Below are 57,671 nucleotides of genomic sequence, written 5' to 3'. Positions count from 1 at the left end.
GTTCTCACTGGTTCCTTCCGCTCTTACCTGAACCGGAACACCCAGGCCATAAGTATACTGTGCGATCAGCATAACCAAAATGATGATCACACTTAGTCTTTTTTTGACCATTTGCTCAATCCCCCAATCATTTCGAATCGATGCCTCTGCTTATTCCCATCCCCCCATCTAACTGACCTCATGGGATGAACGACCGCTCATTGAGTATGTAATCATCGCCACACTATGTTCATTTTATGAGATCATACAGATGTATATTACATTGAGGAATGGGTATTAAACGTATATACTTATATCACCTTTTTTAACCGGATAGAATCACATAAATGAGTATATATTCCATCTATTTAAAATTTGTTAATCGAGGTTCTGGAGGCTGAGAATTGTGAACGGTTTCATGTCTTTTGATCGGCAACACGAAACGGATTTTGTTATGTTCTCCATGACCCATTGGATCTCCCTGCTGCTAATCATTGCGCTATCCCTCCTGCTCTATCGGTATAGGCTTGCCATCCGCGTTAAGCCACGGTTAAAGCTGGTTCTTCGGGTGGTGCTCATAATTATACTTTTATCATGCGAAGCCAGCCTGCAGGCGTGGTACCTTACCCACGATTTATGGAAAACCGCTATTTCACTGCCTCTGGAGCTCTGTGGAATTTCGTTGATGCTCTCTGTGATTATGCTGGTAACCCGCACCCGCCGGCTGTATTCTTTTTTATTTTTTGCAGGCATTGGGGGGGCTTCTATTGCATTACTTACCCCGAATCTGGTTTATCCTTTCCCGCATTTCCGATTTCTGCTCTTCTTCATTGTCCACGCAGCCATCATATGGGCGTCCCTTTATATGACCTGGATTGAAGGTTTCAAGCCCACCTGGAAGTCCCTCTGGTTCACAGTGATATGGCTGAATGTAGTGGCTGCCGTTGTCTGGACCTTCAACCATTTTCTCGGAGCCAATTATATGTTTCTCAACCGTAAGCCAAGTACCTACTCCATACTGAATAGTTTCGGGCCTTATCCGTATTACCTCCTGGTCGAAGAATTATTTGCACTCGGCTTATTCATGCTTATGTACCTGTTGTTCTTCCGGCTGCCAGAGCGAATGTCATCGTAACTGCCACAAACCACGCAAATAGCGTGGTTTTTTCCATGGATTAAATTGGGATTCTAATTCTATCATGTCAAATGCCGATAATAAATGAGTTGATATATATCACAGATCACCTCAGGCAAAAAATCATATCATTAGAAGGTTCAGCATTACCTTCATGAATTTCCCAATTCCCTGATAAAGCGAGGACCGGTATGCTATTTAACTCCTACATATTTATTTTTGCTTTTCTTCCGGTGACACTGCTGGTTTATTTCGTCTTCATCAACTACCGCAGCTTCTTTGCGGCCAAGGTGTGGCTGGCGCTAGCTTCGCTATTTTTTTACGGCTGGTGGAATTTAAAGTATATTCCTCTGATCCTGTTGTCCATCGCGTTTAATTATCTGGTCGGCCGGAAGCTATTGTCCGTATCAACACGGAGATCACTGCTTCTGTTCTTCGGAATAGCCTCCAACGTAGTACTGCTCGGATACTATAAATATGCCGGTTTTCTGATCGAGAACTGGAACGGGCTTACGGGGGCTAATGTTCCTGTGCTCCACCTGCTGCTACCGCTTGGGATCAGTTTCTTCACTTTTACCCAGATCGCTTATCTCGTAGATGCTTACCGGAGACAGGTGAAGGAATACAGCATCATCAACTATGTATTATTCGTGACCTTCTTCCCACATCTGATCGCCGGCCCCATCCTTCACCATAAAGACATGATGCCCCAGTTTGAAAGGCTCCGCAATAAGATCTGGAACTGGAGTAACGTTATGTCCGGCTCCCTGCTATTCTGTATTGGCCTCTCCAAAAAAATGCTGATCGCTGATACGCTTGCCGGATACGCTAACAGCGGTTTTATCAACGCTTCGCATTTCCTGGATTCCTGGATTGCAGTTCTGAGCTATACCTTTCAGATCTATTATGACTTCTCCGGATATACAGATATGGCTATCGGAATTGCCTTGCTGTTCAACATCCGGCTTCCGCAAAATTTCAACTCTCCTTACCGCGCGACCAGCATACAGGATTTCTGGCGGCGCTGGCATATCACGTTAAGCCATTTTCTTAGAGATTATATATATATTCCGTTGGGGGGCAGCAGAAGCGGCTTCTGGACAGCCATCCGCAACGTACTGATTACCTTTCTTATTGGAGGGATTTGGCACGGTGCCAGCTGGATGTTCATTTTATGGGGATTGCTCCACGGGGGCGGACAAGCAGTGCAGCGGATCTGGAAACGCTGGGGCATCCCTCTACCACAATGGTCCAGCTGGCTGATTACCTTCATCTTTATTAATATCACTTGGGTCTTCTTTCGGGCGGACAATATGCCTCAGGCCACGAGGGTGTTGCGTGGAATGACCGGTATTAATGGCCTGGGACTCTCGGGGCTTTCAGCATTCGTGCTGATTGCACCGCTTCTCATTATTCTGCTGCTCGTAATGACCCTGTCTCCGAATTTAACAGTAGCTTTCAGTAAACTGCGTCCGAATTGGAAAACAGCTCTGCTGATGGCCGTGATGTTCATGATCTCCCTGCTCTTTTTCAACCGGATTACCGAATTCCTATATTTCAATTTCTAAATCTAGATGAGCTTTATTTAGGAGGATACCTGATTTGTTACCCCAGCAAAAAACAGGCTTTATCGAGGACACTTCTCACTCGGGTGCCTCTGTGTCTCCATCAGATTCCAGACCAGGATTTCATTCCCGCTCCAAAAGAACCGTTGGATTGTTTCTGCTCTTCACTCTGATTCTTGCAGCCCTAATGGCCTTGCTAATCATTGTTGTAGATCCGCTCCAGTTCTATCATAGGACCTCATGGTATACGCCCGTGTACTCGAAGCAGGAAAGATATCAAAATCCGGGGCTGGCTAAAAATTTCGACTACGATACGATCATTATTGGAACTTCCATGACAGAGAATTTTCTTCCCTCGGAAGTAGGCGAAAGTCTTGGCGGAACAGCCATGAAGCTGTCCATCGAAGGCTCTACAGTTGAAGAGCATTACAAGATGGCACGTCTGGCTCTCGAAACCGGCAAGGTTAAAAAGGTGCTCTGGGGCTTGGATTACTTCTCGCTGAAGAACCCTACCCCGGAGGAGCAGCAGTCCTTCCCGGATTTTTTATATGATGACAAGATAAGCAACGACTACAAATATATCTTTAATTCATCCGTCTATACGCAGTTCTTCTTAAGTCTCAAATCATCTCTGCTCGGTAATCATACCGAACTTGAGCACCTCAACAACTGGAATGATACCTCTACCTTTTCCAAAGAACGGGTGGCTAAAGATTACGGTGACCATAGTGCAAGCGAGATCTATTTTGGAATGAACGAAGAGGGGCTTCCTGAGCTTCAGGAACGGTTCAATACCTACATTGACCAGCTGCTTACGGATTATCCTGACGTGGAATTCAACTTTTATTATCCGCCTTACTCCATTATGAGACAGGTCGCCTGGTATAATGTCAATCCCAAGCGCTACAGCAATCAGCTGGAAATGCGTAAATGGATGTTCAGCCAGATTAACAAACATCCGAACTCCCGGCTGTATGATTTTCAATCTGAGTCCGACTGGACCTTTAATCTCGATTTATATAAGGATCTAAGCCATCACAGCGGACAGGTGAACAGCTGGATTGCCCAGGCTGTAGGCAGGGATGATGCCAAATACAGGGTTACTGAAGATAATATTTCACTTCTAAACAACAACCTTGAGTCACAAACCCATTCAGCCCTTATGGATAAAAAAGGTAATGTGTACGCGTATGAAGTTACTGTAAACAATGCGAATGTTCCTTTTACAACCCGATTAGTCCAGGAACAGGGTGAGCTGTTCCTTCCGGCTAAAGAGGTCGCGGCATCGCTTGGGGCAACCCTTCAATGGGATTCGGCTGCGAAACAGGCCGTCTTCACCATTAAGCAGCATACACTCCAGATGACCGCAGGTCAGAGTAAGGCAGAAATTGACGGTCAAGCCGTCACGATGCTCCATCCTATCCTAATCAGCGGCGGACGGGCTATGGTTCCTGTACAGTTCGTGGCCGAACAACTAGGCTTGAAAGCAGATCTGAACATAGATCAGCACGAATATCAACTTTCGATTTCAGAATAAACCAGTATGCAAAAAAACTCTCCCTGAGAGGCGGCTGAATTCAGTCCATCTCAGGGAGAGTCTTTTATTTATAGCGCTTGACTGTTGGTTTAAGCTTCAAAAACCTCAACGGTCGCCATTTTATCGCGTCCTTTGAATGCATCTACATGCTCCATGCCGCTTACGATCTTACCGAATACGGTGTGTACACCGTCCAGATGCGGTTGCGGGGAATATACGATGTAGAACTGGCTTCCACCTGTATTCTTACCGGCATGAGCCATTGCAAGGGATCCACGCTCATGTTTGTTCGGGTTAATCTCACAGTTGATGGTGTAACCAGGGCCACCAGCGCCGGTGCCGTTAGGGCAGCCGCCTTGAGCAACAAAACCAGGAATTACGCGGTGAAATACCAATCCATTATAGAAACCGGAGTTCGCGAGCTTCTCAAAGTTAGCAACCGTGTTTGGAGCATCGTTCTCGAACAAATCCAGCAGCACAACGCCGCCATTTTCCATTGTAATTTTCGCTTGTTTAGCCATATGTAAATGACTCCTTTCAAAATTGGCAGATGTTAGACACTTGTATTAGTTTACTATGAAATCCTTATCAATGCAAAAGAAAGACCGCTCGGCGGACGAGGCGGTCTTTCTATCACATTATCTTGCCACAGGCTGCTTCGCAATACGCTCCGGTACAATATCATTGGCAATAATGTCGCTGTGGCTTTCACGGCGGACAACCAGATCACTCCGGCCATTCTGAACGAAGACTACCGCCGGACGGCGAATGCGGTTATAGTTGCTCGCCATGGAGTAGTTATAGGCTCCCGTGCATGCAACGGCCAGCAAATCTCCGCTCTCTGCTTCCGGTAACTCTACGTCCCAGATCAGCATATCTCCACTCTCACAGCATTTGCCGGCAATGGAAACCGTCTCTGTGGCTTCTTCAGTGGCACGGTTGGCAAGCAGAGCCTCGTATTTCGACTCGTACAGTGCCGGGCGTGGATTGTCGGTCATTCCACCGTCAACGGCAACATATTTGCGGACACCAGGAATTTCTTTGCTCGTGCCTACAGTGTACAATGTTGTTCCTGCGTCACCCACAATACTGCGGCCTGGCTCTACCCAAATTTGTGGAAGATTACTATAGATTCCGGCAAAATACGTCTTCACCGCATCCGTAATCGCCGCAACATATTCTGATACCTGAAGCGGAGTATCGCCTTCCACATAACGAATACCGAAACCTCCGCCAAGATTAACCACCGTGAACTCGGTTCCCAGATCTTCCTTCACCTTACGGGCAAAAGCGGCAACCCGCTCAACGGCAAGCTGGAAGCCTTCCGTCTCGAATATTTGTGACCCGATGTGCGAATGAACACCCAGCAATTGCAGGTTGGCTTTCGCCGAAGCCTGACGCACTGCTTCCAGTGCAGATCCGTTACCGATATCAAACCCAAACTTGGAGTCGGTCTGGCCGGTAGCAGCATAAGCATGATGAGCATGAGCCTCTACCCCTGGAGTGACGCGCAGCAGCACATTTACTGTAACTTCCTTGCGGCCGGCAATCGCCTGAAGCAGGCTGAGCTCAATCAGGTTATCCACTACAAAGCAGCCTATGCCGGCATCAATCGCCATTTCAATCTCATCCGGTGTTTTGTTGTTGCCATGGAAATGGATACGCTCAGCCGGAAACCCTGCCTGCAGAGCGGTGTACAGCTCTCCGTCGGATACGACGTCGAGGGAGAGTCCTTCTTCATCAGCCAGACGGCACATCGCCATGATGGAGAATGCCTTACTTGCATATGCAACTTGGAACCCAAGCCCGGAGGCTTTAAATGCATCTATATATTCGCGGCAGCGGTGCCGCACAAGTTGCTCATCCATAATATAGAGCGGGGTTCCATATTGCTCTTTCAATTGCGTAACATCACATCCGCCAATCTCCAGATGTCCGGCATCGTTAATCCGGCTCGTCCCGTGTAAAAACATTGTGCAGTCCTCCAATTTCTGTGGATTATCATCTCCACCTGTCTAAGTATATTCAGTATAGCAGACAGCGGGAACCATTGAATGGACTAATTTGCAGTTGATTTGTATTATCCTACGCGTGACCTTTGTTTCGTTTAGGTGGGGGCATCTTCGTATTGTCTCTGGTTTTGTTAAAAGACGGCCTTGTTTTGGAATATAGTACAGGCTGACGCAGGATTATTTCGCCCATCGCCTTTGCATTAAACGGTATAAACGGCCACAGGTAGGACGAATTGTACGAACGGTGAGTAGTTAAAAGTATGATCAGCAGTGTGGAGCCGATAACCAAACCCTGCACCTGGAAAGCAGCAACAGCAAGCAGCAGCGCAAGCCTGACAATGCGGTTGGCCAGCCCAAGCTCATAGCTTGGAGTGGCGAACATGCCGATAGAAGCCACAGCCATATAGAGCACAACTTCGTTCACGAATAACCCTGTCTGCACCGCAATATCGCCTACCAGTATCGCTGCGATCAAGCCCATAGCAGATCCCAGAGGTGTAGGCGTATGAACCGCTGCCATTCTAAGCAAATCTACACCAAGCTCCACAATCAGGAATTGACCAAGGAGAGGGATTTTACCCGTCTTCTGCGGTCCGATAAATTCAAGCATAGGCGGTTTCAGTTCAGGATGAATAACAAGCAGCATCCAGAGCGGCAGAAGAAACATGGAGGCGAAAATGCCTATAAACCGGACCCAGCGAAGATACGTACCCATAAATGGAGTCTGGCGATTCTCTTCGGCATGTTGGCATAGATCAAAAAATGTTGTCGGAAGTACCATGACACTGGGCGACGTGTCGACAAATACAACTACCCTGCCCTCCAGCAAATGGGAAGCAACAACATCAGGGCGCTCGGAGTAACGGACCATAGGATAAGGATTCCAACCCGCACCGACAATCGCCTCTTCCAGTTGCTTATCCGCGAGAGGGATTCCGTCGAGATCCACACTGTTTATTTTATCCGTCACTGCTTTGACTTGAGTCCTATCCACAATATCATCGATATAAGCCACACAGACATCTGTCCGTGTTCTGCGTCCGACCTGATGCATTTCGTATTTCAGCCCCGGATCACGGACCCGTCTTCTAACCAGCGCTACGTTGCTGAGTAGCGTCTCAGTGAAGCCGTCACGCGCACCACGAACAACCCGCTCTATAGAAGGCTCCTCTGGGCCACGTGAAGGATAAGCACGGGTATCCATGATGATTACACGCATTTCACCCTCAATGAAAATCGCACTCATCCCGGACAAAACCTTGTTGACGGTTTCGCTCAGTAAATCGCCTTTCTCCACCTGAATATGGGGAATGTACTCGCTCATGAAGGTGGTCAGAACATCCGTGGATAAATTCTCCGGTGTAAGATAGGTCAATCGCTTTAAAATTTCATCAATGATCGTATCCTTGGCAAATCCGCTAATACACAGCAGTGCAACCCTTCTGCCGCCAAAAGACATCTCCCGGAATACCACATCAAAAGAAGAACCCAGTCCCATAACTTCGGTCAACGTATCCTTGGTCCGCTCCAGTGTTACCGGAATCTTATCATTGCCCTGCCAGTAAATAATGGATTGCTCCAGGGAGTCCGAACGTTCATAATCCCTTTTCTCTTGACGGGGATCTTTATGGTTGTTGTCAGGTTCATCGGATTTCTGAGCCGACTGTTTATTCTTCTTCGACTTGGTCTTGTGATTGCTGCTGTCTGCTTTCGCTTGGGACTGTTCTTCTGTTCCTGCTTCCTTTGACTGCTGCGGATTCTGAGCTTCCGTATTCTCCTCCTCTCCGGCGTTTTCTGAATCCGTATCCATATCCTCAGCACCATCGGTCACAAACCCGAAGAATTTGGCAAATAACCCTTTGGGCTGATCTTGATCCTGATCCTCCATCCCAAGTTCATCGGAAGCTTCCGTGTCCTGGCTGTTGTCCGTACCCATTCCGGTGTCCTCGTTGGGTTGATCGTCTCCCCTCTGAACAGACTCCGTATTATCTTGTCCCGAAGTATCTGCGTCCTGGTTCGTATCGGGTATAGCATTACTTTCTGTATTTTCTGAATCCGGGCTGTCTTCGGAGGTACTCTCCTCATTTCCATCGGCATTAGTATCTTCAGCTCCGGATCCTTGCTCGAGATCCGAGCTTCCTTCCACTGCCGGAACTGCGTTGTCTTGTGACTGTTCACCCTCCTGATCTGGGGTACCCAGTACTTCAGAAGGTACAAGATCCCGCTCGCCGTAGCCGTTCCCTTCATTATCTACACCTATATCGACGGACGGGTCTATTTTAGAAGATAGCTCTTCATCAAGATCATTCGCCTGATTCGTAGCAACACTTTCATCTGTTACTTTCTCGAAAGTTCTATTGTTATCGGTCGGATCAAGACTCTCCTTAGAATCTGTTGTTTCTGGGGTATTGCCAATGTCTTCCGCAATGGATGGAACAAAATCCGGTTTAAATGATACTACCAAGTCTGTGTCATCCTGCGTTTGCTCTACGGCAGGAGCCGATGCAGCATGCTGATCCTCATCCTCAATAAAATCTCCGCTGTGAATATATTTGACCACTTCACTACCTCCCCGTTTATTGTCTGTATATCATCCAATCAAACAAAGAACCGGCTACCTTGCCGCAGACCATCGCCATCAGCAATCCAAACAGATAGCGGGTCATATACAGCCTTTTGGCCAGAATCGGCAGTACATTTAGTACCTCAGTCAGTGCCGCCGCCAGCATCCCGATAAATATCCCGTCAAACAGCCCTACGGCCAGCTCTGCCATAGGACCCGCAGATATCGTCCAGTTCCAGAAGTCACTTACTGTACCTAGAAACGAACCCGCCACCATGGCACCTTCATACCAATGAACTTTGTTATAAGAAGCAGTAACTTGGGCCAGGCGAGGTATCATATCGAGTACGATGAACAAAGCGATCACTCCGCCGCCCACGGCGATTCCGCCTGCAATGCCCAAAATCATATTCAGTCCCAGCATAATCGGTGCGGTCATTCTCAGCCCCCCCTTTTGCTGTACTCCTCGTTAACTACATAATGATCGATATTCTTCTGGTAGAGGAACATCTCCACCTCAAGCGGTGTCGGCTCCTCGTTCCATTTCTTTTTGAACAAATGATTAAAGAAAATAACCATACCGAAGCCAATTCCGAGGGAGTAAGAAATCTGAAAGAGATAAGGATGTTCATCCCGCTGTCCGGTAAGCATTTCAACAATCCGGATCTGTACCTCTTGCATGTTGACATCGGCATGGAAATTCATAATTGTCAGTGCAGAGCCGAAGAACAACAGCAGCCAGACCAGAACAAATAACGCCATGGATGGCTTTCGTGATTCATAAGGCCCCTCAATCTGCACAATCGTCCGGCTTTCACCAATCGGCTCGATATCCGCTTCCGGGAAATGCTCCCGAATCCGGGGGATAACCGTCAAGAGATCAATTAAAATAAGGTTGCCGTCACTCTGCTCAGGTTGGATCAATAGAATGGAGTTCAACGCTTCCTCCCGTTCCGGCGCCATAATCAGATATGCAACGTCACGAAGCAGGATCCCTGACCCTTTGGGCAGAGTGACCCGGTTTTTAAGCTGTATATAAACGACGTTATCCGCTCGGCTATTCATCCGCAGTCCTCCTAAGGGTTCTTGCCGCAATACTGCTGCAAGATTATCGATAGTATGGGAGGAAAGGCTTATTTTTACTCTTACGGGTTACAATCATTCCAAAGATGCACAAATGTTGGATTTATATGGGTATCGTTTTAAATGGTGCCCCCTTACAATTTCCATAGGAAGAACAAAGGGGATGATTTTATGTAAGCGGATACAAGGAAGTGTGCAGGTGTTATCTTACTTTGTCATTCATGCGTTTATTTGACGGCTTTCTAGAATTACCTGTCGCTTAGTGATGGGTTGGTGTTCTTTTGCGATAACTTGGTGCTAACTAAATCTAACTTGTTGCTGCCTTTATGTAACTTGATGCTGTCTATATGTCTCTTTGCTGCTGGGCTTTGTACTGCAATAGCTGGTTAGCCAGAGTTATTTAAATAAAAAGAGGCCGTCCCGCCGGCAATTGATCGCCATTCATGCAGGACAGCCTCTCATCGAATTCAATTAAAACCTCAGGGAATCAAGCCGACGTCCCTCGTAATCAAATAAGGTCAGGTTGGACCAGTTGTTGGTGTGGCCCACGGACCACTCCTTCTGTGATGGAATCCAGGCCGGTTCCCAGTAATAGAATCCGATGCCCTTGCCGCCCGGTGCGGCTTGGATCACTTTCGTGAAATCACGCAGATATGCCGCTTGGCCTTCCACTGTTGCCTGATAACCTGCATGAAGCTGTGACTCCTCGCTCACGATGATCGGAAATCCTTCAGGCGGGCTAAGTGTCCACGGATATGCCGTTTCCACTACAATGATCTCCTTGCCGTAACGTACTGCCAGATCGTTCAGGTTGTGCTCCAGATCTTGCAGGGTTCCATGCCACCAAGGGTAGAAGGATAAGCCGATCACATCATATTGAACCCCCAGTTCCTCAAAGCGGTCATAAAACTTACGGCTGGCAGGATTATCTCCTCCACGGTCAATGTGAATCATGATAGATATCGCCGATTCTACTGACTTGGCTCCAGATATTCCAGCCTGTACGAGGGCAACAAGCTGTTCCCACTGCTCCTGTGTGTCGCTATCCCCATCCACTTTTCCTTCCGGCCACAGCATTCCCGGGGTGATCTCGTTCCCGATCTGCACCATATCAGGAAGCGTACCCTGCTCTTTTAAAGCGGTAAGAACTTGTTGAGTGTACTCATATACTGCTGTTTGCAGCTCCGGGAAATCAAGTGCCTCCCAGGCTGCCGCCTTCCACTGGTTCTGCGGGTCAGCCCACTTGTCTGAATAATGGAAATCCAGCAGGAAGCCAAGCCCGGCTTCTTTGATCCGCTTTGCCATCACGAGTGTACGTTCCAGATTGCAATACCCGCCAGGGGGCTCATTCCAGATCCGTAGCCGGATCGAATTCACTCCATTGCCTTTGAGAATAGCGAGGAGGTCTTTGATCTCCCCAGCCATAGCGCCGGTTTCACCCTTGCTCGCCCTGGTCCCTTTGTCAATCCGCTCATCCACAAAGCGAGCCTTGAACGTACCCCCGCCCTGCTCAATCTCATCCAGAAACGAGATATCCATCCCGTTAATAAAGGTTCTCTTCATAAAAGCAGCTCCTTCAACGTACTTCTACTCCTTCACAGAACCAAGTGTCATCCCTTTAACAAAATACTTTTGCAGGAAAGGATACACGAGGAGAATCGGTGCAGCACCGATAAAGATTTGTGCTGCCCGTACTGTTGTCTGCGAGAGCAGTTCCATCTCCTTCGGATTTACGCTCATCGAGCTCATATCCCGCTGGATAATTACGGTCTGCAAAAAGGTGGCGAGCGGGAACTGCTTGGAGTTGTTCATATACAGCAGGCCGTCGAACCAGGAATTCCAGTGGAACACCATACTGAACAGGGCAATCGTTGCGATAGAAGGCAATGAGATCGGCAGGTAGATGCTGAACAACGTCCGGAAATGTCCGGCTCCATCGATTAGCGCCGCTTCTTCCAGCTCCTTAGGAATCCCGCGGAAGAAGTTAAGCATCAGGATGACCAGGAAGGTGTTAACGGCTCCGGGAAGAACAAGCACCCAGAAAGAATCCATCAGATGAAGCTTTTGAATCACGATATAAAAGGGAATCAGTCCCCCGTTAAACACCATGCTGAACACAAACAGCCAGGAGTAGACGTTCCGTCCTTTGAACCCCGAAGTCTCCTTGGACAAAGGGTAGGCTGCCAGGAAGGTAATGAGCAGTGTGAGCGCTGTACCAATTACCGTTCTTTTCACGGAAATCCAAATGGAATGCAGAAATACCGGATTGTCGATTGTCTTCTTGTACGCTTCCAGCGAGAACTGCTTGGGCCACAACCCGACAAGGTTGGCATCTGCCGCCGATTTGGCGCTGAAGGATACAGCGAGCACGTGAACCAGCGGGATAATACACATGATAGCAAGCGCGATCAGAAAGATCGTATTGAATACGTTAAATATGCGATAACCTCTAGTTTTATAATACATTACAGTCCCTCTTCTCCAGGTAAATTAGAATATGCGATAACCCGCCCATTTTTTGGCCAGCCGGTAAGAAACCAGAATCAGAATCATGCTGATTGCCGATTTAAACAATCCAATCGCTGTGCCAAATCCCATCTCGCCGTTCAAAATGGCTGTCCGGTATACGAATGTATCGATAATATCGCCCTTCTGATAGACCAGAGGGTTGTACAGGTTAAAGATTTGGTCGAAACCTGCGTTAAGCACATTGCCGAGCGCCAGTGTTCCGACAACCACCGCCATCGGCACGAGGGAAGGCATGGTGATATAGCGGGTTTGCTTCCAGCGGCTCGCCCCGTCCATTTCGGCAGCTTCATACAGTGACGGATTGATTCCGGCAAGTGCCGCCAGGAAGATGATCGTGTTATATCCAAACTCCTTCCACACATCCGTCAGAATGACGGTAAAGCGGAACCAGTTGTTATCTCCCAAGAAGAAGATCGGCTTAATACCGAAGGTTCCAAGGATCTGATTGACGAAGCCGTCCGTAGCCAGCAGGTCCAGCAGAATACCGCCTAGAATGACCCATGACAAGAAGTGGGGCAGGTATACAAGCGTCTGGATGGAGCGCTGCAGGGCCACCTTACGAATTTCGTTCAGCAGAATCGCAAATACAAAAGGTACTAGTAGATTAAATATCATTTTCAGGACTGCAATAATCAGTGTGTTCCAAATGACCTGCATGCTGTCCTGGCGTTCGAACAGATAACGGAAATTATCAAGTCCCACCCATTCCGAGCCTGAAATTTTGAGCCATGGCTTGTAGTCCTGAAAGGCCATCACAATGCCGCCCATAGGTATAAAGCTGAACAGGATCAGGAATATCATTGCCGGTAGCAGCATGGCGTGGAATGGCCAGGTTTTCTTTAGTGTTCTCATCTGTGGTCCCCCATATCTTTCATTTCTTCTTCTCCATACTCAAATTATAGCAACGCCTCAATGACCCAAGTAGACAGCTTAAGCAAGATAAATGGCACAAAAGCAATGTCTTTCGCAGCTTAAAAAAGAGCCGTGGTAACCAGATTTCCGCGCAAAAAAAGCCGCCCGGAGGCGACTGTTCACGCCCGGGCGGCCTTACGGACTGCAGGTCCGCAGATTCTTCACAGCTTATTTTACGCTGTCATACCATTCATTAACTTCCTTCGTGATTTGCTCGCCGCCCCCTGCATTCCAGGTGGAGACAAAGGTGTCGAAGGAATCAAGCGGTTTTTTACCATAGATGATTTCATTAAACGTCTGGCTTTCGATCTTGTTCAGGTAATCCATCTTGGACTTCATAGTCTCCGTAGTCGGACCGGTGAACATGTTCTTGAATGATTTATCTTCCTGAGCCAGCAGTACTTTCGCTGCAGCCGGAGTATCCTTACCGTAGTTCACCGCTACGTCTTTCTCCAGACGCGTTGTAGGCTCTGCGCCATCCGCAAGATTCAGCAATGCCTGCATTTGGGCATCCGGAATACGTGCGCCGTCACGGACAAGCAGATAACGTACCGAGTTCACATAACCGCCGGCAATTTTATCATTCGCTACCATTTTACCGCTGGCATCCAGCTCATAGTCATAGCCTGCGAACAGACCATTGTCCAGCTCGCTGCCCGGCTGCGGATTGGCGAAATTATCAAACAGGTAGTTTTGGTAGGTGAAGAACGCTTCCGGATTCTTCATTTTAGTGCTGATCAGGGTTACACCGTTGGTGAACTGTGTACCATGGCGCATAACGCTGCCATCAGGTCCGGCCGGAAGCTCGATCGGTGCCCAGACAGCTCCAGGGGCATTCTTCACCGTATCCTGCAGCGGCCAGCCGCTCATCCAGTAAGGTCCAGGAATAATTCCTGCTGTGCCGGCAACGGCCGGTTCTGAAGTTTTGTTCTCATCCCAAAGCGCTGCTTCTTGCGGAATATATCCTTTATCCAGCCATTGCTTCAGCTTGTCCAGACCTTGCTTCATGCCTGCATTTACAGATCCGTACTCCAGCTTACCGTCAGCTCCGAGATTCCATTGCTGCGGAAGGGTTCCATACGCACCGAAGATCCAGGAAGGGTCACCCATCCAAGTATTCATTGTCGTTTTGAATCCAATGCTGAGTGGTGTAACTTTGTCAGGTGCCAGACCGTCAGGGTTCTGGTTCTTGAACGCATCCATTACTTTTTCCAGCTCGTCAATGGTCTTTGGAGCGGTCATATTCAGCTTATCCAGCCAGTCTTGGCGAATCCACAAAATATAGTCATGGTTGTATGCGTAATCGAGTACCGGAATACCCATTTTTTTGCCGTCGCGGCTGTATTGATTCCACACGTTTGGATCCTGTGCCATGGCCTTCTTCCAGGATTCAGAAGCATATTTATCAAACATCGGTCCGACTTCAGCGTACATTCCCGAGTCGATCAAATCCTGGGCAATGGTAGCGTCAGCTGTACCAATGGTGACAACTTCAGGCATTTCCTGGCCGGAGGACATGGACAAACGCAGCTTCGTTCCGAACGCGCCGTTTGTATCCGTAATCGACCACAAGGATTTGATGTTGATGCCGAATTTCTCTTTTGCCCATTTAGTGGATACGTTATTCTCAATGGTTTCACCATTCTTGAATTTCAGTTCCGGGTCAACGCCCCATACCGTTGTAATGGTTACTTCAGGATCATATTTATCCTTGTAGGCGTTTTCAGTTTCAGCAGCGGCAGTTGCTGATGGTTCTCCTGCTGCATTGTTTGCAGTAGATTCATTATTACCGGAGCAGCCCGCAATACTTCCGGCAAGCAGCACGCTCATACATAGGAGCGGCAGCCATTTTTTTCTATTCATCGCGCTCATTTTGGTCCCCCTTGGGTTCTTAAGTATTGGTTACAACTTAATTATAGGGAACGGCGGCGGGGACGAACACGCCATTTAAACAAGGTTTCTGCACCTTTGCCAACCTCTCTATCAATCCCGAAATTCATTTGGTGTCATACCGTAGTGCTTTTTGAACATTTTACTGAAATACTGCGGATTCTGGTATCCCAGCTCTGTCGTAATTTCATAGATTTTCTTATTGGTGTTCTTCAACAGATACAGCGCCCGCTCCATCCGCATGCGGATGATATAGTCACCGAGTCCCTCGCCGGTCTCCGCTTTGTATATTTTGGACAGGTACACCGGATGCAGGAATACCTGATCGGCAATCGTCTTCACTGATAGATCATGCCCGTTATGGTTCCCCACCAGCTCATGCACCTGCTTGATAATATAGCTTTTCGTATACTGGTCGCTTTCAGACAGCTCCTGTTGCAGCTTATCCAGCAAATCAGAAGCCCACTCTTTCAGCTTATCCAGTGATACGACCATGCTTTGGGTCAGCAGCGGATCAAGAGCATTTTGATCAATTTGAGAGATATATAATCCTTCCTTATGGGCAATGTACATAAAAGCATTGGTAATCGACAGAAACGCCTCATATACATGTTCTCTTGAAAAGCGCGATTTCTCCATATCCTGGAAAACATCTGCAATCTTCTGGCGTGCGGCATCCCACTGCTTGGATTCGAGAAGATGAATCAGCGTCGGCGGCCGGTAGAGGCTTTCCAGCGATTTAATCGTGATCGTCTCCTGAGGATAGCGGTCCTCCAAGTACATGACCGGGCCTGATTCATTAGAATTCGCCAAATACATGGAACTAAGACCCGATCTGTAGGCGGCGGTGATTCCCTGCGGGAAGGTGAACCATTCCGTTACGATCAGCGAAATGTCACCTTTTAGATAATTGGTCACTCCGGTTCGGAAATCTGAAATTGCTGCCTTCAACATGAGCTGACGCTCACTTTCGTAATTGTCAGGGAATTCAGTCTGCCGAAGATTCCCGCCCTTATACTGAGCCAATATAACCAGACAGTCATGGGGCGCTTTGCTGAAACAGATATGAAAATGTTCCTTGAACAGCTCTGCTGCAATATTGCCGATGGCGTATTCCATCAGTGAGACAGAAGCAGGGTCCATAGATGTATAGTGCTTGCCCAGCTGGATCAGCAGCATCACACCCGGAGTATCAAGTTCAAAGTGTATCTCATACTCCTTGAGCTTTGTCGAAAGTGTCCGTTCGGACATGACCCTTCCGAGCAGCAGATCATGCATAAGATTAGCGTGTAAGACACTATAATCAGACTTGCGGGTATAGAGCAGCTGATGATACCGGTCACTGGCCTCCCACTCCTCTTTCAAGGAATCGATGGCACCCGAGACGCTTTTGATAAACTCCTCATCGCTGACCGGTTTCAGGATATAATCATAAGCCTGAAGCTGGATGGCCTTCTTCGCGTATTGAAAATCGGAGTAGCCAGTAAGCAGAATCGAGCGGATGTTGGGCCATTTTTCACTAGCCGTCTCAATTAATTGCAACCCTGTCATGCCGGGCATAGAAATATCCGTAACGATAATATCAATATCCACCTGCTCTAATAGGCTAAGCGCTTCAGCTCCCGATGCCGCCTGATGCACCTGACGAACCCCCATCTTATCCCATGGAATCGTGCGGAACAGGCTTTCCGTCACATATGACTCATCATCGACCAACAACAGCTCAATCATCTTTATTTCCTCCCGTAACAACTTCAATTAATGATCTGCGAGGGGCAACAGCCACTGAAGTGTGGCCTGTAAGCCTCCTAGAGGCGAAAGAGTAAACGTCAATCCGGACTCTTCGCCAAAACGCAGCCTCATTCGCTGATGAACGTTCCATACGCCGCAGCCCATTTCTTCATCCATCATTCGTCCAAGCTTACCCTCAAGTTCGGCAATGCCTTCCGGCGTCATCCCTTGGCCATCATCTTCAACGGTTAGTTGCATAAGTCTTCCGCTGCAAGACCCGGTGATCCGTACCATTCCTGCTCCCGCAATAGGCTCAATACCGTGCAGAACTGCATTTTCCACCAGAGGCTGGAGCACCAGCGGAGGAATATCCAGCTTTCGCATCTGCGGAGGCAGTTCTATGGAATACTGCAGCCTGCTCATTCTCATCCGCTGAATTTCCAAATAATGTGTCACAAATTCCGTTTCTTCTGCAAGAGTTACTAAATCGCGCTCCTGCCGCGTCGTATATCTGTAATAGCGGGACAAATTATGGGACATCCCTACAACAGCATTCATATTGTCCAGCTTGGCCATACTCGTAATAAATGAGAAGCAATTATAGAAAAAATGCGGATTGATCTGCGATTGAAGCTGCTTCAGCCGGGCCTCACGCACATGAATCTTCTCCATCAGTACATTCTCAATCAGCTCCTGGGTCTGCTCCACCATACTGTTGAACCTTCCGGAGAGAAAGCTGAATTCATTCTTACCCTTGATCTCGACCCGGACGGAGTAATCACCCTTCTTCAATCTTTGGAATCCTCCTACCAAATGCTTGACCGGCACCTGTACTTGTACATACAGTAGATAGGCTACCAGGCAGCTCATCAGGAGCAGGGCGCTCATGGAGATATAGAACAACCGGTTCGATTTATGGATAGGCTGCAAAATCTCTGAGAGGGGAATGTAATCAATCAGATACCAGTCCATGATGTCCGAATACACAATATTCACACTATAGGATTCCCCGTTTATCTCAAGCTTCCTATTATCAATATCTATCTGCTTCAGCTGTTCCTGCTCCAGTCTTTCTACAAGTTCACCGGCAAGTACCTTGTCCGCAGAGCGGTTAAAGATCAGTCCCACACCAGGTTTATAGTAGAAAGGGTCCCTTCTGCCGCCGCTCTTGAAGTTGTCCAGCATATCTTCCAGGTTACGGCTGTCGAATTCGATCTTCATAATCGAGGTAGCTTCATCCGGGGAGAATTCCGAGCGGAACGGGGTAAAAGAAAACCATGAGAACAGAAACCGGTCTCCGCTCTGCTCCTGGATTTTGTCTACATGCCACCCTGACTTCATCTCCCGCTGCAGGTCCTCATCGCTGTATGAAATGGCATCATTTTCCGTAACCATCCGATGGATGGACGGTGAATATAAGTATAATTTGCTCTTCCAGTTGGAGGAGCTTTCTTGAATGCTGATTTTGGTCTGAATCCGCTTGACCAGATTGATGGCGTCCAGATTGAGGTTCTCACCTTCGAGATAAGTATCCTTCAAACTGAGAATATCGGGATCGTGAATCAGCAGAATAGGCCATGATGAGAGCAGCTCCATATTCGTCTCCACCTGGTTCTGAAAAAAACTAAGCTGGGTGCTGTTCGACATATTCAGCTCGCTGCGGAGCACGTCTGTTGTGGTTTTGTTCGAATAAAAATAAAGAAAGGCTATCGGAATCAGCATGATCACCATGATGCTCACAATTTTGGTAAACAGATTATATCGGTACACTTCTCTTCACACCCCGGCTTTAGTGACATCTCTCTAATTGTACAAACAAATTCTCCAGGCGCAAAGGCAATAGCTGGGTTCTCCGATTCAGGGTTTATCTGAACTACAGACCCCCTCATTCTAAACGCTTAAGATCATAGGCTATAGGATACTTCTGCAACATTTCTGCAGTTTTAGCAGCCAATCAAAAAAACGCCCGCTCCGCAGCAGATTCATCTGGCGGAACGGACGTTTTGTATTGAAGGCTAAAAGGATGTCTTAATTCTTGCTGTAATTCAGCTCGCTATCCTTGCTTTGCTGCCAGGAAATCACGAACAAGGCGGTCCAGATTAGAGCGAAGCCCACAAGCTGGGGCAACGTAACAACCTGGTGATATACGATCCAGTTGATCACAATACCTATCATCGGAAAACTAAGCTCCGCAAGTGTAGCATAGGAGGCCTTAGTCGTGTTAAGTCCTTTGTAATAAAGCATCATGCTTAATAATCCGGGGAGCAGGGCTTGCAGCAGCAGATTGACTGCAACCGCAGCGGAACCTGCAACACCTCCATTAATGTGCCAAGGGGAACCCTCTAACACAGTGATAACTAAGAGCAGTGGCAGAGCCATAGTGAACCGGAGTGAGGTCACCGTTTCGGAAGTCATAGAACCCAAGAGGTAACGTCCCATCACAGTAGAACCGCCCCAGAGTGCAGCAGCTCCCAATGCCATCAGACTGCTTTGATTCATAAAGCTGTTCACATGGCCGAATGGAACCGTCCACCCAAACGTTAGCGAGTAGGTTCCCGCTAATGCGAGAATGAGTAAAGGACCGAAATTGCGGGGCAGCCGTTCTTTGAGAATGACAGCCGCAAGACCAATCGCGAATAGCGGCTGCAGCTTCTGCAGCAGAAGTACGGCATTGAAATCACCGCCGGTCAGAGCTTTGGTGAACAGAATGGTGGCGAAAGCGGAACCTCCCCAAGAGATCGCCAGCAACGCTCCAGTCTGGCGAAGTCCGATTCCTTTCAATTCCCTGCGATTGCGCCAGAGTACCGGTGCAGAAGCCAGGAACAGCACGACATGCTCCAGCAGAACAATTTGTGAAGAAGTCAGTGATTTTAACAGGATAATCCGGAACAGCGGATCAACACCCCAAAGTGCGGCTCCCAGGGCAACTAGCCAAAATCCGCTGCGAAGCGTTGCTGTCCGGAACCCTTTGTTTGAACTCGTCAGATTACTCATTTATTTCATTCTCCTTATCGATACAAACCCTCGTTGCAGACCAAAAACCCCCGGCATGCCTTAAGGCAATACTCGGGGGTCGTTATCAATAAAGACATACAGGGATACCCGCTGTCTTTACCTAATGATCCTCTCTCATCCGGACTTTACCGTCGGCTCTGGAACTTCACCAGATCAGTCTCTTCTGCTGCATCAGTAGAAGAGAGTCGCGGGCTTGATCCTTCAGGGACCTTACCGCCGGTTAGGAATTTCACCTACCCCGAGAATCTTGTATTTTGTTATATTTTTCACAATCCTAGAATATCCTTTTTACTGCCATTCGTCCAGAGCTTTTCAGAAACATTTAAAAAGTTTTCATATGATTTCAATCTTCTGAGAGAATGTACATTTTTTTACTGAGACGACGAGTGGGTTTCTATATAATGGAAAGAGGTCACTACTCAAGGAGGAGAATTTGAAAAATTCATTTTGGCTTAAATTGTTGGTATCTCTATTCTTGGCAGCAGGGATTGGTATTATTGGTTTTGTCATATTTATAATGACTTCACTGATCGGCGAAACCCGGTTCTACGCTCCGCTCGTATTGGTGATCACAGCAGGTATTGCCGTTTATGCGTTCTTAAACATTTTCAGTCTTCTTTCGCCGAGAGTCCGCCATATCGCCATGTTATCCTTCATTGGATTATGCGTACTTGCCACAGCAGGGTATGAAATGAATAAAGCCAACATTAATAGCTTCGCCGTCGTCGATGAGAAGGAGATCAATCTTTCGGATTATACTGCCTTCAAGTCGGGTTCAAAGGTAGCGGTTCTTGCCGAACCTTCCTCGTATCGTATCACCGGGGAATTGCCCCGCCTCGATGGTGCGACTGCACTTTATCCGCTTTATTCGGCTTTTGTCCAGGCGGTCTATCCTGCAGGCGAGTATAATTACTATGAATTCAAGGACAGTAAGGTAGTGTGCAGCACAACGTCTGAGGCATATAAAAAGTTGATACGGGGACAGACAGATATCATTTTCGCGGCAGCTCCCTCCAAAGCCCAGAAAGAACTGGCGGAGCTAAATGGTGTTGAACTCAAGCTGACACCGATCGGCCGCGAAGCGTTCGTATTTTTCGTGAATGCAAGAAATCCGGTTACCGGTCTGACAACAACACAAATCAAGGACATTTATTCCGGAAAAATAACCAATTGGAAAAGTGTCGGAGGTAAAAAGGATAACATCCGTGCTTTTCAGCGGCGTGAGGACAGCGGCAGCCAGACGATGCTGGAGAAGCTGATGGGTGATATTCCGCTGATGACTCCGCCGCAAGAAGACATTGCCGATGCCATGAGCGGAATGATTACACTAACATCCAGCTACCGTAACTATAAGAATGCCTTAGGGTACAGCTTCCTCTACTATGCCACGGAGATGAATGCAAGCGGTGATATTGCCCTGCTAGATATCGACGGTGTGAAGCCGGGTAAGGATTCCATCCGCAGCGGAGAATATCCTTTTGCCGCAGAATTCTATGCAGTTACTGCTGGGAGCAGCAATCCAAATGTGCAGCCTTTTCTGGACTGGATGATCTCCTCTCAAGGTCAGGAATTGGTGGAGAAGACCGGGTATACCTCATTGAACTAATTCTAGCTTATATCTAAACCGTTGCCGTGCGAGAACACTCGCGGGCGACGGTTTTTTTGCATTCAAGTATATTGTCGATTGCTGGTAATCAGAACTTCACATTCCTCGCCTGAATACCGATATTACTCCTGAAGATATTCATTGGGCTCAGTCATAAATATTTCATGATTCTCCATTATCCGTACGCAACTTTTGGCAAGAATTGTCGTTTAAGCAATAGTAGGAATGCACTTGTCCATGATATGGAAAGCTGCGGATTCCATTGTACATAGCAGTCAAATAAACAGGAATGGCAGGGATTACAGATGAAGAAATTGGGTTTTATTGGCTTACTGTTCCTGTTATTATTGGTGGTTGGTCCGGGTAGAATCCAGGCCGAAGCCGCACAGACACATATTAACCTGAACGGAACTGAAATTGAAATGCCCAAGGAGACACAGGTACAGCTCGTGAATGGGACGGTTATGGTTCCCCTCCGCCTGGTAACCGTGAATCTGAAGTATGATGTCAAATGGGACAACGTGACCAAAACAGCGGTGATCACACAATCCGATTCAACCCTGAAACTGACTTTAAACAACCCTGTGGCTGAATCCTCAGGAAAGCAGGTCCAGCTCAAGGTTGCCCCTTATCTCGTCGGGACGGTTACCTATGTTCCTCTTGCTTTTGTCGGAACTGAAACAGGAACAGATGTTAGTTGGGACAATATCAGCAAGACAGCTTATTTAGTCACTCCAGTCAAAACACCGGATAGCGGACCTTCAAATGGAACAGGTGGAGCAGGTTCAGGTGGCGGGGCTGCTGAAACCGGCAAAAACGTGCAGCTTATGAACCTGAGTTTCAGTGACAACCGCCTGGTTATTGCAGTTAGCGGAAGTGTAACACCTAATGTGTTCCCTTTGACAGGTAAAGACCGGATTGTTGTGGAGCTTCCCGGCACCGAGTTCGCCCAAAGCTTTATTCAGAGTCCTATGCTTGCGAATAAATTAAGCGGAACAATGGCAATCACAGGTTATCCAGATATCTCAGCGATCCGGTATTCGTTATTCAGCAACGATCCTTCAACCATCAGAGTGGTAATGGATATGAATAGCGCGAAGCCTTATAGCGTCATTAACGCTGGGGACGGCTTGGTAATCATTGACCTGAATGAGAAGAGTTCAGACGATCCGGCCACCGTTGATCCTGCGGATCCGATTTCACCTCCTGACACCACAGTCCCTTTCGGCCGGCAAATCATTGTTATCGACGCGGGACATGGTGGTAAGGACCCCGGGGCAATTAGTACGGCTACTAAACGCACCGAGAAAGACTTCACGCTTGCTACAGCACTGAAAATCGCGGCGCTACTGGACAATGACCCGAATCTGGAGGTCGTACTTACGCGGAGTGATGACACTTATCCAACCCTGCAGGAACGAGCCAAACTTGCTAACGATCTGAAAGCGGCACTATTCGTATCCATTCATGCCAACAGCATTGAAGCAGGCAGTAAAACCAATCCCAGCGGTACCGAAACGTATTATACCCGTGCGGAAAGTCTGCAGTTCGCCAAGGTTGTCCATAAATATCTTGTACCTGCCTCGGGACTCACGGACCGGAGCATACGTCAAAGTAGCCTGCATGTAACGAGAGAAACCAAGATGCCTGCCATCCTGCTGGAATGCGGATACATGAGTAATTCTAAAGATGAAGCCCTTCTCTTCAATGCTTCTTACCAGCAAAAGATTGCTGAAGCCGTAGTAGCGGGTATCAAGGAGTACTTAGGACTATAAAATCAAAACAGGGAGTCAGCTCAGCCGGTATGGCTGCTGACTCCCTCTTTGTTTGATTCTAACCCCTGTTCCCAATAAGCTGCTTGCGCTTCTCCGGTTCAGGATCGTACACCGTATGTGGCTCACTGTCAAAAATAAGCGTAGCACGGTCTTCAGTTGTGTATTTCGGCCAAGGCATTTCGTCAGTTCCGGGATTCCTCCGGTGCGCAAAGGCAATCCAAGCTCCCTGCATGTAATCGGCTAGTCTTTCCATAATGGGCGTGATCTCCAGCCCAAACCGCTGAAGCAGGGGCAAGGTATTAAACACATAATAGATTTCCGCCGCATGTACTGCTTTGCTGAGTAATGGGTGACCGGGCATGGTCCAGTCATATCTGTACATCCATACGGGTGCATGTGCTAATTGGCTTTCGGCAAAGGTAAGTGAGCTTCTCCAGAAATACAGGTCTGTCATGATTTCAGCCTGACCTTGCCAGGAAGCCGGATAATCCCGTACCAGTTCTGAGATATCTCCAATACCCAGAATCATCTCAAACGCCTTGAGTGACTGTTCGAAGTTCCCCGCACTGGACTCATCCCGGAAGAAGAGATACCCTTCGTCGCGGTTCGTTCCGATCAGCAGCGGGATGCCCTTTGCTGAACCCCCGGCTACCGCTTCCTCCGGACTTGCCGGCAACGATGGCCCATCGATGACTGGCTGAAAGAACAGGTTGAGCGAGCCGCCTGAGAGCTTATGGCTCATTCGTGCAGCTGCCTCCAGGATAGACTTCGCAGGAACTAAATTCAGTTCCTGAAGATCACCCCCCGGGGAAATCCCCAGTTCAGCCAGCAGCGCGGCTGAGATCGCGGCTGCCTGCTCATGCCGGAGTGTCTGAGAAGCTCCGCTCTGCATAATGGCACCCGAGAATAATCCCTTGGCGGCTGGCATGGCCAGCAAGGCAGCGATGGACATACTTCCCGCTGATTCCCCAAACACTGTGACACGCTGCGGATCTCCGCCAAACGCAGCGATATTCTCCTGAACCCATTCCAGCGCAGCAACCTGATCCAGCAGCCCCTGATTAGAGGCAAATCCTTCGCCCAGATGTGAAAGGTGAAGAAAACCGAAAGGCCCAAGTCTGTAATTGATAGTAACCAAAATTAACTGTCCGCGCTCAGCCATACGTCTTCCATCAAATAGGGGCTGACTCCCCGCACCTGTTATAAACGTGCCGCCGTGAATCCACACCATGACCGGTAAATCCTTACCGCCTTCCGCAGGCGCCCATACGTTGAGATACAGGCAATCCTCCGAATGCTCCGGCGTTAAACCAGCGTAACGGTTACCGGATACGTCTGGCGGCTGATGGCTGATCGGCCCGAATTCCAAGGCATCTCTTGTATCATCCCATGACTCCGGCGGTTGCGGCGCCCGGAAGCGGAGGTCTCCTACCGGCGGGGCTGCGAACGGAATTCCGCGCCAGACTTTCACGCCTCCCGAAGTCACTCCCCGCAGTCTGCCATATGATGTTGTTGCGATAGGTCCTTCCACTACGATCATCCTTCCCCTTTATAAATTCAGAGGTTCTTCCGGCTTCTCTTCAATTTGCGTGTACAGCCCTGAACGGAAGCGGAACCACTGGTAGATATGCGTAACGATAACTTTTAGTACGGCATAACCCGGTACGGCGAGAATGATACCGAGTACACCAAACATTTTACCTGCGAAAATAATTACAAAAATAATCGTAATCGGGTGAATCTTCAGCGATTTGCCCATAATCTGCGGGGAGATGAATTTGCCTTCAATCAGTTGGACAGCTGTCCAGACAAATACCATCTTAAGCAGCATAAACGGTGAGGTGACCATGGCTACGATCAACGCCGGTGTGATGGCAATTGCCGGACCCAGATAAGGCACAACGGCCGTACAAGCGGCAACAATCGCCAGAACAAGCGAATACTCCAGCCCGATAATCAGATAACCGATATACAATAACGCTCCGATACAGCAGCTTATGATAATCTGCCCGCGGATATAAGAAGCTACCTGACTGTTCATTTCCTTCATGACCATCCGGGTCTGCGGTTTCAGAGCATCGGGAATAAACTTCAGAATATAATCGGGAAGCCGTCTTCCATCCCTAAGCAGATAGAAGAGAATAAAGGGAGTCGTTACCAGGGCGAGAACAATCTCGGTCAGTGCACCCACAAAGTTGCCTACACTGTCCACTGCATTATTAAGGAAAGAGGAAGCCCACTCCGTCGCCCGGCTTGTAAGGTCAGTTACATCCGTACCTACATTCTCCTGAATCTGCCCGAACAGCTCACTACCGGTAAGATCCATGAATTCATTCTGGATTTGGCTGCTGTATTTCGGGAAATTATCGATCAGACCCATAAGCTGGCTCCGAATGATTGGAATGACCGTTAACAGAATCAGCGTAATAATACCCGCAATCAGCAGGTATAGAATCACGATCCCGTAAGCCCGCTTCACCCTGCTACGCTTCTCCAGCCGGTCCACCAGCGGATTAAGCAGATAATAGGCAATCCCCGAAAGCAGGAGCGGTGCGGCCACCGTATGCAGCAGTACAGATATCGGCTTAAAGATAAAGGGCACCTTGGAGAATACCAGAACATTAACGCCAATGAGTAATAAAATGAGCAGCGATACGACGAATTTATTGTTCAAAAAGAACTTTCTGAATTTCTCCGGCCAGAGTTGCAGCTTATCCATATCTTCAGCCCCTTTATCAACGACTCTCAAATGCGCTTCCTATTAGCATATTAAACGCGGCGCCTGCAAGTCAAATTTTAACTGTAAAGCTTACACCTATCATAATCCTCCCCGCCAGAAAAACAAACTGCCCGCAACCAGTCCAGCTTCGGTTACGGGCAATGCTTATTCGATACATTCATGAAGGGAGTTTGGAGATGGTGATTATTTCTTCTTTTTGCCTTTCGTACCCCGTTCGTTCACGGCAATAAGCTTATCCTCATACACATAAACTACGTTGTCCTCAAGCCGTTCACCCTGCAGATGCTTCCGTACCAGAGATTTCGCTAATTTAGGTGTGATGTCCTTATACCATACTCCTTCAGGATAAGCGATCACTACGCAGGAATCTGAGCATCTTCCATTACAGCGGGTTACTGTTGTATGGATCACGCTTTGCGCGCCTTGCTTCTCAATCTCGTCTTCTATAGCTTCGGCTACTTCTTCACCCTTATGTTTCTTGCAGCTGCTGCCGTTGCAGATGAGCAGATGGCTTGCCGTTCCTTGCAGATTCCAGGTTGTCATGGAGATTCCATCCCCCTTTATGCTTCAATCTACTAATTTGTTCATAGACTGTCAATAGAGTGAGTCCTCTCGGTTACTCACAGATCGAAGTGGACATAATACCTTTAGCTTTTCAGTCCACCCGCTGATCATCACATGTAATTATAAGGAGCTGATATCTATGAAGATTCTCTTTCTCTATCTCCTGCTGGGATTCTTAGGTTTGTCAATCATTGTCTCCATCGATCTTCTGGCGCATTTAAGCTTCGCAGATGCCATGCAATCCATCCACGCCACCTTCGCCACCACCTCATTAATGGAATCCATCATTATGATCAGCTTTCTACTGTTACCCGTTATTAAGGTGATCGCAGCATCCCTTAAGAAACGTAAAGGCCAGACGAATCAATAAATCACGTTACCTGAACAGATGAAATCTCTTTCGGACATGCTGGACAATAAATAACAGGATCGGGATGTATGCACATAACACCGGCAAAATAAACTTCATGAACACTCTGCCTTCATCCAAATGAACCGGGTAGTTCTCCGCACTGATAAAGGAACTGAACAGAATGACCACCGTAACCGGGACGACCAATTTCCGCTGTTCCTTCACATGGAATAAATCGGAGGTCACAGCTATTGCCGCGTAACAATAGATCGTCATTTTGAAGAATACCCCTATAATCAAAGTTAACATAACAAGTGCATCTAGACGCTGTACAAAATTAGCAAGGTTGACCTGAGTTACGGTGGTGAACATGGGGAAGGCCGCTCTGGCATAAATGTTTTCTCCCAGCACAGACATTTCAATCGCATGTGTGAAAGCGAGCAGCAACCCGCTAAGTATAACTGCAATAACCCCCGTTTTCTTCACCAGGTAAGATCGGTTGATCTGTGGCAGAATGGTGGTCAGGCATACAAGTTCCCCAAACGGAAAAATCCAAATGCTTGGATAGGCGGACTGAAACGCATCTCTCCAATCCTTGGCATGCAGGGGAAAGAGATTCTCCAGATCGATCAAACCTGACACAATAACAACAAAGCTGCAGATCGCACCCATAAACAGTACAACGAATATATAGATCCCAGCGGTTCTGGCGAATACCTCTATGCCTTTGTTCAGGATATACATGACTGCAACAACCATCATCGCATTGATAACAAACACCGGAGTTTGGTCATAGGAAGAAGCTAACAGCAGGTCTCCTGCTTCCCGAAGGTTTCTGGAGCCGTTGAACATAAAGACCGGGATGTATAATAAGCTTAATGGCCAGCCAATGAGCTTTCCCAGAATTTTCTGTGTATATCCGCTTATGATCATATCCGGATTTTGATGATGCAGATCCGCAAAAACGAGATACAGCACAACCCCTCCAGGTAAGGCAAGAAGAATGGACAGCCATACGGCATGGCCACTTTCCAAGCCAATTGGAACGACAAGTGCCGTGCCCAGCTCAAACAATATAATCATGGCAAATAATTGATTCGCGCTGATCATTTCTTTTTTCATCGTTAAGCTTCGCACTTCCTTTCCGGCAGACACATGTTTATTCCGGTTTAATCAAATACGACTTAATTCTCATTCCGGTACTGCGGATGTAAGCCTCTACTTGGATATCCGCTTGGCCTTTGGCAAATAACGTATCCCAATCATTTTCCACACCTTTCCATACGTTGGGCTTTGTTCTCTTCAATTGATCTGCAAAACCAAAAATATCACTCCCGAAGCGCTGTGCGGTTTGAATGGCTTGCTTCACTTCTTCTTGTGTCTCCTTCGCCATCTCTTTCTCCAGATCTAGTATCACATCCCGTTTGCTAAAATCGACTGGAGCCTTCGTCTCGCTCAGAGATCCTTCCTCCGAGATACGAATATGAAAAACAGGTAATCCCTGCCGGAGCTCAATCGCAACTTTTGTCTTGGAGAAGGTAACATCAACAGCAACGGACTCTTTTTGTTCACCGGAATCGATATTTATCGTTGTCGTCTTTAATTGATTAAGCACCCATTGCGTTCCTCTTGCTGCCGGACCTTCCATCCAATCCACCAATTTCCCATCCTTGAACACGGCAAGGCCTTTCATCATGGTGAGGGTCTTCACTTCTGTCTGTTCCAGATTCGTCTTCTTCTTGCCCTCCTCAGGATCTCCAGTGAGTTGAATACCGCTGAGCACCAGCTCGCTCTCCCCTGTAATCCCTTTAATAGTCTCGAAAATATTAACTTCCCTGTTCTCCCCCCATAATCTGGAGGTATTCCTTGATTTCTTGACTAAACCGATGGCAGGCAGGCTCTCGACAGGTATTAATACCTTCAGGATCGATGCCGCGTTCGAATTCCGGGATACCAGAATTGCAGAGTTCAGCCGAAGCTCATGAGAGCGTTCGAAAATATCAAAAATATCATTGATCCCGCTCCGGGCCAAGGCTTCGCCGATGACGACCAACTGGGTATGGGCAAAAAATAATTGCCTGGACGATTTTCTGGAGGTTTTCCGCAATGCGCCAAATATAGTGCGGTCCGTAGATGTATAAATGGTGATTGGCGGTTGACCTGTACTGGCACCCGTACTGGTAGCTGTAGAGGTAGGGTTTACCACTTGAAAAGTCACCCGGTATTCATCCTTATCGTCTGCTTTATCAATTCCGATGCCGCTGACAATGGAGAGGTCGTTCAGTTCCCTACTGTTCCAGCATCCTGACAGCGGCAAGACCAAGCTTAATGACACCAGCACGTTCAGCATCCATCTAGTTATCGCTATCATCATCCCGGTTCCCGCCCTTTGCATTCAGCGCTACGTTCTTTTGGCTAACTAAACCTGGCCGCTGCTTCATAAATTTGAGAGGTGCCCGTAGAATGGAATCCTTCAGACTCTGCAGAATGAAAGGAGCTAAAGGAGACATAAAAGGAACTCCTAAGGAACGCAGACTGCACATATGGGAGACCAGGATGAAGCTAGCGATACATATTCCGTAGAGCCCCATAAATGCTGCAATAAACATAATGCCGAACCGAAGGATACGGATGGAAAGTGCCATATTGAAAGCCGGTGTGGCAAAGCTGGAGATACCAGTCAAAGATACGACGATTACCATGGCGGGAGAGACAATGCCCGCCTGCACGGCAGCCTGTCCCAATACAAGACCGCCTATGATAGATACAGTTTGGCCGATTGGTGACGGCATGCGTATTCCGGCCTCACGGATAATTTCGAAAGTAATCTCCAGCAGAAGAACCTCCACGAACACCGGAAAGGGTACTCCTTCCCGCTGTGAAGCCAAATTAATCAGCAAGGGAGTAGGAATCATCTCCTGATGAAAGTTAAGGGCTGCTATGAATAATGCAGGACCAAACAATGAGATCATTAGGCACATTAAACGGAGCAACCGAATCCATGAAGAGATATCAAACCGCTGATAGTAATCCTCAACCGCATGAAAAAACATAAAAAAAGTGGTAGGTACAATCAATACAAAAGGGGTTCCATCCACAAAAATAGCAATCCGCCCTTCGAGTACATTTCCGGCAACGCTATCCGGCCGTTCTGTATTGTACACCGTTGGAAAAGGGGAATACGTATTGTCTTCCATCAACTGCTCGATGTACCCCGATTCGAGAATGGAATCCAGATGCATGGCCTTCAGTTTCTTTTTTAAGTTCTCTACATGTTCCTCTTTAGCGATTCCGTTAATGTACATGATGGATACATCCGTTTGTGTTACTGTGCCTAGCTTCATGCTCTCCACCCATAAATTAGGGTTCTTAATTTTTCTGCGTACAAGGGAAATATTAGTGCCGATCGATTCGGTAAAACTTTCTTTCGAACCACGAATAGCTACCTGGGTAGAAGGTTCCGTAACGGACCGGACCTCTCCGCCGCTCGTATTGCTGCTTACAGCTTCCTTTAACCCATCAATCAGTATGACGGTCCCTCCGGAGAACAGCATTTCAAAAAGCTTGTCCCAATCGCTTATTACGCTCTCCTCACCCGTACTCAGCGCTACTTCTTTCATATAGTCGAATATCTCAAGACTCGTGGTTACCTCTAGCTTTCCAGATTCCTTGGCTTCAAACGACAACGCATGTGTCACAAAGTCATTGACCGAATCCTTTTCGGTTAACCCAGCTACATATACAGCAGCTACCTGAATCGGTGAATGCAGGAGTGCAAATTTTCGGATAACGAAATCATTGCTGTTCCCTGTTCTTTTTCGGATATCACGGAGATTGTCTGCCAAAGAAGAGTGAAGCGGCTCCTTTTCTTTCTTTTGCTGGTCAGGGTCGGGCATTCTGTACACAGGCATCTGAGCACCTCCTGCCTATACTGTTCACGATCTATTCTTTTTTTATGCAAGTTATGGAATTCAGACGATCCTTCTACCCAGCTTTATCTATCAAAAAAATCCCGATCAGCCACCGAATGGCCAATCAGGATCTACAGAAGATGTGCTTCAGCAATACATACACGGCAATAGCCTTACTGTACTGAAGTTTGGACTAATCGTCATTATGGGCCTTTAGTGTTCGACTACGCCCAGCGCCTTATTCTTCTCCTTAAAACGGTCATTATGGGAAGAGACATAAGCCGCCTTTGGTGCGGATGGGTCCATATATAGCTTTGCGCTGTTTAGCGCAAGAACCGCATCCGTGAAGGTTCCGGCAATCAGCCGCACCTTGCTCGGGTAATCCACGAAATCTCCTGCGGCGAAGATCCCGGACAGATTTGTTTCCAGCTTATCAGTGACGCTCACGCACCATTCGCCCATATCCAGCCCCCACTCACGCAAGGGACCGAAATCGCTTTTCAAACCGTGGTTGACGATGACTGCATCCACAGTGAATTGCTCCATTTCTCCAGTCTCCACATGGCTGACCGTTACCCGGTCAATTAACTCCCCGTCGCTGCTGTGCAGCTGGCTGACCGTATAGGGAACCCTGACGTTCACCGAAGAGTTCTTCATCCGCATAATATTGCTTTCGTGACCGCCGAAACTCTCTCTGCGATGTACAACCGTAACGCTTGCCGCGACGGGCTCCAGCTCATTGGCCCAGTCCACCGCCGAATCTCCGCCCCCGGAGATCAGCACATGCTTGCCTCTGAAAGGCTCGAGCTCCTGAACCGTATAATGAAGGTTGGTCACCTCGTAACGCTCTGCGCCGTCAATTTCCAGCTTCGCCATCTGCAGGATGCCATATCCGATGGCTAGAATAACCGTTCGTGTCCAGTGCTTCTCTCCGTTAGCGGATGTCAGCATATACGTGCCATCCTCCAGCCGCTCCTGATGAACAATCTGCTGCCCCAATACAATCGTTGGTTCAAAAGTCAGCGCCTGCTCCTTCAGCTGTTCGACCAGATCCTTGCATAACGTCGGAGTAACACCGCCCACATCCCAGATCATCTTCTCCGGGTAGACGAGCATTCTGCCGCCGAGCTCTTCCTTCGCTTCAATCAGCTTGGTCTTGAGGTCTCTCATGCCACTGTAAAAGGCGGTATACATTCCTGCAGGACCGCCGCCAATAATGGTTACATCATATAATTCCAGCTGTTCGCTCATGTCTGGTTCCCTCCGGTAAATGATTATGTAGTATCGTGAAATTGATTATCATTATCATTTACTCATTGTAAAGGAACTGCCCATCCTTTGGCAATGGACAATTCTCCGGATTACAAACCCATGAATCTTAGCATCTTCCTTATGTACCATCTTGTATACAGCATATAATAAAGCCACTGAAAGGCCATGAACGCAGCTCCTGTGAGTAGCGAATAACGTAAGGGTGAGATCCATTGATTCATGCTCATATACACGGTAGCTGTGGTGTAGAAGGCCGAAACGATTATTGCAACTATATAAGGGGCAAAGAAAAGGACCCTGAAAGAGTCTCTGACCATCCGTGCAGTCTCCCCGGCAGTAATGCCTATTTTGTTCAATTTGCCGTACTTCACCCGGTCCCGCTCCAGCTCAGTAAGCACGCGGAAATGAAGGATCACACAGGAACTCATAAAAAACAGCAAACCCATAAATACCAGCACAAGTAATAAAAAAGAAGCGGACTGCCTGATCTCCATGTAATCAGCGATTCTTGAGCCTGCGGCAAATACCCGCTCCTCCAGCCGGGGGTCGTCATACATTGGTTCTGTGTGTGCTTTATTGTACTGTGCCAAGGCTGTATTCAGCCGATGGTAGACCCCTTCCGTTTGTCGCCAGTCCTTGAAATTTATCAAATGAATCAAACCCACGGCTGCCGGTTGATCCAGTTCAATCTTACGGTAATCCTCATCGTTGACGATAAGGAGAATTCCTCCCTTCATTAAGATAGGTGTGCTGAACCATATCTTTTGCTCAGACCCCTGGGAGGAGAGCGCAAGGCTGCCTGATTTCATGGGTACCTTAAATTTCTTCAAATCTACATTCTCATGGTCATAACCGTCATCGGACCGGATCTGAGACACACTCAGAAAGTGACCTATGCTAATCTGAAAGCTAGTACCCAGTACGGCGTTCATTTCAGAGGCGGAGATCATTTTATAAGGCCCCTGATCGATGTAATTCATTTTTTTATGCGAGACGAATGCCTCTGTCCCGATAATCGCGTTCAGTTCTGCTTCCGGCAGAGCATTTTTCCCGAAACGCTCGGCATAGAACAACTGGTCCGGGTTATCCAGAGTGGCGGCATTCAGGGACTGTGAGTTCAGCAGAAGCGCCAGACTGCTCAAGAATATCGTTACCGTGACAAGGATCGAGATGAGAAGATGGATCTTCTTCGATTGTCCAAACGTGTAGTTTAGCTCAGATCTGGCCATGAGGCTCCGGTAATACAGACTGGGGGAACGCTTATACACCCGATCGATCCAGCCTGGAAGACTGGACAAGATGAAATAGATTCCCGTATATAGAAGCACCAGACTTCTCGGCAGAGCCCCCTCATCACCGGCATAATGGCTGATCATATCCACAACGCCATAACCGGTAAGAACGACACCGAATATGCCGGATACGCTGTTCTCAAGCCAGCTCCGGTCTCTGACCCTGCTTTCCTTTAAGAGATTAATAATGCGGTACCGGCTGGAGACCACCAGGCTGCCTGTAATCACCACTGCATAAATAGCAGCAAAAAAAGCTCCCGTATGCAGATAGCTTTCTGGTGTCAAAGCAAAAGGCACATTCTGCAGCGCAGTAATCTTCATCGCCAGAAGATAGAACAAATAAGACGCAAGCGTCCCAGTCACAAGCCCCGTCATAATGGAGGCCAAGCCTATGGCTGCATTTTCAAATACAATGATCTTCCGGACGTCACCGCGGGTCATCCCAAGGACCATGAACATGCCAAAGTCTTTTTTTCGGAATTTCACGAATGCACTTTGGGCATAGACAATGAAAATAACGGAGAAGAAGGCAGTTGCCCATTTCGGGGCGTAGAGGCCGCTGGAAATCCTGGAGGTAACCACGTTCATGTCACTAAAAGCCGGGTTGGTCGCGAGCGAGGTGAACATGAAATAGACCATAACCGCAAAGCTGCTGCAGGCAAAAAAGAGTGTATACCGCCTTAGATTCGCCCTGAATATTCTCAGCAGCATTTCAATATAGGTCATTCTCCCCGCCTCCTAACTGCACGAGACTTTTCAGGATCATGTCAAAAAACTCCTTGCGGTTCCCCTCCCTGGCGATCTCCATGCTAATCTCACCATCTCGGATAAAGATCACCCTGCTACAGAAGCTGGCCGCGAACGGGTCGTGCGTGACCATAAGGATCGTTGTCCCCTGATCGGCATTCAGCTTCGTGAAGCACTTCATCACCTTACCCGCAGATTTAGAATCCAGATTCCCTGTCGGCTCGTCCGCATACACTACCTCAGGTCTCCCGATAACCGCCCGGCAGATCGCCGTCCGCTGCTGCTGGCCTCCCGAGACGGTGTAAGGATACTTATCCTTGAGATCCTCAAGCTCAAAGAAGCTCAATACCGCCGAGGCCGCAGCATCCATCTCCCCGGGGTCCTGACCGTCAAGTACCAGGGGAAGAAGCACATTCTCCCTCAGTGTCAGGCTATCAAGCAGGTTATAATCCTGAAAAACAAATCCCATATTCCTGCGCCGGAAAAGAGCCAGCTCATTCCCGGACATGTCGCCAAGCTCATTCCCGGCTATGCGGACAACTCCACTGTAATCCGGATCAATGCCGCTCAATATATTTAACAATGTGGTCTTCCCGCTGCCGGATGGACCCATAATGGCAACGAACTCGCCTTCTTCCACCTTTAGTGTGATTCCGTTCAAAACCTGGGCCAACTCGCCTCTGCTCTTGCCTTTGTACTGCTTGAACACATGTTCCGTTTCCACGATCGGCATCCCGGCACCACCCTTTTTCAAGAAATTTCCTCTTATCGGTATTAAACGAGGGGATACCCTGGCAAGTTTCATTTTTCACAAATTGCCAGATCCCGGTAGCCGCCTTATAATTTCGGTAGGAGTTTCATTTCAGGAAATTCCACGAAGGAGTGAATATTTGTGAAGAAAAGACCATACGGGCGTACCGGGAAATTCGTCTCCGAAATCGGATTCGGCGCCTGGCAGCTGGGCAACAAACAGGATTGGGAAGCCATGGAGGATTCAGCAGCGATCGCTCTTGTGCATGAAGCATTAGAAAGCGGTGTCAATTTCTTCGACACAGCTCCCAATTATGGCCGGGGGGCTAGTGAAATCCTGCTTGGACAAGCGCTCAAAGGAAGACGCGGCGAGGCAGTCATCAACACTAAATTCGGTCACGGTGCCGATGGAACTTCGAACTACGGTGCAGATCACATCCGTGCTTCCGTCGAACAAAGCCTGATACGCCTGCAAACCGATTATTTAGACTCTGTCTTGATACATAACCCCCCATTTGAACATTTGGACGGGAAACATGGACAGTTTGAAGTATTCGAACAGCTAAAAGCTGAGGGGAAAATCCTATCTTACGGGGTTTCTGTCGATTCTTCGGAGGAAATGTTCGAAGTCATGAACCATACTTCCATAGGTGTTATGGAGGTCATGTTTAATATCTTTTATCAGGAGACGGCTGAGGCCTTCAAGTTGGCGAAGGACACGGACATTGCCCTTATCATTAAAATCCCGCTCGACTCCGGCTGGCTGTCCGGTAAATACGACAGCAGCAGTACGTTCGCCGGCGTTAGAAGCCGCTGGTCACCGGAGGTGATCCGTAAGCGTGCAGACCTGCTGGAGAAAATCCGCTTCGTCACAGACGAAGAGACCACCATGACTATGGCGGCTTTGAGATTTATCCTCGCCTATCCGGAGGTCAGTACCGTAATCCCGGGAGTCCGAAACAGCGTACAGCTTGCCGGGAATGTGAAGGCCGGAGATGCCTTCATGCCGCAAGAGCATGTTAAGAAACTTCAAGAGCTCTGGGAGACGGAGATCAAACATCACAATCTCGGATGGTAATCTGTCTGCTCCGAGTTTAAATCGAAAGCCCGCATTCAGCATAAGCTGGACGCGGGCTTTGTTATGGCATGTGGGGATCTGAAAGTGTTATCTTAGGTAATCCTTCTCGATCTGTTCATTCTGACGTTTCATTTCTTTCTCGAACATATACTCATCATTACGAAGCTTATAGAGTTGCCCAAGTCCTGCAAATACGAAGAAGAGTACCAGAATCAGTCCGTAAGCATATGCAAATTGATTAATATAAAAGCACACTATAATGGCTGCGATTGTAAGAATAAGCAGCGCGACTGCCACCCGGGTAAATATCTTTTTCAACCTCTCTCCTCCTTCTTGTTCATTCCTTTCTTCGGTTCTCTCTGTATCAAGCATGGATGACTTCTTTACTGAATGTTTGTACTATGATAGCACAGATATAGCGATTGGAATAAAAAAGTTCTGCCGTCTAATTTGAGATCGACTGGCAGGGATGCCGTCATTCACGGTCATGATTCTGCCGGGATGAACGGAGAAGGCCCGGTCGCCATGTGCATAACCATGTTTGTCCAACGCCACAGCAAACAGCGCATTGGCAGACTTGAACTGACCGCCATAATCCCTGCGTTATTAATGAGGATATCCAGAGGTCGCCCAGCGGCCAAGAACCGCTGGGCAAAGGAATCTATGGAAGCGGATCTGTAAGGTCTATTCATCCATCTCGGACTCGATTTAAAGTTTGTGCTGATGGAGTACATCGTAGCAGCTCTCGTAATTTTGAAGAGATGCCAAGCTGATATAACGTTTATTTTCCTTGATCGGCATATGGGTTCGCCGTAATCGGATAATGGTGCTGAGTCCATCCAGCGTTGCCTTGCCATACTCCTTCTGACGATTTCCCCTGTTCTTTCCCGGTGTCGTATGGAGTTTACTCCACGTCAAGAGATAAATAAAAAGTACACCCCCCAGAATTCATCGGATAAACCAAAGTTTATTCCAATGCCTATTCTGAAGGGTGTACTTCGCTGTAGTATTGCGGGTTGATCCGTGTGTATTTTTAGAATACTTTCGTTGTCCAGGACTCGCAGTTCCAGATATCCGTTGCGATTTCACGGTAGAATTCCGGTTCATGGGAAATGAGCAGAATGCTTCCCTTGTAGGCTTTCAAAGCGCGTTTGAGCTCTTCTTTAGCATCCACATCCAAGTGATTTGTCGGCTCATCGAGCACGAGCAGGTTGCTCTCGCTGTTGATGAGCTTGCACAGACGGACCTTCGCTTTCTCGCCACCACTGAGGACAGCGATCTTGCTCTCGATATGCTTCGTGGTCAGTCCGCATTTCGCGAGCGCCGCACGCACCTCGAACTGCGAGAAGGACGGGAATGTCTCCCAGACTTCCTCAATACATGTATTGTAGTTGCCTTCCTTGGACTCCTGCTCGAAGTAGCCGATCTCCAGATGGTAGCCACGTTCCACGGTGCCATCGAGCGCAGGGATTTCGCCCAGGATGCTGCGCAAGAGAGTTGTCTTACCGATACCGTTCGCACCGACCAGGGCGATCTTCTGGCCGCGTTCCATGGAAAGATCCAGCGGACGGGACAGCGGGCTGTCGTATCCAATCACGAGCTGCTTCGCTTCGAAGATCATTTTGCCGGAAGTTTTGCCTTCCTTGAAGTTAAACTGCGGCTTCGGCTTCTCTTTCGACATCTCGATGATCTCCATCTTGTCGAGCTTCTTCTGTCTGGACATAGCCATATTCCGCGTAGCCACACTCGCTTTGTTGCGGGCTACGAAATCCTTCAGCTCGGCAATCTCCTGCTGCTGACGGTTAAAAGCGGATTCCAGCTGCTGCTTGCGCATTTCGTAGACCTGCTGGAATTGATCGTAGTCTCCAACGTAGCGGGACAGCTTCTGATTCTCCATATGATAGATCAGGTTGATGACGCTGTTCAGGAACGGAATATCATGAGAGATCAGAATGAACGCATTCTCATACTCCTGAAGGTAACGTTTCAGCCATTCAATATGCTGTTCGTCCAAATAGTTCGTAGGCTCATCGAGGAGAAGAATATCCGGCTTCTCCAGCAGCAGCTTCGCCAGCAGAATCTTAGTCCGCTGCCCGCCGCTAAGCTCGGATACATCACGGTCAAGGCCAATATCGGTAATCCCGAGGCCGCGCGCCGTCTCCTGCACCTTTGCGTCGATCATGTAGAAATCCTGACTTGTCAAAGTATCCTGAATCGTGCCGACTTCCTCCAGCATCTTCTCCAGCTCGTCCGGTGTCACATCGCCCATCCGGCCGTACATATCATTCATCTCTTGCTCCATATCGAACAAGTATTGGAATGCGCCGCGCAGCACATCCTGAATCGTAGAACCTTTAGTCAGTACAGCATGCTGATCGAGATACCCGACCCGTACGCGCTTGGACCATTCAACCTTGCCTTCATCAGGCTGCAGCTTGCCGGTAACAATATTCATAAACGTGGATTTACCTTCGCCATTCGCGCCGATTAATCCGATATGCTCGCCCTTAAGCAGGCGGAACGATACATCCTTGAAGATCGCGCGATCCCCAAAGCCATGACTTAACGCTTCAACATTTAATATACTCATTTATGGACACCTTTTTTTCTGTATTTTATCGTTAATATTATAAGCAGGAATGGATGAAAACTCAATGAAAAAAAGGGATTGACCAGATTGGTCAACGGAGTTATTATCATATTGACCAGTGTGGTCAAAACGGTGCCTTGGAGGTGATTTCATTGTTTTCGAAATTTATGACGCTGAATCCGGAGAAGCAGGACCGGATATTAAATGCAGCTTTGAAAGAATTTGCCCTGAAAGGCTATCAAAATGCATCTACCAATGAAATCGTGAAGGAAGCCGGGATTTCCAAAGGCCTGCTCTTCCATTATTTCAATAATAAAAAGGATTTGTACCTCTTCCTGTTCGATTATTTCATGGAATTACTGATGGATGAAATCCAGCAGAGAGTGGATTGGAATGAAAAGGACATCTTTGCCCGCTACAAGCAGGTAGGCATGATTAAATTTGAATTATTCAGTAAATACCCGAATGTGTTTGGTTTCATCAAGACGATCCGCCCGGAGGTAGCCTCTGAGGTAAAACCGGATTTGGAGCTGAGGCAGAAGCAGTTTCTGGATAAAGGCTATAAAGATATCTTTAGCGGACTCGACTTTTCCAGCTTCAAAGAGGGCATCGACATCGAGAAGGCCCTCAGTATTATTTACTGGACTATGGAAGGGTTCGCTTATAAACAACAGGACAAGGTCGCGGCCATCACGCTTGAGGATTATGACGTGGATGAAATGATGGCGGAAATGGATACGTACTGTGAGATGCTGCGTATTGCTTTTTACAAATAACCGGGGGGCGCTTAATCATGAACGTAATCGAAATTAACCATCTGACCAAAACGTACGGCAAATCCAGAGGAATTACAGATATTAGCTTTAACGTGGAAGAAGGGGAGATCTTTGGCTTCATCGGTCCGAATGGTGCCGGCAAATCCACGACGATCCGGACCCTGCTCTCTTTAATATATCCTACCAGCGGAAGCGCCAAAATCTTCGGCAAAGACTGCATTGAATTTGCGCCAGAGATCAAGAAGGAAATCGGCTACCTGCCCTCGGAGGTCTTTTACTACGACAATATGAAGGTCATCGACCTGCTGAAATATTCCGCCAGCTTTTATAAAAAAGATTGCACGAAACGAATCAAGGAACTTGCGGAGATCATGGATCTGGATCTGACGAAAAAAATCGATGATTTATCCCTGGGGAATAAAAAGAAAGTTGGGATTGTTCAAGGACTGCTCCACGAGCCTAAGCTGATTATCCTTGATGAGCCTACCAGTGGCCTCGACCCGCTCATGCAGCAGAAATTCTTTGAACTGCTTGAAGCTGAGAATGCCAAAGGCGCAACGGTCCTCTTCTCCTCCCATATCTTAAGCGAAGTTCAGCGGCTCTGTAACCGGGTGGCGATTATTAAGGAAGGCTCCATCGTTACAGTGGAGAAGATCAGCACACTGCAGGAGAATAACTACAAGAAATTCAAAATTCAAACGAAGGACGTTTTAGCGGCGGACTATTTCGATCTTCCTGGGGTGAGTAAGCTTGAAGTGAAGGATCATACGGTCAGCTTCCTGTTCAGAGGGAATCTCAATTCGGTGCTCCAAAGAATCGCCGGAACGGAAATCGCAAACGTATGGATTGATGAGCCGGATCTTGAGGAGATCTTTATGCACTACTATGTCAAGGAGGCTTAAGCCATTATGAATATATTTCTGCATGAGTTAAGGTCTTACCGGAAATCCACGATTATCTGGTTAGTGTCTTTAATCGCGGTGATGGCACTGTTTATGTCGATGTTCCCTGCTTTTGCCAAAGACGCCGAAGAATTCGCTAAGCTGCTTAAAGGTTATCCGGAACCGCTTCGCAAAGCGCTCGGGATGGATTTGGAGAATTTATTTACGATTCTGGGCTTCTATTCGTATGCCCTGACGTTCATCGTGCTGATTGGAGCCATTCAGGCGATGAATATCGGAGTTTCGATTGTATCCAAGGAAGTCCGGGAGAAGACCGCGGATTTCCTGCTGACGAAGCCGGTTAAGCGCACCACGATCCTAACAGCCAAACTCTTGGCCGCTGTCTTGTCACTGGTTATTACTAATATCGTATACACAGCAGCCGCTGTGGCGATGGCGTCCTCGGTGAAGACAGAGGATTATAGCATGGAGATATTCATTCTGCTCGGTTTGACGGTATTTTTGACACAAGTTATTTTCCTGGCGATCGGAATCGCCGTCTCCGTGATGGTTCGGAAGATCAAGTCCGTGTTGACGGTATCGCTGGCAACGGTGTTCTCCTTCTATTTCATCGGGATGATCGGCAGCAGCACTGATAAGGAGAATGTCCGATACTTCTCCCCGTTCAAATATTTCGATACTGCCTATATTATGAACCATTCGGGGTATGAGGCGGCTTATCTGGTTGCGGGTGCGGTCATTATTGTGATTGCGGTTGCAGCCAGCTATACAGTTTATATTAAAAAGGATATCCATGCGGTGTAAAAGGAGACTTTAAGTCATGAACATATTCTGGAGAGAAATGAAAGCATACCGGAAGTCCATCATCCTATGGAGCATTGGCGTCTTCCTCATGGTTGTATCCGGTATGAGCAAATACGCCGGTTTATCATCTTCAGGCCAATCGATGAGCGATATGATGGCAGATATGCCGAAGTCGATGCAAGCTATCATGGACGTCGGGGACCTGGATCTGAATAAGGCGAGCGGGTATTACGGAATCTTGTTCCTGTATCTTCTACTTATGGCTGCGATCCACGCAGCGATGCTGGGAGCGAATATTATCGCCAAAGAAGAGCGGGATAAAACTTCCGAATTTTTATTTGTAAAGCCGCTCTCTAGAACCCAGATCATCACGTCGAAGCTGGTAGCCGCATTAGTGAATCTTGTCATCCTTAACGTTGTAACTTTGATCTCGTCCATTGTAATCGTAGGGAATTACAGTAAAGGTGAATCGGTAACCAGCGATATCTTTATGACCATGGTTGGACTTCTGATTGTGCAGCTCCTGTTCATGGTTATAGGAAGTGCCATTGCTTCGGTGAAAAGGAAACCCAAGACTGCAGGCTCCCTGTCTACGGGAATTCTTCTGCTGACCTTCGTGTTGTCCATTGCCATTGATTTGAATGAGAAGCTGGAAGGTCTGAAATACATTACGCCGTTTAAATATTTTGAAGCCAAAAATGTGATGTATGGCGGAGGGTTGGATCCAGTGTTCGTCTTGCTGTCGGCAGCGATCATTGCGGCGTTGGTTACCGTGACCTATGTGTATTTTAAGAAAAGGGATTTGAACGGGTGATGGAGGAGACTAGTCGAGATACAGACAAATACACCTGAAAACACCTGTATAAGTTCTTTAGCTGACTTTTATATTATGAAAAAACACAAGAACAAGCCCTTTCACCATATGATTTTGGTGAAGGGCTTGTTTTGGCGTTATCATAAGTCATTTGAAGAAGAAATAGGTTGTCTATTGCATTTAACACAACAGAACTAGCACAATATACGTTGTTTTAAGAAGTTCATTGTGCTTTGTAGAGGATATTTCACGAATTCCTCTCAAAAAGTTGCTTTGTCAGAATTCTATAGTACATTCCCTACTGCGCAATCTGCTCCTTAATATTCTGCAGGATTTTCTTCTCCAGCCGCGAGACCTGAACCTGGGATATGCCCAGACGGCTTGCGACCTCGGACTGGGTCTGGTCGCGGTAGTAGCGCAGATAGACGATAAGACGCTCCCGTTCACTTAGACCCCCAATAGCTTCGTTCAATGCGAGCTTATCGAACCAGCGCTCCTGCGATTCGTCGGCGATTTGATCGATCAAGGTAATCGGGTCGCCGTCGTTCTCGAATACAGTCTCGTGGATTGAGGTCGGCGGCTTGTTGGCTTCCTGGGCGAAGACAATTTCTTCGGGCGTTACGCCCAGTGCCTCCGCTACCTCACCGATTGTCGGCAGACGGTCGAGCGTCTTGGACATTTCATCCTTCATCTTGCGTACCTTATTGGCCATTTCCTTCAGAGAACGGCTGACCTTCAGGGTACCGTCATCTCGCAGGAACCGCTGGATTTCACCAATAATCATCGGCACGGCATAGGTGGAGAATTTAACCTCATAGCTGAGGTCGAATTTATCAACGGACTTAAGCAGCCCGATACAGCCAATCTGGAACAAATCATCAGGCTCGTATCCCCGGTTCATAAACCTCTGCACCACCGACCAGACCAGACGGATATTGCAGCTGACCAGCGTATCGCGGGCCAGATTATCTCCGGCCTGGCTAAGCGCGATCAGACGTTTAACCTCCGCATCGTCCAAATAGGTCGGCGGAGCTTTTTTAGATTCGACATTCATGGCTCCAACCCCTAATTGTATAAAGCTTTTTTCGAGACGATGGTCTTCTTCATGGAAATAGAGGTGCCTTGGCCGGGAGTGCTGCTAACTTCGAACTCATCCATGAAATTTTCCATGATGGTAAATCCCATGCCTGAACGCTCAAGCTCCGGTTTGGAAGTATACAGCGGCTGTTGTGCCAGCTCCAAATCCTCTATGCCCCGCCCCTGATCCTCAATGGTCAGATGAATCGTCTCCTGTTCAATGGATGCGGAGATGCTGACAATGCCGGCCGGATCGCTGTCATATCCATGGATAATGCAGTTGGTCACCGCCTCGGAGACCACCGTCTTCAGGTCGTTGAGTTCATCCATCGTTGGATCAAGCCGGGCGACGAAGGCAGCGACAACCACGCGCGCAAACGACTCATTCTCCGACCTTGCAGCGAACTGAACGTGCATGAAGTTACCCGCTTCACTCTTTGTCATAACGCTACCTCCAAATTCGAGAGTGCAGCGCTCTCGTCATCATATAGGGGCATGATTTTGAACAGGCCCGACATTTCAAGCAGCCGGCGTACAGGTGCAGTGGCGTCGCATACGGCCATTTTCCCGCCTTTGCTGCGAATCAGCTTGTATCTTCCAAGAATTACGCCCAGTCCGGAGCTATCCATAAACTGCAGATGCTTAAGGCTAATCACCAGATGTTCCACCTGACTCCGCATGATGGCCTCATCCATATCCATCCTTACATAGTCGGCTGCGTGATGATCCAGTTCCCCCGATAAACGAACAATCAGCACTCCCCGGTGATGCTCCATTTCCACATGAGAATTCATGCGTGCCACTCTCCTCTTCGTTGTGCCTTCAAGGACAAGGTTTTCTACGCGGCAAAACCAGAATCCTGCCTCCCGACAAAACTAGAAGAAAACTCTCATAAACATACAGAAGGCCCGCTGATATTCTACAAAATACCCGGAATTAATCAGCCGTGAACAATGATCCTGCCGTCCGCTTGAACAGCCTCCACCAGCCCGCCTTGGCTACGGCCTCTCCAGCCTTCAGATCATATTCCTTTAGAACAGTCTCACCTTGGTAGACGACAAGCTTCCCGACGGATTGTCCTTCCGCAACTGGAGCTTTCAGGCTCTCCGGAAGAACAACTGTATGCCGAATCCCTTCCTGCGTAATCCCTTTTTTAAGAAGAACGCTGTAGTTCTCCTTCGCAACAATCGGCAACTGGGCTTTTATCCCTTTTTCAATGTGAAGGGTGCCGATGGTATCCCCTGTCTTATGAATGGTGTGCAACTTGTATTGGGAGAAGAGGAAGTCGAACATTCCAGATACTTCGCTGTTGCGGGTCTTGGTATTTGGTTCGCCCAGCACGACAGCCACTGCACGCAGTCCGTCTCTGGAAGCCGTTGCTGACAGACAGAACTTGGCTTCCGAGGTATACCCCGTCTTCAATCCATCTGCGCCGGTATAGAAACGCACAAGCTTATTCGTATTCACGAGCCAGAACGGTTTCTCGGAATCCTTGCGCAGGTAGTCCTGATAGGCTCCGGTATACTTGATAATCCGTTCATGCTTCAGCAGCTCCCGGCTCATCAGGGCGATATCATGGGCAGAGGAGTAATGATTATCCGACGGTAGACCATTGCAATTGGCAAAATGAGTATCCTGCATTCCCAGCTCAGCCGCGCGGTTGTTCATCATATCGACGAAAGCAGATTCGGAACCGGCGATCTTCTCCGCCATGGCTACAGATGCGTCATTGCCGGAGGCCATCGCGATGCCCTTAAGCATCTCGTCGACACTCATTTCCTCTCCAGGCTCCAGAAAGATCTGAGAACCCCCCATGGACGCAGCGTATTCACTGGTCCGCACCTTGTCTGTCAGTTGCAGACGGCCGTCATCCAGCGCCTCCACCGTGAGCAGCATCGTCATAATCTTAGTAATACTTGCCGGAGGCAGCTTATCATGGCTGTTCTTCTCATAAATGATGGTGCCAGTACCGGCATCCAGCAAAATGGCGGAACGCGCACCCGGCGCCAAATCCGCAGTCTTCACACTCACGGAACTCTTAGTTTTCTCTTCCGCATTTGCCTGGCCCGGTTGAAAAGGTCCGATGACTAGACAAAGCATTAACAACATGGAAATTAAATAACGCATTTTTCTCACAATAGTTCCCTCCTGAGCATTAACCTTCTTTTCACAGGTACTGTGTTCCAGTTTCGTCTAAAAAGAAGGAAAATATTCCAGAAATAAAGGAAATGCACCCGTAACTGGCGAAAATTTACTCAGAATATTCCATTTCACTAAAAGAATCACCCGAAGGAGAAGGATGATGCTGTTTACTAACCTTTCTGAAGTAATCAAATTTAAGGCCGAAGAGAGCGGATTTTCAGGAGCGGTGGCCGCATTTTATAAAGATAAAGAGACTTATAAGGATGCTTTCGGATACCGCCAGCGGGAAGACCAGCTTCCGAACACCACTGATACCAGATTCGGAATTGCCTCAGGCTGCAAATTATTCACAGCGATCGCGGTTTGCCAGCTGGTGGATCACGGTCTTCTGACTTTTAACAGTAAGCTCACGGAGTGTCTGGATACGGCAGAGTTTCCATATTGGGATCGTGGCATCACGGTACATCATTTGCTTACGCACAGTTCAGGTATTTCGGATTATTTTGATGAAGATATCATGGAGAATTTCGAGGATTTATGGATCGGTCAACCGATGTACAGCCTGCGCCGTCTCGCCGACTTCCTTCCTCTCTTTCAGCAGCAGCCCATGAAGTTTCCGCCGGGTGAACGGTTCCACTATAACAACGCAGGATATATTCTGCTGGGTCTGATTGTAGAGAAACTCTCGGGTATGGAATTTGCAGCATATGTGGAGCAGCATATTTTCGGTCCTGCCGGGATGAAAAGCTCCGGTTACTTCTCTCTGGACAGGCTCCCGCCTAACACTGCATGTGGCTATATCGATGAGAAGGACGGAGCGTGGCGCAGAAATATTTATTCCCTTCCGGTAAAGGGAGGCTCAGATGGTGGCGCATTCGTATCTGCCCCCGACATGCTGCTGTGCTGGGAGGCTCTTCTTGGATATCATCTTCTGAGCCCGGAGTTAACCTCCCTTCTGCTGACACCACATATCGGTGAAGATAGAGATAACTATTATGGTTACGGTGTCTGGATCAGCATGAACGACGGTGACATCTTCAAATACCATCTGATGGGCTCGGACCCTGGTGTGTCCTTCCGGTCAGCCTTCTATCCGCAGACGCGGGCAGCAGTCGCCATGGTATGTAATGCCAGCAGGGGAGCATATACCCTATTGAAGGCTTTCGAGGAGCATCTGCCATACTGAATCGCTGCTATATAATCCTTGGTAAATACGGGGAGGCCAAAAGTTGCTAACACGATTGAAGGTATTGATGAGTGGTTTGTTGGCTTTGATCCTTACCGGCGTATTTCTAGCTGGCATAGCTTCTGCGGATTGGGCATATGCTTTTGTTGTCTATAACGGGAACTCCTATGTCATTTCAGAGGTTCAGGTTGACCCGGGGCAGATTGGTTCCAGTATCGGCACAGTCACCCGTTACTCTGACGAGGAAGGTACTTACTCAGGAAATTTCTCGAACAAGTACCCGAAAGGAACAAAGTACTACGCCATAAATAACATTGAGGTCAAGGAATCCATCGCAGTCAAAGAGAGTGGCAACGTGTACATCAGAGCAGACTTCCAAGGGGAATACGCGGGGGCAGGTTTAAATCCGGCTGTTCTCTGGGGATTACTTGCAGTTGTTCTAGTGCTGGCTGTGGTGACTGAGAGGATATTCACCTGGAGAAAGGCCCGCAAACGTGATTGAAATTATAACCCTTATGATACTCACATAAAAAAATAAAGCACCTCCACTAAATCGCTGCAGCGATTCGGCGGAGGTGCTGTTTCATGAAACTATCTAAAACCGGGTAACTCCGTCTTTGGTAACAATTGCATAGACAAGCGGCTGCTCATCTACCGGAACCGCGCTAATGCGGTAAGCTTCCAGCACTTTGCTCTGAGCTTCCTTGATCTTGCTTTCGCTGGCGTTGTTCACATGAAGCACGGCAATTGTCTCGCCGTCTTCCACTGCATCGCCGACTTTCTTGGACAGATGGATGCCAACCGCCAGATCAATGACGGATTCCTTGGTCTCACGGCCTGCGCCGAGCAGCATAGCGGCAACACCGATTTCTTCCGCTTGGATCGCTTCAATATATCCACTCTCTGCAGCCTTCACTTCAATGCGGGAAGCTGCAGCAGGCAGTGTTTCCGGTGCTTCGACCTGTGATACGTCTCCGCCCTGTGCACCAACCATCTGCTTGAACTTCTCCAGTGCGGAGCCGTCTGCAATATGTGCTTTCAGGATGGAACGGGCTTCATCCTCGTTCTGTGCTTTACCGCCCAGCACGAGCATCTGACTGCCCAGAATCAGGCAGACCTCTTCCAGATCCTTCGGCCCTTGGCCCTTCAACGTCTCAATGCCCTCCTTAATTTCAAGAGCATTTCCGATGCCGAAGCCCAGCGGTTGATCCATATCACTGATTACCGCAACGGTATTACGGCCCAGATGGGTTCCAATCGCCACCATCGCTTCTGCCAGCTCAATAGAACGGTCCAGCGTCTTCATGAAAGCACCGCTGCCAGTTTTAACATCCAGCACGATAGCGTCCGCTCCTGCAGCAATCTTCTTGCTCATCACAGAGCTGGCAATCAGCGGAATGGATTCCACGGTCGCCGTTACATCACGCAGTGCATAAAGCTTCTTGTCGGCAGGCGTAATATTGCCGGACTGGCCGATAACCGCTGCTCCGATCTCCCCTACCTGCGCGAAGAAACGTTCACGGTCCATCTCAACGGAGAATCCGGAGATCGACTCCAGCTTATCGATCGTGCCGCCGGTATGACCCAGGCCACGGCCGGACATTTTGGCCACAGGAACTCCCGCAGCCGCCACAAGCGGAGCAAGAACAACCGTAGTTTTGTCGCCTACTCCACCAGTGGAATGTTTATCTACTTTGATGCCTGCAATCGGGCTCAAATCCACCTGGTCACCGGACATCGCCATTTCCATTGTCAAATCGCCGGTCTCGCGGGCATTCATCCCTTGGAAATAAACCGCCATCGCCCATGCTGAAATTTGGTAATCCGGAATTTCACCTTTAGCATAACCTTGAATCAGATATGATATTTCTTCGCGGGTCAGTTCTCCGCCGTCTCTCTTCTTCTGGATGATATCAACTGCTCTCATGATTACACCTGTACTTCGCGCACGAATGCACGAACCAGTCCGATGAATTTCGGTTTAGTCAGGTTAGCCACTTTAACCACCTGCTCATGAGTAAGCGGCTCCAGCTCTTCGCCGATCGCCATATCCGTAATACAGGTAATGCCGAGCACACGCAGTTTGCTGTGACTAGCTGCGATTACCTCAGGAACCGTGGACATACCCACAGCATCGCCGCCAAGGTATGCCAGCATTTTCAGTTCAGCCGGAGTCTCATAGGTAGGGCCGCTGATTCCAGCATATACACCTTGTTGAAGCTCCAGTGTTTCACCTTGGGTTCCTTTAACATCGGCTGCCAGCTTCTTAGCAAGCGCAATATATTCGTGGTCGTAGGCTTGAGACATATCCGGGAATCGTACACCAAGATCCGGATCATTAGGTCCGATCAGCGGGTTGTCGCCGGTCATATTCAAGTGGTCGGTAATCAGCATGAGGTCGCCTGCCTTAAAGCCCTTATTCATACCACCGCCTGCATTAGTGATAACTAATGTGCCGATGCCGAGCTTTGCCATCACATATACCGGCAGAACTACTTTACGCATCGCATATCCTTCATAGAAGTGGAAACGTCCCTGCATAATCATGACATCCTTGCCTTCCAGCTTGCCGATAACGAAACGGCCGGCATGGCCTTCCACCGTGGAGTGCGGGAAATGAGGAATCTCCTCGTATGGAAGATAGACTGCATCTTCAATCTGATCGCCCAGATCACCAAGACCCGAACCCAGGATCAGACCGATCACCGGGGAATACGTTCCAAGTTTCGATTTTACATATTCCGCCGCTTCCTTTACCTGCTGTCCGTACGTGATTTCTGCTGCTGTATTACCTGTTTGTGTCATCTATTATTCCTCCTGGTCATTAAATAATGGATATCGTCTACATCTTTGGAATAAAAGCCAGTACCAGCTTCAGGAAGTTCTCGCGAACCCGTTCTGCGGTCTCCATAACTTCGGCATGGTTTAACGGCTGATCAAGAATGCCTGCTGCCATGTTGGTAATACAGGAGATACCCAGTACTTCCATACCTGCGTGGCGGGCCACAATCGTCTCCGATACGGTAGACATACCCACTGCATCCGCCCCTTGGCGACGAAGCATCACAATTTCTGCAGGAGTTTCATAAGTAGGTCCAAGCAGTCCTGCATAGACCCCTTCCTTGAATTCATAACCTTGTGCTGCGCCCGTTTCTTTAGCAATATCAATCAGGCGGCGGCTATATGCTGAAGACATATCAGGGAAGCGAACACCAAGTGCATTATCGTTCGGTCCAGTCAGCGGGTTACGTCCTGTCAAATTCAACTGATCGGTAATCAGCATCAGGTCGCCTGGAGTAAAGCTTGTATTTACACCACCAGCTGCATTGGTCACGAGCAGGCTGGCAACTCCCAGTTCTTTCATTACACGTACCGGAAAAGCGGTTGTCTCGGGTCCATACCCTTCATACATGTGGAAGCGGCCTTTCATCATGACAACACGGCGTCCTTCAATCTTGCCGATCAGAAGCTCACCTTCATGCCCTTCTACTGTAGACACCGGAAAATGAGGAATCTCATGATACGGGATGCTGATCCCGTCTGTTATTAGATCAGCGAGCACGCCAAGACCGGAACCCAAAATAAGACCGATCTCCGGTGACTCCGGACTTTTACCTTTAATATAAGCTGCTGCTTCCTGAATGGTATTCTGCGTTACTACGTTCATTACAAGTTCCTCCTAAAAGTTTTGTGGAGCATACGCTCCTCTGCATTACTTCGCGAACAAAACTACTTCGTAAGCTGGCCGCTCTATTTCAATTCTCCCAAAAAGCTTGTCCCGTACTTAGGCGCTTTCGCTCCAAAATTATCAGCAATCGTTGCCGCAACATCGGAGAACGTCTTCCGGATACCCAGACTATCCGGGTTCGTTAGACCCGGGCTATATACCAGAAGTGGCACATATTCACGGGTATGATCAGTTCCGGCATGAATCGGGTCGTTCCCGTGGTCAGCCGAAATAATCAGGAGATCCTTCTCACCCAGCGTAGACATAATCTCCGGCAGCTTCTCATCGAAGACCTCAAGTGCGCGTCCATAACCTTCCGGGTCACGGCGGTGTCCGTAGAGAGAATCGAAGTCAACGAGATTGGTAAAAAGAAACCCGTTAAAAGTCTTCCGTAATTCCTCAATGGTCACATCGATGCCATGCTCGTTACTCTTCGTCGGGTATGATGCCGTAACACCTTCACCAGTGAAAATATCGTTAATTTTACCAACCGCAATAACATCCTTGCCGATATCCTCCAAAGCATTCATTACTGTAGCTTCTGGCGGCTTTACTGCATAATCATGGCGGTTTGGCGTTCTTGCGAAGCTGCCCGGTTGTCCAACATAAGGACGGGCAATCACTCGGCCGACAGAGAACTCAGGAGCCATTGTCAGCTCACGGGCAATTTTGCAGGCACTGTACAGTTCTTCCAGAGGAATAACATCCTCATGAGCCGCCAGTTGGAAGACGCTGTCTGCTGATGTGTAGACAATCCAAGCTCCCGTCTTCATTTGCTCCTCGCCGTATTCCACAAGAATTTCTGTGCCGGAGGCCGGTTTGTTACCGATTACTTTACGGCCTGTCAGCGCCTCAAACTTCTCAATCAGCTCTGCCGGGAATCCGTCCGGATATGTATTGAACGGAACCTCGATTTTAAGGCCCATCAATTCCCAGTGGCCAGTCATGGTGTCTTTACCTACGGAGACTTCTTCCATTTTGCCGTAATAAGCAGCTGGTGAAGCTACAGGTTCCAGCGGAGGCAACGGTGCAATATTGGCAAGCCCAAGCTTCTGCAGATTAGGCAGCTTAAGTCCCGGTACCCGCTCCAGGATATGCCCGAGTGTATGTGAACCCGCATCCCCAAATCCTGCTGCATCCGGCGCTTCGCCGATGCCCACGCTATCTAAAACAATAAAGCAAATCCGATTAAAAGAGGACATTTGCTGTCTTCACTCCTTCATTAATATCCATAATTTTAATACCCATAAAAATGAACAGTTGGGTTTGGTGATGCACAGGAAGAGTAACAAATGGGAAATTTGGAACTGTAGGAACGCAGTGTCCGCCTTTGTCTTGAAATTTCAACCGCTATCAGCGGTATAGTCAAGAAATTTCAAGACAACAGCGGCCGAAAGTCCAAATCTTTCCCGTAGTTACGATTGACCTGTGCTTAGCGAACTTATGTTCATCACCCGCACCAACAAGAAGAAACGGTTGCCCACCCTTCGGCACAATCCCGTTTCCAACATCATTATGTTACCCCTAGTTGGGGTATTGCTCTCCACTTATCCGCAAAAACTATATTTTTTCTCGTAAAGCGCCCTCATAAGTAATTAATGAGCCCTGGGGTGATGACTCTCAAAGACTTCCTTCAGATTTTTGCGGGCAATGCCGCTGTAGATCTGGGTTGTCGAGATATCAGCATGTCCCAGCATGTGCTGTACAGAGCGCAAATCCGCTCCCCGTTCCAGCAAATGGGCGGCGAAGGAATGCCGCAGCGTATGAGGTGTAATATCCTGATTAATCTCCGCTTCCCGGGCATACTTCTTGATGATTTTCCAGAAGCCTTGCCGGGTAAGACGTCCGCCTAGACTATTCAGGAACAGGGCCTGCTCCGTTGTATCCTGACGCAGCAGCTTGTTCCTCACGTCCGAGGTATACTGCTCAGCGCACTCCGCCGCGATACTGCTGATCGGCACAACCCGTTCTTTGCCTGAAGTCCCTGAACAGCGGGCAAATTTCATTCCGGTATGAACATCCTCCACATTCAGAGAGATCAGTTCCGACACCCGAATACCGGTTGCATACAGCAGTTCAAGCATGGTTTTATCCCTCATGCCTTGAGGTGTGCTGTCATCAGGCGCCGCCAAAAGCTGTTCCACTTCAGCTACGGTCAGCACCATGGGTGGTTTGTTGTCCGGTTTCACGGCTTCCATATCCAGTGTAGGATCTTGCTCAATCATCTTTTCCTGCATCAGAAAATGAAAAAAAGAACGGAGCGATACCGTATTCCGGTTAATCGTTGCCGCCGCCCGTCCGGCTTGACGCAATCCGCCAAGATACAAAGTGACATGGGATTTCTTAATCTCTTTCGGGGTCATAATACCTCGATCGCTGGCAAACTCCAGAAACTGCGTTATATCCCGCCCGTAAGATTCCAGCGTGTTCCGGGATAATCCTTTATCCCTGGACAGATAAAGCATAAAGGGCTGCAAATATGCCTTCATCAACTCACGCTCCTGTCTTACGCTACCGGCTGCCTATGACATCCGGCAGTCTTCTGACTGATGTTCCACATGCTCTTTTCGACATTCTTCCGTCATTTTCCTGCTTAATTATGAAAAATGTCACTCTCCATACCAATAATACAGACGCAGCCGCTGCTCCGGATTCAACGAATTCCCGCCCATTTCTTCATGATATGCCTTTACGGCAGTCCCTTCCGGTATCCCGTAATCATACATCGGAGATATCCAGCTCTGAAGCCGTCCAAGCCCGCAATAGAACAAATAACTCAGGGCTACAAACATAACAATGAAATACAACCGCCGTACCGCTTTAGGAATTGAGATAACCAGATGGATTCCCCCTAGATTTACATGACTAAATTGGCTCCGGAAGCAGAAGTCCCGGTCCTTCACCATATGCATTATTAGGGGCTTGTATGTAAGTTACTTCACTGTTGTCAAGGCACCGTCAAATTTTTAAAAGCCCTCTCCGGCAGATACCGGGGAGAGCTTATGCGGTAAATCCTTATATTTATCCAAAAGATTACTCCGAGCGGTTACCGTCGGGGTTATTCTTGTCTTTGCAGCGGTGACATATGCCATGAAAATCAAGCCTGTGATCAAGTACGGTGAAATTGTACTCATTCTCCAGCTTTTCTTCGAGCGGTCCCAGCCAGTCCTCACGGATCTCGTCCATGCTGCCGCATTGCACACAGATCAAGTGATGGTGATGGTGTTTCGCCGTATCGGTACGCAGGTCATAACGGGCTACGCCGTCACCGAAGTTAATCTTCTCCACTACATGGAGTTCACTAAGCAGTTCCAGGGTACGATACACGGTGGCCAGGCCGATTTCAGGAGCTTTCTCTTTCACGAGCATGAATACGTCCTCGGCGCTGAGATGATCCTCTTCGTTCTCGAGTAGCACCCTTACGGTTGCTTCCCGTTGAGGTGTTAGCTTATATCCATGGGATTGTAGCTGTTGCTTAATTTTATCTATCCGGGCTTCCATTGTCTGCCTCCCCCTTGGAAAGTTACCGTACCTACCTCAAACCACTTCTTTCATTATAGGGGGAGTCGCTTTGAGAAGTCAAACGCTTTTACTGTGCGGTTATATCCATAGCACCCTGTACTAACGAAGGTGTAACCCATCCCATCATCGCAGGAGTGACCCAGGCTTCGAAAGAAGCTACCCCTAATATTAATATCGCCATGGAGAGGGATAATAAGGTATATGTAACAAAAGGACGCGCTACGGATGGTTTATGCTGGCCAAGTACCCGGCTGCGTATCATGAGCAACGAGAAAGCAATAGCGGCTGCACTGCTAACCAGTAGTACCGGTATGAGCACCAGATTATGCGGGGCAACCGAAACCAGCGCGAACAAAAGTCCATGCCAGGAGTATTCTGTAATCAGTGTACCGACGGTAAATCCGATTAGCACACCTTTGAGAAAATCAAGAATAAGGATACCTGGCAGACCAATGACAGAGAGACCCAGAATCCAGATCAGTCCAATCCATTTCAGGTGAAGAACCGCAATGCTCCAGAACGAATCCGGGGCGGCCGGCAGTCCCTGCTCGTTCACGGTCATAAAGAAATTGCCGAGGTATTCTCCGAGATCCTGCTGCTGATCCAGCGTCTGCGCACTTACAATCAGAGCTCCGAATATCACCCCTACCAGGAACAAAACGGCAACAAAAATATACAGCGGCGTCTGCTCTTTTACCATTTGCCTCAGATTTCGCACTCTGGACGTTCTCCTCTCCGGTCATATGTTACACCATATGAAGAGGCGTCCTAAACTATGACTTGTCCTTTGTCGGGCTCTCTGGCTGAGCTACTTTTCCATATTTGCCTCCGCCACCCGCAGACAGTTCGAGTACACCGTTACGTGCAGCAACGATTTTAGAAGCTAAATCCCTGCCTGCAACGTCGGCAAGCTCCTGTTCACCGGCTTTATGAAGAATGTTCATCTCGTTGCCAAACGCTTCGAGCAGCGCATTCATTTTTATTTTTCCCAAACCCGGAATGAACTCCAGCGGTACTTGAAAATGATACGGTGGGCGGTGCTCAGGTACAAACGGTTTCTCCCTATCGGCAATATGCTGGATCCGGTCAAATACGCCCTGCACCAGCTTGGGGCTGCCGCAATATGGACAGCGGTGCGAAGTAGCATCAGCTTCATCAATGATCGTTCCACAAAAGCTGCAATAGGTCCGGTGATACTTGCCAAGCCGGGGATTCAGGCCGTAATTGGCAGTAATTCCCCTTCCCTCCTTACGCTCAAGCGCAAGCCTCAGCTCTTTGAATGAAGCTTTCTCAAGCTGCAGCTTGTTATACTCGCGGCCGATTTTACCGAGAGAATGTGCGTCCGAGTTCGTGAGATACGTGTAACGGTCCAGCTCACTAATATAGCCCGCCATTTCCGAATCCGCGCTGAGGCCCAGCTCCACGGCGGCGATTTTGTCCAAATCAAAAAGTTCAGCCATCCGTTCAGCAGCGCAGCCATACAGCCCTTTGTGGGGGGTGAAAATATGAGCCGGAATGAGCAGCCCGCCCCGTCCAAGAATTTCATCCTGGAGTACCGCGGCAGGGGCATATAAGCGCTGGGAGCTTAAATTCACATTTTTCATATGACGGCCCAGCCAAACTGTAAAATCCATCATGCTCTCAAGATCTGGCAGATACGCAAGCACGTGGCACTCCTTGCGCCCCGGCTCACGGATTTCAAGCTCCGCACCAAGTACGATTGTCGTTCCTCGGTAAGAAATACCGCCACCTTCGGCAGCTGTCATCTCCCCCGATTCCAGACATTCCAGGATATCGTGCTGCACAGGCGGCGAATGGCTGTCGATGATGCCGATCAGCCCAATCCCTTTGCGCTCCGCGGCCTCTTTGGCGATTCCGGCGAACGTGAGATCGCGGCTTCCACTGATTTTGATCGGCTGGCCGTTTGAAGAACGCCCGATATGAACATGAAGATCACCATAAAAGCTCTGAAGTTCCGGTTCTAATGCCATTGTCCGGTCAACGTAAACAGGTGCCAGGCGTATACCGCCATTATCGTTTTGGCATCGGCTATTCGTCCGTCCTCGATGTATGCATAGGCTTCTTCCAGAGTCAGTTCCGATACTTCCAGAAACTCATCCTCGTCCAGCGCCATATCACCTGGCTGGGCATTATCTGTTACGTACAGATGTATAATTTCATCCGCAAATCCCGGAGAAGTGTAGAACGATTTCAGCAATTGAAGATCCCCGCTGTGAAAGCCCGTTTCTTCCTGCAGTTCCCGGCCTGCCGCAACGAGCGGATCTTCACCTGGATCAAGCTTGCCTGCAGGAATCTCCACTTCGGTACGGTTCATCGGCTGGCGGTACTGTTCGACAACCAGCATTTTGCCCTTATTAAGCGCGAGCACCGCTACGGCTCCGGGATGTTTAACCACTTCGCGGGTAGCTGTGTTTCCGTCCGGTAAACGCACGGTGTCCACCTGCAGTGAAATGATTTTCCCCTCGAAAATAGGTTGTGTGGACAAGGTCTCCTCATCCAGTGCGGGATTTCTTCTCAAACTGTAATTTTCCATTTGATTGGTCTCCTTTGGCTACGTTCTGCATACGGTGTATTATAGCAAACTTAACGGGAAAGAAGGAACCGGACGTGAAAGACCTCTTCTGTTGTACAAGCCCCTCCGCTGTAGTTCTAACAGGCAAACCCGATCAGATCAAAGCAAAATTAGCAGCGTGGCAAGCCCGATACGGCCGTGATATGCCCCTGGCGTACATTTTATCCATTCAGAACACTTCAGTCTCTATTATCAAAAAAGAGAGCTAACCCCGAATCGTTTGATCCGGAATCAGCTCTCTGATTATACACCTACATTACCCTTTCGCGCTTTCCTTCACGATAGCTACAACCACTTCAGCTACCTTGACGATATCCTCAGCTTTGATGCGTTCTTTGGTGGTATGAATATGCTGATAGCCTACAGCCAAGTTAACAGTGGGCACCTTAAGTCCGTTGAACACATTCGCGTCGCTGCCACCACCGGAGTGGAACAGGCGCGGCGTCAAGCCGATAGACGAAATGGCCTTGCTGGCCAGTTGGACCACAGGATCATGTTCATTGAAGCTGAAGGCCGGATAGATGATTTCGCTGCGGAATTCACACTCCGCTCCGTTAGCACGTACCGTTGTCTCCAGTGCTTCACGCATTTGTGCGATCTGGCGGTCAACCTTCTCCTGTACAATACTGCGCGCTTCCGCGTCCAGTTGAACATGGTCGCAGACAATATTGGTAGGACCACCACCGGCGAATTTGCCGATATTTGCTGTTGTTTCATTATCAATGCGTCCCAGCTTCATCGCCGAGATCGCTTTGCTGGCCACCTGGATAGCGCTGATGCCATCCTCCGGGTTGACACCGGCATGCGCGGATTTACCGAAGATCTGCATCGTGATTTTGGCTTGGGTAGGTGCTGCAACAGCAATTGCACCAATTTCTCCGTTGGAGTCAAGGGCGAATCCCATATCCGCATCCAGATATTTAGGCTCCATAGCCCGGGCACCCATCAGACCTGATTCCTCACCTGCAGTGATTACGAACTGAATTTGTCCATGCGGAATCTTCTGCTCCTGAATCACACGGATGGCTTCGAACAACGCCGCTAATCCGGCTTTGTCGTCCGCGCCTAGAATCGTAGTGCCGTCACTGGTAATCCAGCCGTCATCCCCAAGTGTAGGCTTTATATTCTGGCCGGGAACTACTGTATCCATATGACAAGTGAACAGCAGTTTCTGAGTAGAGCCAGCATTGTCCGCAGGCCAAGTAACGAACAGATTACCCGCTCCGTGTCCGGTTCTTTCCTGCGAGTCATCCTCGATTGCTTCCAGTCCAAGCTTGCTGAATTTCGCCTTTAATACATCGGCAATCTGCCGTTCATTTCTGGTCTCGCTGTCGACGCGGACAAGCTCCATAAACTCCTCAATTAATCGGTCCTTAGATATCACTGGACTTCCCTCTCTTTCACGAATACGGTACAATAGTTGTACAACTGTGTTAGATGAACCTCATGTTCATTACTTAAACTAATTCCAAAGGAGTCACTCATGCAACATAAAAAATG

Annotated in this window: 55 protein-coding genes and 1 riboswitch (2 of these 56 only partly in view); of the genes, 15 read left to right on the top strand and 40 right to left on the bottom strand. The window is 48.4% G+C overall.

The features are described 5' to 3' along the window. Positions 1-111, bottom strand: partial view of a collagen binding domain-containing protein gene (locus ACAN55_RS05165; RefSeq protein WP_379129040.1) — the 5' end (the start) only. It extends 3,324 nt beyond the left edge of the window; the window shows 111 of its 3,435 coding nt (coding positions 1-111); the start codon lies at positions 109-111; its stop codon lies off the left edge, out of view. Positions 112-385: 274 nt separating this feature from the next. Between ACAN55_RS05165 and ACAN55_RS05160 the strand changes: the two genes are divergently transcribed. The 3 genes from ACAN55_RS05160 to ACAN55_RS05150 all read left to right on the top strand — a co-directional run bounded on the left by ACAN55_RS05160 (position 386) and on the right by ACAN55_RS05150 (position 4,216). Next, positions 386-1,114, top strand: coding sequence for a YwaF family protein (locus ACAN55_RS05160; protein WP_379129037.1), 729 nt, complete (start codon positions 386-388; stop codon positions 1,112-1,114). A gap of 191 nt (positions 1,115-1,305) precedes the next feature. Further along, on the top strand, positions 1,306-2,682 hold the full coding sequence (locus ACAN55_RS05155; RefSeq protein ID WP_379129035.1) for an MBOAT family O-acyltransferase: 1,377 nt from the start codon (positions 1,306-1,308) through the stop codon (positions 2,680-2,682). A gap of 34 nt (positions 2,683-2,716) precedes the next feature. Then, complete coding sequence (locus ACAN55_RS05150) at positions 2,717-4,216, top strand: copper amine oxidase N-terminal domain-containing protein (protein WP_379129032.1); 1,500 nt, start codon at positions 2,717-2,719, stop codon at positions 4,214-4,216. Positions 4,217-4,305: 89 nt separating this feature from the next. On the opposite strand, the gene ACAN55_RS05145 is transcribed toward ACAN55_RS05150, so the two are convergent. From ACAN55_RS05145 to ACAN55_RS05090, 12 genes are all read right to left on the bottom strand, one after another. Next, positions 4,306-4,737 carry a peptidylprolyl isomerase gene (locus ACAN55_RS05145; RefSeq protein ID WP_379129029.1) on the bottom strand — a complete coding sequence of 144 codons (432 nt, stop codon included), beginning with the start codon at positions 4,735-4,737 and terminating at the stop codon, positions 4,306-4,308. Positions 4,738-4,854: 117 nt separating this feature from the next. Continuing rightward, entirely contained in the window at positions 4,855-6,189 is a 1,335-nt protein-coding gene (gene lysA, locus ACAN55_RS05140) for a diaminopimelate decarboxylase (protein ID WP_379129027.1), read from the bottom strand. A 112-nt stretch (positions 6,190-6,301) separates the two neighbouring features. Next, positions 6,302-8,038: a spore germination protein gene (locus ACAN55_RS05135; RefSeq protein WP_379129836.1), complete on the bottom strand. Its 1,737-nt coding sequence runs from the start codon at positions 8,036-8,038 to the stop codon at positions 6,302-6,304. Between the two features lie 766 nt (positions 8,039-8,804). Then, positions 8,805-9,230, bottom strand: coding sequence for a stage V sporulation protein AB (locus ACAN55_RS05130; protein ID WP_379129025.1), 426 nt, complete (start codon positions 9,228-9,230; stop codon positions 8,805-8,807). 2 nt (positions 9,231-9,232) lie between these two features. Next, on the bottom strand, positions 9,233-9,856 hold the full coding sequence (locus ACAN55_RS05125) for a stage V sporulation protein AA (protein ID WP_379129023.1): 624 nt from the start codon (positions 9,854-9,856) through the stop codon (positions 9,233-9,235). Positions 9,857-10,345: 489 nt separating this feature from the next. Further along, positions 10,346-11,437, bottom strand: a complete 1,092-nt coding sequence (locus tag ACAN55_RS05120; RefSeq protein ID WP_379129021.1) for a glycoside hydrolase family 53 protein — start codon at positions 11,435-11,437, stop codon at positions 10,346-10,348. Between the two features lie 24 nt (positions 11,438-11,461). Further along, positions 11,462-12,340, bottom strand: coding sequence for a carbohydrate ABC transporter permease (locus ACAN55_RS05115; RefSeq protein WP_379129019.1), 879 nt, complete (start codon positions 12,338-12,340; stop codon positions 11,462-11,464). Between the two features lie 24 nt (positions 12,341-12,364). Further along, positions 12,365-13,255, bottom strand: a complete 891-nt coding sequence (locus tag ACAN55_RS05110; RefSeq protein WP_379129017.1) for an ABC transporter permease — start codon at positions 13,253-13,255, stop codon at positions 12,365-12,367. A 228-nt stretch (positions 13,256-13,483) separates the two neighbouring features. Next, positions 13,484-15,187 (bottom strand): type 2 periplasmic-binding domain-containing protein, encoded by a 1,704-nt coding sequence (locus ACAN55_RS05105; RefSeq protein WP_379129014.1) that lies wholly within the window; start codon positions 15,185-15,187, stop codon positions 13,484-13,486. Between the two features lie 111 nt (positions 15,188-15,298). Further along, on the bottom strand, positions 15,299-16,936 hold the full coding sequence (locus ACAN55_RS05100) for a response regulator (protein WP_379129011.1): 1,638 nt from the start codon (positions 16,934-16,936) through the stop codon (positions 15,299-15,301). 27 nt (positions 16,937-16,963) lie between these two features. Next, positions 16,964-18,667, bottom strand: a complete 1,704-nt coding sequence (locus ACAN55_RS05095; RefSeq protein WP_379129833.1) for a sensor histidine kinase — start codon at positions 18,665-18,667, stop codon at positions 16,964-16,966. Between the two features lie 297 nt (positions 18,668-18,964). Then, positions 18,965-19,930 carry a DMT family transporter gene (locus tag ACAN55_RS05090; RefSeq protein ID WP_379129009.1) on the bottom strand — a complete coding sequence of 322 codons (966 nt, stop codon included), beginning with the start codon at positions 19,928-19,930 and terminating at the stop codon, positions 18,965-18,967. Positions 19,931-20,053: 123 nt separating this feature from the next. Continuing rightward, a riboswitch (FMN riboswitch) is annotated at positions 20,054-20,201 on the bottom strand. Positions 20,202-20,384: 183 nt separating this feature from the next. On the opposite strand from ACAN55_RS05090, the gene ACAN55_RS05085 reads away from it, so the two are divergent. Together ACAN55_RS05085 and ACAN55_RS05080 are read left to right on the top strand one after the other, a co-directional pair. Then, entirely contained in the window at positions 20,385-21,557 is a 1,173-nt protein-coding gene (locus ACAN55_RS05085; protein ID WP_379129005.1) for a PstS family phosphate ABC transporter substrate-binding protein, read from the top strand. A gap of 305 nt (positions 21,558-21,862) precedes the next feature. Next, a complete protein-coding gene (locus ACAN55_RS05080; RefSeq protein WP_379129003.1) occupies positions 21,863-23,332 on the top strand; it encodes an N-acetylmuramoyl-L-alanine amidase family protein in 1,470 nt (489 codons plus the stop codon). Between the two features lie 58 nt (positions 23,333-23,390). Here the strand turns inward: ACAN55_RS05080 and ACAN55_RS05075 are convergent, their stop codons facing one another. The 3 genes from ACAN55_RS05075 to ACAN55_RS05065 all read right to left on the bottom strand — a co-directional run bounded on the left by ACAN55_RS05075 (position 23,391) and on the right by ACAN55_RS05065 (position 26,615). After that, a complete protein-coding gene (locus ACAN55_RS05075; RefSeq protein ID WP_379129001.1) occupies positions 23,391-24,872 on the bottom strand; it encodes a carboxylesterase/lipase family protein in 1,482 nt (493 codons plus the stop codon). 9 nt (positions 24,873-24,881) lie between these two features. Then, positions 24,882-26,051 (bottom strand): AI-2E family transporter, encoded by a 1,170-nt coding sequence (locus ACAN55_RS05070; protein ID WP_379128998.1) that lies wholly within the window; start codon positions 26,049-26,051, stop codon positions 24,882-24,884. 204 nt (positions 26,052-26,255) lie between these two features. Further along, on the bottom strand, positions 26,256-26,615 hold the full coding sequence (locus tag ACAN55_RS05065) for a (2Fe-2S) ferredoxin domain-containing protein (RefSeq protein WP_379128995.1): 360 nt from the start codon (positions 26,613-26,615) through the stop codon (positions 26,256-26,258). Between the two features lie 160 nt (positions 26,616-26,775). Here ACAN55_RS05065 and ACAN55_RS05060 point away from each other — a divergent pair, with 160 nt between their 5' ends. Next, positions 26,776-27,006 carry a YczF family membrane protein gene (locus ACAN55_RS05060; RefSeq protein WP_379128992.1) on the top strand — a complete coding sequence of 77 codons (231 nt, stop codon included), beginning with the start codon at positions 26,776-26,778 and terminating at the stop codon, positions 27,004-27,006. Between the two features lie 6 nt (positions 27,007-27,012). On the opposite strand, the gene ACAN55_RS05055 is transcribed toward ACAN55_RS05060, so the two are convergent. The 6 genes from ACAN55_RS05055 to ACAN55_RS05030 form a co-directional block, all read right to left on the bottom strand. Further along, positions 27,013-28,110: a GerAB/ArcD/ProY family transporter gene (locus ACAN55_RS05055; protein WP_379128989.1), complete on the bottom strand. Its 1,098-nt coding sequence runs from the start codon at positions 28,108-28,110 to the stop codon at positions 27,013-27,015. A gap of 37 nt (positions 28,111-28,147) precedes the next feature. Then, positions 28,148-29,362: a Ger(x)C family spore germination protein gene (locus ACAN55_RS05050; protein ID WP_379128986.1), complete on the bottom strand. Its 1,215-nt coding sequence runs from the start codon at positions 29,360-29,362 to the stop codon at positions 28,148-28,150. Further along, a complete protein-coding gene (locus ACAN55_RS05045) occupies positions 29,343-30,899 on the bottom strand; it encodes a spore germination protein (RefSeq protein ID WP_379128984.1) in 1,557 nt (518 codons plus the stop codon). Before ACAN55_RS05045 ends, ACAN55_RS05050 begins: the two co-directional genes overlap by 20 nt. Positions 30,900-31,112: 213 nt before the next feature. After that, the gene (locus ACAN55_RS05040) at positions 31,113-32,150 is read right to left on the bottom strand and encodes an NAD(P)/FAD-dependent oxidoreductase (protein WP_379128982.1); all 1,038 of its coding nucleotides are present in this window, start codon (positions 32,148-32,150) and stop codon (positions 31,113-31,115) included. A 110-nt stretch (positions 32,151-32,260) separates the two neighbouring features. Further along, positions 32,261-34,189: an FtsX-like permease family protein gene (locus ACAN55_RS05035; protein WP_379128980.1), complete on the bottom strand. Its 1,929-nt coding sequence runs from the start codon at positions 34,187-34,189 to the stop codon at positions 32,261-32,263. After that, positions 34,176-34,964: an ABC transporter ATP-binding protein gene (locus ACAN55_RS05030; RefSeq protein WP_379128977.1), complete on the bottom strand. Its 789-nt coding sequence runs from the start codon at positions 34,962-34,964 to the stop codon at positions 34,176-34,178. The genes ACAN55_RS05035 and ACAN55_RS05030 overlap by 14 nt, the downstream gene beginning before the upstream one ends. A gap of 138 nt (positions 34,965-35,102) precedes the next feature. On the opposite strand from ACAN55_RS05030, the gene ACAN55_RS05025 reads away from it, so the two are divergent. Continuing rightward, positions 35,103-36,038 (top strand): aldo/keto reductase, encoded by a 936-nt coding sequence (locus ACAN55_RS05025; RefSeq protein WP_379128974.1) that lies wholly within the window; start codon positions 35,103-35,105, stop codon positions 36,036-36,038. Between the two features lie 87 nt (positions 36,039-36,125). On the opposite strand, the gene ACAN55_RS05020 is transcribed toward ACAN55_RS05025, so the two are convergent. Further along, complete coding sequence (locus tag ACAN55_RS05020) at positions 36,126-36,356, bottom strand: hypothetical protein (protein WP_379128970.1); 231 nt, start codon at positions 36,354-36,356, stop codon at positions 36,126-36,128. A 132-nt stretch (positions 36,357-36,488) separates the two neighbouring features. Here ACAN55_RS05020 and ACAN55_RS05015 point away from each other — a divergent pair, with 132 nt between their 5' ends. Then, complete coding sequence (locus ACAN55_RS05015; RefSeq protein ID WP_379128967.1) at positions 36,489-36,719, top strand: hypothetical protein; 231 nt, start codon at positions 36,489-36,491, stop codon at positions 36,717-36,719. A 27-nt stretch (positions 36,720-36,746) separates the two neighbouring features. Here ACAN55_RS05015 and ACAN55_RS05010 read toward each other — a convergent pair whose 3' ends face one another. Both ACAN55_RS05010 and ACAN55_RS05005 read right to left on the bottom strand, forming a co-directional pair. Then, on the bottom strand, positions 36,747-36,956 hold the full coding sequence (locus tag ACAN55_RS05010) for a MerR family transcriptional regulator (RefSeq protein ID WP_379128964.1): 210 nt from the start codon (positions 36,954-36,956) through the stop codon (positions 36,747-36,749). Positions 36,957-37,071: 115 nt separating this feature from the next. After that, complete coding sequence (locus ACAN55_RS05005) at positions 37,072-38,628, bottom strand: ABC-F family ATP-binding cassette domain-containing protein (RefSeq protein ID WP_379128961.1); 1,557 nt, start codon at positions 38,626-38,628, stop codon at positions 37,072-37,074. 152 nt (positions 38,629-38,780) lie between these two features. Here ACAN55_RS05005 and ACAN55_RS05000 point away from each other — a divergent pair, with 152 nt between their 5' ends. The 4 genes from ACAN55_RS05000 to ACAN55_RS04985 are packed head-to-tail and all read left to right on the top strand — an operon-like array spanning position 38,781 to position 41,924. Then, a complete protein-coding gene (locus tag ACAN55_RS05000; RefSeq protein ID WP_379128958.1) occupies positions 38,781-39,404 on the top strand; it encodes a TetR/AcrR family transcriptional regulator in 624 nt (207 codons plus the stop codon). 17 nt (positions 39,405-39,421) lie between these two features. Next, complete coding sequence (locus ACAN55_RS04995; RefSeq protein WP_379128955.1) at positions 39,422-40,306, top strand: ABC transporter ATP-binding protein; 885 nt, start codon at positions 39,422-39,424, stop codon at positions 40,304-40,306. A gap of 6 nt (positions 40,307-40,312) precedes the next feature. Next, positions 40,313-41,110, top strand: coding sequence for an ABC transporter permease (locus ACAN55_RS04990; protein ID WP_379128953.1), 798 nt, complete (start codon positions 40,313-40,315; stop codon positions 41,108-41,110). Between the two features lie 16 nt (positions 41,111-41,126). Further along, entirely contained in the window at positions 41,127-41,924 is a 798-nt protein-coding gene (locus ACAN55_RS04985) for a DUF2705 family protein (protein ID WP_379128950.1), read from the top strand. A gap of 298 nt (positions 41,925-42,222) precedes the next feature. On the opposite strand, the gene sigF is transcribed toward ACAN55_RS04985, so the two are convergent. The 4 genes from sigF to ACAN55_RS04965 form a co-directional block, all read right to left on the bottom strand. Continuing rightward, positions 42,223-42,978 (bottom strand): RNA polymerase sporulation sigma factor SigF, encoded by a 756-nt coding sequence (gene sigF / locus ACAN55_RS04980; protein ID WP_379128948.1) that lies wholly within the window; start codon positions 42,976-42,978, stop codon positions 42,223-42,225. Between the two features lie 11 nt (positions 42,979-42,989). Then, on the bottom strand, positions 42,990-43,445 hold the full coding sequence (gene spoIIAB, locus ACAN55_RS04975; RefSeq protein ID WP_379128945.1) for an anti-sigma F factor: 456 nt from the start codon (positions 43,443-43,445) through the stop codon (positions 42,990-42,992). Then, positions 43,442-43,795 carry an anti-sigma F factor antagonist gene (gene spoIIAA, locus ACAN55_RS04970; RefSeq protein WP_379128942.1) on the bottom strand — a complete coding sequence of 118 codons (354 nt, stop codon included), beginning with the start codon at positions 43,793-43,795 and terminating at the stop codon, positions 43,442-43,444. The genes spoIIAB and spoIIAA overlap by 4 nt, the downstream gene beginning before the upstream one ends. Positions 43,796-43,937: 142 nt before the next feature. Next, positions 43,938-45,128, bottom strand: a complete 1,191-nt coding sequence (locus ACAN55_RS04965) for a D-alanyl-D-alanine carboxypeptidase family protein (protein WP_379129831.1) — start codon at positions 45,126-45,128, stop codon at positions 43,938-43,940. 175 nt (positions 45,129-45,303) lie between these two features. Between ACAN55_RS04965 and ACAN55_RS04960 the strand changes: the two genes are divergently transcribed. Further along, positions 45,304-46,329, top strand: a complete 1,026-nt coding sequence (locus ACAN55_RS04960; protein WP_379128938.1) for a serine hydrolase domain-containing protein — start codon at positions 45,304-45,306, stop codon at positions 46,327-46,329. A 43-nt stretch (positions 46,330-46,372) separates the two neighbouring features. Then, a complete protein-coding gene (locus ACAN55_RS04955) occupies positions 46,373-46,831 on the top strand; it encodes a hypothetical protein (protein WP_379128935.1) in 459 nt (152 codons plus the stop codon). A 93-nt stretch (positions 46,832-46,924) separates the two neighbouring features. Here ACAN55_RS04955 and ACAN55_RS04950 read toward each other — a convergent pair whose 3' ends face one another. The 11 genes from ACAN55_RS04950 to ACAN55_RS04900 all read right to left on the bottom strand — a co-directional run bounded on the left by ACAN55_RS04950 (position 46,925) and on the right by ACAN55_RS04900 (position 57,555). Further along, on the bottom strand, positions 46,925-48,256 hold the full coding sequence (locus ACAN55_RS04950) for a pyrimidine-nucleoside phosphorylase (protein ID WP_379128932.1): 1,332 nt from the start codon (positions 48,254-48,256) through the stop codon (positions 46,925-46,927). A gap of 2 nt (positions 48,257-48,258) precedes the next feature. Next, positions 48,259-49,134, bottom strand: coding sequence for a purine-nucleoside phosphorylase (locus ACAN55_RS04945; protein ID WP_379128930.1), 876 nt, complete (start codon positions 49,132-49,134; stop codon positions 48,259-48,261). 37 nt (positions 49,135-49,171) lie between these two features. Beyond that, positions 49,172-49,996, bottom strand: a complete 825-nt coding sequence (locus tag ACAN55_RS04940) for a purine-nucleoside phosphorylase (protein ID WP_379128927.1) — start codon at positions 49,994-49,996, stop codon at positions 49,172-49,174. Positions 49,997-50,079: 83 nt separating this feature from the next. Continuing rightward, positions 50,080-51,258 (bottom strand): phosphopentomutase, encoded by a 1,179-nt coding sequence (gene deoB / locus ACAN55_RS04935; RefSeq protein ID WP_379128925.1) that lies wholly within the window; start codon positions 51,256-51,258, stop codon positions 50,080-50,082. 393 nt (positions 51,259-51,651) lie between these two features. Continuing rightward, positions 51,652-52,545 carry a site-specific tyrosine recombinase XerD gene (gene xerD, locus ACAN55_RS04930; RefSeq protein WP_379128923.1) on the bottom strand — a complete coding sequence of 298 codons (894 nt, stop codon included), beginning with the start codon at positions 52,543-52,545 and terminating at the stop codon, positions 51,652-51,654. Positions 52,546-52,665: 120 nt separating this feature from the next. Continuing rightward, entirely contained in the window at positions 52,666-52,968 is a 303-nt protein-coding gene (locus ACAN55_RS04925; protein ID WP_379128921.1) for a DUF4227 family protein, read from the bottom strand. Between the two features lie 121 nt (positions 52,969-53,089). Next, entirely contained in the window at positions 53,090-53,557 is a 468-nt protein-coding gene (gene fur, locus ACAN55_RS04920; protein WP_379128918.1) for a ferric iron uptake transcriptional regulator, read from the bottom strand. A gap of 88 nt (positions 53,558-53,645) precedes the next feature. Continuing rightward, entirely contained in the window at positions 53,646-54,296 is a 651-nt protein-coding gene (gene spoIIM / locus ACAN55_RS04915) for a stage II sporulation protein M (protein ID WP_379128916.1), read from the bottom strand. 55 nt (positions 54,297-54,351) lie between these two features. After that, the gene (locus ACAN55_RS04910) at positions 54,352-55,569 is read right to left on the bottom strand and encodes an endonuclease Q family protein (protein ID WP_379128913.1); all 1,218 of its coding nucleotides are present in this window, start codon (positions 55,567-55,569) and stop codon (positions 54,352-54,354) included. After that, positions 55,560-56,132, bottom strand: a complete 573-nt coding sequence (locus ACAN55_RS04905) for an NUDIX hydrolase (protein ID WP_379128910.1) — start codon at positions 56,130-56,132, stop codon at positions 55,560-55,562. Before ACAN55_RS04905 ends, ACAN55_RS04910 begins: the two co-directional genes overlap by 10 nt. 295 nt (positions 56,133-56,427) lie before the next feature. Continuing rightward, positions 56,428-57,555 (bottom strand): M20/M25/M40 family metallo-hydrolase, encoded by a 1,128-nt coding sequence (locus ACAN55_RS04900; protein ID WP_379128908.1) that lies wholly within the window; start codon positions 57,553-57,555, stop codon positions 56,428-56,430. Positions 57,556-57,654: 99 nt separating this feature from the next. Between ACAN55_RS04900 and prli42 the strand changes: the two genes are divergently transcribed. Next, on the top strand, positions 57,655-57,671 hold the 5' end (the start) of the coding sequence (gene prli42, locus ACAN55_RS04895) for a stressosome-associated protein Prli42 (RefSeq protein ID WP_379128905.1). It continues 79 nt past the right edge of the window; only the first 17 of its 96 coding nucleotides appear in the window; it begins with the start codon at positions 57,655-57,657; its stop codon lies beyond the right edge, outside the window.

Origin of the sequence: Paenibacillus oryziterrae (assembly GCF_042610485.1) — a bacterium.
GTDB lineage: Bacteria > Bacillota > Bacilli > Paenibacillales > Paenibacillaceae > Paenibacillus_AQ.
The sequence above is the reverse complement of the archived record's forward strand: the minus strand, read 5'-3'. Positions and strand labels throughout refer to the sequence as shown.

Coding starts and splice junctions, on each gene's coding strand:
- ACAN55_RS05155 (WP_379129035.1), top strand. CDS start 1,306: ATGCTATTTAACTCCTACATATTTATTTTTGCTTTTCTTCCGGTGACA.
- ACAN55_RS05145 (WP_379129029.1), bottom strand. CDS start 4,737: ATGGCTAAACAAGCGAAAATTACAATGGAAAATGGCGGCGTTGTGCTG.
- lysA (WP_379129027.1), bottom strand. CDS start 6,189: ATGTTTTTACACGGGACGAGCCGGATTAACGATGCCGGACATCTGGAG.
- ACAN55_RS05135 (WP_379129836.1), bottom strand. CDS start 8,038: ATGGATACGGATTCAGAAAACGCCGGAGAGGAGGAGAATACGGAAGCT.
- ACAN55_RS05130 (WP_379129025.1), bottom strand. CDS start 9,230: ATGACCGCACCGATTATGCTGGGACTGAATATGATTTTGGGCATTGCA.
- ACAN55_RS05125 (WP_379129023.1), bottom strand. CDS start 9,856: ATGAATAGCCGAGCGGATAACGTCGTTTATATACAGCTTAAAAACCGG.
- ACAN55_RS05120 (WP_379129021.1), bottom strand. CDS start 11,437: ATGAAGAGAACCTTTATTAACGGGATGGATATCTCGTTTCTGGATGAG.
- ACAN55_RS05115 (WP_379129019.1), bottom strand. CDS start 12,340: ATGTATTATAAAACTAGAGGTTATCGCATATTTAACGTATTCAATACG.
- ACAN55_RS05110 (WP_379129017.1), bottom strand. CDS start 13,255: ATGAGAACACTAAAGAAAACCTGGCCATTCCACGCCATGCTGCTACCG.
- ACAN55_RS05105 (WP_379129014.1), bottom strand. CDS start 15,187: ATGAGCGCGATGAATAGAAAAAAATGGCTGCCGCTCCTATGTATGAGC.
- ACAN55_RS05100 (WP_379129011.1), bottom strand. CDS start 16,936: ATGATTGAGCTGTTGTTGGTCGATGATGAGTCATATGTGACGGAAAGC.
- ACAN55_RS05095 (WP_379129833.1), bottom strand. CDS start 18,667: ATGGTGATCATGCTGATTCCGATAGCCTTTCTTTATTTTTATTCGAAC.
- ACAN55_RS05090 (WP_379129009.1), bottom strand. CDS start 19,930: ATGAGTAATCTGACGAGTTCAAACAAAGGGTTCCGGACAGCAACGCTT.
- ACAN55_RS05080 (WP_379129003.1), top strand. CDS start 21,863: ATGAAGAAATTGGGTTTTATTGGCTTACTGTTCCTGTTATTATTGGTG.
- ACAN55_RS05075 (WP_379129001.1), bottom strand. CDS start 24,872: ATGATCGTAGTGGAAGGACCTATCGCAACAACATCATATGGCAGACTG.
- ACAN55_RS05070 (WP_379128998.1), bottom strand. CDS start 26,051: ATGGATAAGCTGCAACTCTGGCCGGAGAAATTCAGAAAGTTCTTTTTG.
- ACAN55_RS05065 (WP_379128995.1), bottom strand. CDS start 26,615: ATGACAACCTGGAATCTGCAAGGAACGGCAAGCCATCTGCTCATCTGC.
- ACAN55_RS05060 (WP_379128992.1), top strand. CDS start 26,776: ATGAAGATTCTCTTTCTCTATCTCCTGCTGGGATTCTTAGGTTTGTCA.
- ACAN55_RS05055 (WP_379128989.1), bottom strand. CDS start 28,110: ATGAAAAAAGAAATGATCAGCGCGAATCAATTATTTGCCATGATTATA.
- ACAN55_RS05050 (WP_379128986.1), bottom strand. CDS start 29,362: ATGATGATAGCGATAACTAGATGGATGCTGAACGTGCTGGTGTCATTA.
- ACAN55_RS05045 (WP_379128984.1), bottom strand. CDS start 30,899: ATGCCTGTGTACAGAATGCCCGACCCTGACCAGCAAAAGAAAGAAAAG.
- ACAN55_RS05040 (WP_379128982.1), bottom strand. CDS start 32,150: ATGAGCGAACAGCTGGAATTATATGATGTAACCATTATTGGCGGCGGT.
- ACAN55_RS05035 (WP_379128980.1), bottom strand. CDS start 34,189: ATGACCTATATTGAAATGCTGCTGAGAATATTCAGGGCGAATCTAAGG.
- ACAN55_RS05005 (WP_379128961.1), bottom strand. CDS start 38,628: ATGAGTATATTAAATGTTGAAGCGTTAAGTCATGGCTTTGGGGATCGC.
- ACAN55_RS04995 (WP_379128955.1), top strand. CDS start 39,422: ATGAACGTAATCGAAATTAACCATCTGACCAAAACGTACGGCAAATCC.
- ACAN55_RS04990 (WP_379128953.1), top strand. CDS start 40,313: ATGAATATATTTCTGCATGAGTTAAGGTCTTACCGGAAATCCACGATT.
- ACAN55_RS04985 (WP_379128950.1), top strand. CDS start 41,127: ATGAACATATTCTGGAGAGAAATGAAAGCATACCGGAAGTCCATCATC.
- sigF (WP_379128948.1), bottom strand. CDS start 42,978: ATGAATGTCGAATCTAAAAAAGCTCCGCCGACCTATTTGGACGATGCG.
- spoIIAB (WP_379128945.1), bottom strand. CDS start 43,445: ATGACAAAGAGTGAAGCGGGTAACTTCATGCACGTTCAGTTCGCTGCA.
- spoIIAA (WP_379128942.1), bottom strand. CDS start 43,795: ATGAATTCTCATGTGGAAATGGAGCATCACCGGGGAGTGCTGATTGTT.
- ACAN55_RS04965 (WP_379129831.1), bottom strand. CDS start 45,128: ATGCGTTATTTAATTTCCATGTTGTTAATGCTTTGTCTAGTCATCGGA.
- ACAN55_RS04960 (WP_379128938.1), top strand. CDS start 45,304: ATGCTGTTTACTAACCTTTCTGAAGTAATCAAATTTAAGGCCGAAGAG.
- ACAN55_RS04950 (WP_379128932.1), bottom strand. CDS start 48,256: ATGAGAGCAGTTGATATCATCCAGAAGAAGAGAGACGGCGGAGAACTG.
- ACAN55_RS04945 (WP_379128930.1), bottom strand. CDS start 49,134: ATGACACAAACAGGTAATACAGCAGCAGAAATCACGTACGGACAGCAG.
- ACAN55_RS04940 (WP_379128927.1), bottom strand. CDS start 49,996: ATGAACGTAGTAACGCAGAATACCATTCAGGAAGCAGCAGCTTATATT.
- deoB (WP_379128925.1), bottom strand. CDS start 51,258: ATGTCCTCTTTTAATCGGATTTGCTTTATTGTTTTAGATAGCGTGGGC.
- xerD (WP_379128923.1), bottom strand. CDS start 52,545: ATGAAGGCATATTTGCAGCCCTTTATGCTTTATCTGTCCAGGGATAAA.
- ACAN55_RS04925 (WP_379128921.1), bottom strand. CDS start 52,968: ATGCATATGGTGAAGGACCGGGACTTCTGCTTCCGGAGCCAATTTAGT.
- fur (WP_379128918.1), bottom strand. CDS start 53,557: ATGGAAGCCCGGATAGATAAAATTAAGCAACAGCTACAATCCCATGGA.
- ACAN55_RS04910 (WP_379128913.1), bottom strand. CDS start 55,569: ATGGCATTAGAACCGGAACTTCAGAGCTTTTATGGTGATCTTCATGTT.
- ACAN55_RS04905 (WP_379128910.1), bottom strand. CDS start 56,132: ATGGAAAATTACAGTTTGAGAAGAAATCCCGCACTGGATGAGGAGACC.